This window comes from Bradyrhizobium sp. 172, from assembly GCF_023101065.1.
Taxonomy (GTDB): domain Bacteria; phylum Pseudomonadota; class Alphaproteobacteria; order Rhizobiales; family Xanthobacteraceae; genus Bradyrhizobium; species Bradyrhizobium canariense_D.
Genome location: NZ_CP064701.1, coordinates 7,368,441 through 7,424,019 on the forward strand (window position 1 = coordinate 7,368,441; position 55,579 = coordinate 7,424,019).

54 protein-coding genes, 1 tRNA gene and 8 pseudogenes (2 of these 63 only partly in view) are annotated in these 55,579 nt (G+C 61.6%); 21 read left to right on the plus strand and 42 right to left on the minus strand.

What is annotated here, in order from left to right; genetic code table 11:
* From IVB07_RS34975 to IVB07_RS35040, 14 genes are all read right to left on the minus strand, one after another.
* Nucleotides 1-341, minus strand: the 5' portion of a protein-coding gene (locus IVB07_RS34975; protein WP_018457225.1) for a CopG family transcriptional regulator. 100 nt of this gene lie to the left of the window's left edge; the window shows 341 of its 441 coding nt (coding positions 1-341); the start codon lies at nucleotides 339-341; its stop codon lies beyond the left edge, outside the window.
* Nucleotides 342-348: 7 nt separating this feature from the next.
* On the minus strand, nucleotides 349-2,331 hold the full coding sequence (locus IVB07_RS34980) for a conjugal transfer protein TraG (RefSeq protein ID WP_018457226.1): 1,983 nt from the start codon (nucleotides 2,329-2,331) through the stop codon (nucleotides 349-351).
* A 41-nt stretch (nucleotides 2,332-2,372) separates the two neighbouring features.
* Nucleotides 2,373-4,112, minus strand: a complete 1,740-nt coding sequence (locus tag IVB07_RS34985) for a VirD2 family relaxase/mobilization nuclease (protein ID WP_247767406.1) — start codon at nucleotides 4,110-4,112, stop codon at nucleotides 2,373-2,375.
* A gap of 626 nt (nucleotides 4,113-4,738) precedes the next feature.
* Nucleotides 4,739-5,650: a transglycosylase SLT domain-containing protein gene (locus IVB07_RS34990; protein ID WP_018457228.1), complete on the minus strand. Its 912-nt coding sequence runs from the start codon at nucleotides 5,648-5,650 to the stop codon at nucleotides 4,739-4,741.
* A 4-nt stretch (nucleotides 5,651-5,654) separates the two neighbouring features.
* Nucleotides 5,655-5,990 carry a DUF736 domain-containing protein gene (locus tag IVB07_RS34995; protein WP_018457229.1) on the minus strand — a complete coding sequence of 112 codons (336 nt, stop codon included), beginning with the start codon at nucleotides 5,988-5,990 and terminating at the stop codon, nucleotides 5,655-5,657.
* A 35-nt stretch (nucleotides 5,991-6,025) separates the two neighbouring features.
* Nucleotides 6,026-6,571, minus strand: a complete 546-nt coding sequence (locus IVB07_RS35000) for a S26 family signal peptidase (RefSeq protein ID WP_018457230.1) — start codon at nucleotides 6,569-6,571, stop codon at nucleotides 6,026-6,028.
* Entirely contained in the window at nucleotides 6,568-7,086 is a 519-nt protein-coding gene (locus IVB07_RS35005) for a DUF2840 domain-containing protein (RefSeq protein ID WP_018457231.1), read from the minus strand. Before IVB07_RS35005 ends, IVB07_RS35000 begins: the two co-directional genes overlap by 4 nt.
* Nucleotides 7,073-7,336, minus strand: a complete 264-nt coding sequence (locus IVB07_RS35010; protein ID WP_018457232.1) for a hypothetical protein — start codon at nucleotides 7,334-7,336, stop codon at nucleotides 7,073-7,075. The genes IVB07_RS35005 and IVB07_RS35010 overlap by 14 nt, the downstream gene beginning before the upstream one ends.
* Entirely contained in the window at nucleotides 7,333-7,971 is a 639-nt protein-coding gene (gene parA / locus IVB07_RS35015) for a ParA family partition ATPase (RefSeq protein WP_018457233.1), read from the minus strand. The genes IVB07_RS35010 and parA overlap by 4 nt, the downstream gene beginning before the upstream one ends.
* Complete coding sequence (locus IVB07_RS35020) at nucleotides 7,968-9,083, minus strand: replication initiator protein A (protein WP_018457234.1); 1,116 nt, start codon at nucleotides 9,081-9,083, stop codon at nucleotides 7,968-7,970. Before IVB07_RS35020 ends, parA begins: the two co-directional genes overlap by 4 nt.
* Nucleotides 9,084-9,098: 15 nt before the next feature.
* On the minus strand, nucleotides 9,099-9,350 hold the full coding sequence (locus IVB07_RS35025; RefSeq protein ID WP_018457235.1) for a helix-turn-helix domain-containing protein: 252 nt from the start codon (nucleotides 9,348-9,350) through the stop codon (nucleotides 9,099-9,101).
* Nucleotides 9,351-9,561: 211 nt separating this feature from the next.
* Nucleotides 9,562-10,173, minus strand: a complete 612-nt coding sequence (locus IVB07_RS35030; protein WP_247767407.1) for a DUF2285 domain-containing protein — start codon at nucleotides 10,171-10,173, stop codon at nucleotides 9,562-9,564.
* Nucleotides 10,139-10,348, minus strand: coding sequence for a DUF6499 domain-containing protein (locus IVB07_RS35035; protein ID WP_083926468.1), 210 nt, complete (start codon nucleotides 10,346-10,348; stop codon nucleotides 10,139-10,141). Before IVB07_RS35035 ends, IVB07_RS35030 begins: the two co-directional genes overlap by 35 nt.
* 130 nt (nucleotides 10,349-10,478) lie before the next feature.
* Nucleotides 10,479-10,742: a DUF2285 domain-containing protein gene (locus IVB07_RS35040; RefSeq protein ID WP_026233330.1), complete on the minus strand. Its 264-nt coding sequence runs from the start codon at nucleotides 10,740-10,742 to the stop codon at nucleotides 10,479-10,481.
* 408 nt (nucleotides 10,743-11,150) lie between these two features.
* Here IVB07_RS35040 and IVB07_RS35045 point away from each other — a divergent pair, with 408 nt between their 5' ends.
* Nucleotides 11,151-11,393: a helix-turn-helix transcriptional regulator gene (locus IVB07_RS35045; RefSeq protein WP_247293522.1), complete on the plus strand. Its 243-nt coding sequence runs from the start codon at nucleotides 11,151-11,153 to the stop codon at nucleotides 11,391-11,393.
* Nucleotides 11,394-11,597: 204 nt separating this feature from the next.
* Here IVB07_RS35045 and IVB07_RS35050 read toward each other — a convergent pair whose 3' ends face one another.
* On the minus strand, nucleotides 11,598-11,924 hold the full coding sequence (locus IVB07_RS35050) for a DUF736 domain-containing protein (protein ID WP_018457239.1): 327 nt from the start codon (nucleotides 11,922-11,924) through the stop codon (nucleotides 11,598-11,600).
* Nucleotides 11,925-12,519: 595 nt separating this feature from the next.
* Entirely contained in the window at nucleotides 12,520-12,939 is a 420-nt protein-coding gene (locus tag IVB07_RS35055) for a hypothetical protein (protein ID WP_018457240.1), read from the minus strand.
* Between the two features lie 414 nt (nucleotides 12,940-13,353).
* On the opposite strand from IVB07_RS35055, the gene IVB07_RS35060 reads away from it, so the two are divergent.
* Nucleotides 13,354-13,773, plus strand: coding sequence for a hypothetical protein (locus IVB07_RS35060; protein ID WP_018457241.1), 420 nt, complete (start codon nucleotides 13,354-13,356; stop codon nucleotides 13,771-13,773).
* Nucleotides 13,774-13,937: 164 nt separating this feature from the next.
* Here IVB07_RS35060 and IVB07_RS35065 read toward each other — a convergent pair whose 3' ends face one another.
* The 3 genes and pseudogenes from IVB07_RS35065 to IVB07_RS35075 all read right to left on the minus strand — a co-directional run.
* The gene (locus IVB07_RS35065) at nucleotides 13,938-14,129 is read right to left on the minus strand and encodes a hypothetical protein (RefSeq protein WP_026233331.1); all 192 of its coding nucleotides are present in this window, start codon (nucleotides 14,127-14,129) and stop codon (nucleotides 13,938-13,940) included.
* 190 nt (nucleotides 14,130-14,319) lie between these two features.
* Nucleotides 14,320-14,682 (minus strand): annotated as a pseudogene (locus tag IVB07_RS35070) (HU family DNA-binding protein).
* 87 nt (nucleotides 14,683-14,769) lie between these two features.
* Nucleotides 14,770-14,975, minus strand: a pseudogene (locus tag IVB07_RS35075) (IS110 family transposase); the annotation flags it as partial.
* Between IVB07_RS35075 and IVB07_RS35080 the strand changes: the two are divergent.
* Complete coding sequence (locus tag IVB07_RS35080) at nucleotides 14,950-15,141, plus strand: hypothetical protein (protein ID WP_157643002.1); 192 nt, start codon at nucleotides 14,950-14,952, stop codon at nucleotides 15,139-15,141. The pseudogene IVB07_RS35075 and the gene IVB07_RS35080 overlap by 26 nt on opposite strands.
* A gap of 561 nt (nucleotides 15,142-15,702) precedes the next feature.
* Here IVB07_RS35080 and IVB07_RS35085 read toward each other — a convergent pair.
* From IVB07_RS35085 to IVB07_RS40850, 3 genes are all read right to left on the minus strand, one after another.
* Nucleotides 15,703-15,987 carry a hypothetical protein gene (locus IVB07_RS35085; RefSeq protein ID WP_157643003.1) on the minus strand — a complete coding sequence of 95 codons (285 nt, stop codon included), beginning with the start codon at nucleotides 15,985-15,987 and terminating at the stop codon, nucleotides 15,703-15,705.
* Nucleotides 15,988-16,317: 330 nt separating this feature from the next.
* Entirely contained in the window at nucleotides 16,318-16,530 is a 213-nt protein-coding gene (locus IVB07_RS35090) for a hypothetical protein (protein WP_245288459.1), read from the minus strand.
* Nucleotides 16,502-17,029 carry a transposase gene (locus IVB07_RS40850; protein ID WP_345947110.1) on the minus strand — a complete coding sequence of 176 codons (528 nt, stop codon included), beginning with the start codon at nucleotides 17,027-17,029 and terminating at the stop codon, nucleotides 16,502-16,504. The genes IVB07_RS35090 and IVB07_RS40850 overlap by 29 nt, the downstream gene beginning before the upstream one ends.
* A 464-nt stretch (nucleotides 17,030-17,493) precedes the next feature.
* Between IVB07_RS40850 and IVB07_RS35100 the strand changes: the two genes are divergently transcribed.
* Together IVB07_RS35100 and IVB07_RS35105 are read left to right on the plus strand one after the other, a co-directional pair.
* Nucleotides 17,494-17,934 carry a hypothetical protein gene (locus tag IVB07_RS35100; protein WP_157643004.1) on the plus strand — a complete coding sequence of 147 codons (441 nt, stop codon included), beginning with the start codon at nucleotides 17,494-17,496 and terminating at the stop codon, nucleotides 17,932-17,934.
* Nucleotides 17,935-18,233: 299 nt separating this feature from the next.
* A complete protein-coding gene (locus IVB07_RS35105) occupies nucleotides 18,234-19,943 on the plus strand; it encodes an outer membrane beta-barrel protein (RefSeq protein WP_018457246.1) in 1,710 nt (569 codons plus the stop codon).
* A gap of 111 nt (nucleotides 19,944-20,054) precedes the next feature.
* Here the strand turns inward: IVB07_RS35105 and IVB07_RS35110 are convergent.
* The 4 genes and pseudogenes from IVB07_RS35110 to IVB07_RS35125 form a co-directional block, all read right to left on the minus strand.
* A pseudogene (locus IVB07_RS35110) lies at nucleotides 20,055-20,393 on the minus strand (integrase core domain-containing protein); the annotation flags it as partial.
* Between the two features lie 826 nt (nucleotides 20,394-21,219).
* Nucleotides 21,220-22,164, minus strand: coding sequence for a DUF2493 domain-containing protein (locus IVB07_RS35115; RefSeq protein WP_018457247.1), 945 nt, complete (start codon nucleotides 22,162-22,164; stop codon nucleotides 21,220-21,222).
* A gap of 328 nt (nucleotides 22,165-22,492) precedes the next feature.
* Nucleotides 22,493-23,554 (minus strand): toprim domain-containing protein, encoded by a 1,062-nt coding sequence (locus IVB07_RS35120; RefSeq protein WP_018457249.1) that lies wholly within the window; start codon nucleotides 23,552-23,554, stop codon nucleotides 22,493-22,495.
* Nucleotides 23,554-26,908: pseudogene (locus tag IVB07_RS35125) on the minus strand (strawberry notch-like NTP hydrolase domain-containing protein); the annotation flags it as partial. The gene IVB07_RS35120 and the pseudogene IVB07_RS35125, both read right to left, overlap by 1 nt.
* A gap of 647 nt (nucleotides 26,909-27,555) precedes the next feature.
* Between IVB07_RS35125 and IVB07_RS35130 the strand changes: the two are divergent.
* Both IVB07_RS35130 and IVB07_RS35135 read left to right on the plus strand, forming a co-directional pair.
* Nucleotides 27,556-28,146 (plus strand): hypothetical protein, encoded by a 591-nt coding sequence (locus tag IVB07_RS35130; RefSeq protein WP_018457251.1) that lies wholly within the window; start codon nucleotides 27,556-27,558, stop codon nucleotides 28,144-28,146.
* Nucleotides 28,147-28,595: 449 nt separating this feature from the next.
* Nucleotides 28,596-28,810 (plus strand): annotated as a pseudogene (locus IVB07_RS35135) (DNA-binding protein).
* Between the two features lie 225 nt (nucleotides 28,811-29,035).
* Here IVB07_RS35135 and IVB07_RS35140 read toward each other — a convergent pair.
* From IVB07_RS35140 to IVB07_RS35155, 4 genes and pseudogenes are all read right to left on the minus strand, one after another.
* Nucleotides 29,036-30,114 (minus strand): annotated as a pseudogene (locus IVB07_RS35140) (IS630 family transposase).
* Nucleotides 30,115-30,573: 459 nt separating this feature from the next.
* Nucleotides 30,574-30,751, minus strand: a pseudogene (locus IVB07_RS35145) (integrase); the annotation flags it as partial.
* Between the two features lie 17 nt (nucleotides 30,752-30,768).
* Nucleotides 30,769-31,359 (minus strand): GNAT family N-acetyltransferase, encoded by a 591-nt coding sequence (locus tag IVB07_RS40550; RefSeq protein WP_083926471.1) that lies wholly within the window; start codon nucleotides 31,357-31,359, stop codon nucleotides 30,769-30,771.
* Nucleotides 31,274-31,558 (minus strand): DUF1778 domain-containing protein, encoded by a 285-nt coding sequence (locus tag IVB07_RS35155; RefSeq protein ID WP_026233334.1) that lies wholly within the window; start codon nucleotides 31,556-31,558, stop codon nucleotides 31,274-31,276. Before IVB07_RS35155 ends, IVB07_RS40550 begins: the two co-directional genes overlap by 86 nt.
* Nucleotides 31,559-31,769: 211 nt before the next feature.
* On the opposite strand from IVB07_RS35155, the gene IVB07_RS35160 reads away from it, so the two are divergent.
* The 4 genes from IVB07_RS35160 to IVB07_RS35175 are packed head-to-tail and all read left to right on the plus strand — an operon-like array spanning nucleotide 31,770 to nucleotide 37,408.
* Complete coding sequence (locus tag IVB07_RS35160) at nucleotides 31,770-33,476, plus strand: restriction endonuclease subunit S (protein ID WP_018457255.1); 1,707 nt, start codon at nucleotides 31,770-31,772, stop codon at nucleotides 33,474-33,476.
* Complete coding sequence (locus IVB07_RS35165; RefSeq protein ID WP_018457256.1) at nucleotides 33,466-35,076, plus strand: AAA family ATPase; 1,611 nt, start codon at nucleotides 33,466-33,468, stop codon at nucleotides 35,074-35,076. The genes IVB07_RS35160 and IVB07_RS35165 overlap by 11 nt, the downstream gene beginning before the upstream one ends.
* Nucleotides 35,077-35,081: 5 nt before the next feature.
* Nucleotides 35,082-35,930, plus strand: coding sequence for a hypothetical protein (locus IVB07_RS35170; RefSeq protein ID WP_245288461.1), 849 nt, complete (start codon nucleotides 35,082-35,084; stop codon nucleotides 35,928-35,930).
* Nucleotides 35,927-37,408, plus strand: coding sequence for a class I SAM-dependent DNA methyltransferase (locus IVB07_RS35175; RefSeq protein WP_018457258.1), 1,482 nt, complete (start codon nucleotides 35,927-35,929; stop codon nucleotides 37,406-37,408). The genes IVB07_RS35170 and IVB07_RS35175 overlap by 4 nt, the downstream gene beginning before the upstream one ends.
* A 554-nt stretch (nucleotides 37,409-37,962) precedes the next feature.
* On the opposite strand, the gene IVB07_RS35180 is transcribed toward IVB07_RS35175, so the two are convergent.
* The 8 genes from IVB07_RS35180 to IVB07_RS35215 all read right to left on the minus strand — a co-directional run bounded on the left by IVB07_RS35180 (nucleotide 37,963) and on the right by IVB07_RS35215 (nucleotide 42,553).
* Nucleotides 37,963-38,565, minus strand: coding sequence for a plasmid pRiA4b ORF-3 family protein (locus IVB07_RS35180; protein WP_247384563.1), 603 nt, complete (start codon nucleotides 38,563-38,565; stop codon nucleotides 37,963-37,965).
* Nucleotides 38,562-40,127, minus strand: coding sequence for an IS66 family transposase (locus IVB07_RS35185; protein WP_247384564.1), 1,566 nt, complete (start codon nucleotides 40,125-40,127; stop codon nucleotides 38,562-38,564). Before IVB07_RS35185 ends, IVB07_RS35180 begins: the two co-directional genes overlap by 4 nt.
* A gap of 51 nt (nucleotides 40,128-40,178) precedes the next feature.
* Nucleotides 40,179-40,508, minus strand: coding sequence for an IS66 family insertion sequence element accessory protein TnpB (gene tnpB / locus IVB07_RS35190; RefSeq protein WP_247442997.1), 330 nt, complete (start codon nucleotides 40,506-40,508; stop codon nucleotides 40,179-40,181).
* Between the two features lie 58 nt (nucleotides 40,509-40,566).
* Complete coding sequence (locus IVB07_RS35195) at nucleotides 40,567-40,947, minus strand: transposase (protein ID WP_247296276.1); 381 nt, start codon at nucleotides 40,945-40,947, stop codon at nucleotides 40,567-40,569.
* A gap of 84 nt (nucleotides 40,948-41,031) precedes the next feature.
* Complete coding sequence (locus IVB07_RS35200) at nucleotides 41,032-41,274, minus strand: hypothetical protein (RefSeq protein WP_018457555.1); 243 nt, start codon at nucleotides 41,272-41,274, stop codon at nucleotides 41,032-41,034.
* A gap of 129 nt (nucleotides 41,275-41,403) precedes the next feature.
* On the minus strand, nucleotides 41,404-41,808 hold the full coding sequence (locus tag IVB07_RS35205) for a restriction endonuclease (protein ID WP_018457556.1): 405 nt from the start codon (nucleotides 41,806-41,808) through the stop codon (nucleotides 41,404-41,406).
* Complete coding sequence (locus IVB07_RS35210; RefSeq protein ID WP_018457557.1) at nucleotides 41,805-42,254, minus strand: type II toxin-antitoxin system VapC family toxin; 450 nt, start codon at nucleotides 42,252-42,254, stop codon at nucleotides 41,805-41,807. The genes IVB07_RS35205 and IVB07_RS35210 overlap by 4 nt, the downstream gene beginning before the upstream one ends.
* Nucleotides 42,251-42,553 carry a hypothetical protein gene (locus tag IVB07_RS35215; RefSeq protein WP_026233395.1) on the minus strand — a complete coding sequence of 101 codons (303 nt, stop codon included), beginning with the start codon at nucleotides 42,551-42,553 and terminating at the stop codon, nucleotides 42,251-42,253. Before IVB07_RS35215 ends, IVB07_RS35210 begins: the two co-directional genes overlap by 4 nt.
* Before the next feature lie 556 nt (nucleotides 42,554-43,109).
* On the opposite strand from IVB07_RS35215, the pseudogene IVB07_RS40855 reads away from it, so the two are divergent.
* Nucleotides 43,110-44,183 (plus strand): annotated as a pseudogene (locus IVB07_RS40855) (recombinase family protein); the annotation flags it as partial.
* Between the two features lie 36 nt (nucleotides 44,184-44,219).
* Here IVB07_RS40855 and IVB07_RS40860 read toward each other — a convergent pair.
* Together IVB07_RS40860 and IVB07_RS35225 are read right to left on the minus strand one after the other, a co-directional pair.
* On the minus strand, nucleotides 44,220-44,717 hold the full coding sequence (locus IVB07_RS40860) for a hypothetical protein (RefSeq protein WP_026233397.1): 498 nt from the start codon (nucleotides 44,715-44,717) through the stop codon (nucleotides 44,220-44,222).
* Nucleotides 44,718-44,724: 7 nt separating this feature from the next.
* A tRNA-Met gene (locus tag IVB07_RS35225) sits at nucleotides 44,725-44,801 on the minus strand.
* A 312-nt stretch (nucleotides 44,802-45,113) separates the two neighbouring features.
* Here IVB07_RS35225 and IVB07_RS35230 point away from each other — a divergent pair.
* Together IVB07_RS35230 and IVB07_RS35235 are read left to right on the plus strand one after the other, a co-directional pair.
* On the plus strand, nucleotides 45,114-46,571 hold the full coding sequence (locus tag IVB07_RS35230) for a coniferyl aldehyde dehydrogenase (RefSeq protein ID WP_026233398.1): 1,458 nt from the start codon (nucleotides 45,114-45,116) through the stop codon (nucleotides 46,569-46,571).
* A gap of 120 nt (nucleotides 46,572-46,691) precedes the next feature.
* Nucleotides 46,692-48,284 carry a choline dehydrogenase gene (locus IVB07_RS35235; protein ID WP_018457561.1) on the plus strand — a complete coding sequence of 531 codons (1,593 nt, stop codon included), beginning with the start codon at nucleotides 46,692-46,694 and terminating at the stop codon, nucleotides 48,282-48,284.
* Nucleotides 48,285-48,348: 64 nt separating this feature from the next.
* Here IVB07_RS35235 and IVB07_RS35240 read toward each other — a convergent pair whose 3' ends face one another.
* Nucleotides 48,349-49,110, minus strand: coding sequence for an SDR family oxidoreductase (locus tag IVB07_RS35240; RefSeq protein ID WP_026233399.1), 762 nt, complete (start codon nucleotides 49,108-49,110; stop codon nucleotides 48,349-48,351).
* A gap of 118 nt (nucleotides 49,111-49,228) precedes the next feature.
* On the opposite strand from IVB07_RS35240, the gene IVB07_RS35245 reads away from it, so the two are divergent.
* From IVB07_RS35245 to IVB07_RS35255, 3 genes are all read left to right on the plus strand, one after another.
* A complete protein-coding gene (locus IVB07_RS35245; protein ID WP_018457563.1) occupies nucleotides 49,229-49,741 on the plus strand; it encodes a CvpA family protein in 513 nt (170 codons plus the stop codon).
* 127 nt (nucleotides 49,742-49,868) lie between these two features.
* Entirely contained in the window at nucleotides 49,869-50,651 is a 783-nt protein-coding gene (locus tag IVB07_RS35250) for an SDR family oxidoreductase (protein ID WP_007605221.1), read from the plus strand.
* A complete protein-coding gene (locus tag IVB07_RS35255) occupies nucleotides 50,648-51,637 on the plus strand; it encodes an NADPH:quinone reductase (RefSeq protein ID WP_018457564.1) in 990 nt (329 codons plus the stop codon). Before IVB07_RS35250 ends, IVB07_RS35255 begins: the two co-directional genes overlap by 4 nt.
* Nucleotides 51,638-51,649: 12 nt before the next feature.
* Here the strand turns inward: IVB07_RS35255 and IVB07_RS35260 are convergent, their stop codons facing one another.
* Complete coding sequence (locus IVB07_RS35260; protein WP_018457565.1) at nucleotides 51,650-52,126, minus strand: DUF3775 domain-containing protein; 477 nt, start codon at nucleotides 52,124-52,126, stop codon at nucleotides 51,650-51,652.
* A 136-nt stretch (nucleotides 52,127-52,262) separates the two neighbouring features.
* Here IVB07_RS35260 and IVB07_RS35265 point away from each other — a divergent pair, with 136 nt between their 5' ends.
* The 4 genes from IVB07_RS35265 to IVB07_RS35280 form a co-directional block, all read left to right on the plus strand.
* Entirely contained in the window at nucleotides 52,263-53,111 is an 849-nt protein-coding gene (locus tag IVB07_RS35265; protein WP_026233400.1) for an MBL fold metallo-hydrolase, read from the plus strand.
* Nucleotides 53,112-53,238: 127 nt separating this feature from the next.
* Entirely contained in the window at nucleotides 53,239-54,081 is an 843-nt protein-coding gene (locus IVB07_RS35270; RefSeq protein WP_018457567.1) for a fumarylacetoacetate hydrolase family protein, read from the plus strand.
* Between the two features lie 156 nt (nucleotides 54,082-54,237).
* Nucleotides 54,238-54,849 (plus strand): glutathione S-transferase family protein, encoded by a 612-nt coding sequence (locus IVB07_RS35275; protein ID WP_247767408.1) that lies wholly within the window; start codon nucleotides 54,238-54,240, stop codon nucleotides 54,847-54,849.
* Nucleotides 54,850-54,864: 15 nt separating this feature from the next.
* On the plus strand, nucleotides 54,865-55,579 hold the 5' portion of the coding sequence (locus tag IVB07_RS35280; protein WP_018457569.1) for an MBL fold metallo-hydrolase. It continues 155 nt past the right edge of the window; only the first 715 of its 870 coding nucleotides appear in the window; it begins with the start codon at nucleotides 54,865-54,867; the stop codon falls past the right edge of the window.

Below are 55,579 nucleotides of genomic sequence, written 5' to 3' on the forward strand. Positions count from 1 at the left end.
TTATCATAGCGCGCTCCGGCCTGTGCCCTCGCTGCCTTGGCGGCCGGTTCGGGAAGTGGCGGTGTCGTCGTGAGCCAGAAGCGGATGAAGAGAGCGATGGTCTCGACTGAAATTCCAACATCCCGCTCAAGGCGAGCGATCCGGCGGTCGATCTGGTCGAGTCTCTTGGCAGTAGCGGCCTCACGCCGCTCATCGGCATCCGGCGACAGAAAGGACGCAATGGCGGCTTCGGCGATCAGCGACAGCGACTGCTCGCGCCGGGCGGCATAGGCCGACAGCGCCTTCATGACATCAGGTTCGAGATAGACCGACATCTGGGCCTTCTTCTTCGCTGCGGTCATGCCAGCCTCACAATCCAAGCTCATCGCCAGGATCGAGCGAGGCTTGGCGCGCCACGCCCTGCATCATGTCGTTCATACGCCTGATCCGCGGGACATCTTCATCGAGTTCATCGGCGAGGTCAGATGCAAACTCATTGTCGAGCGGTTCCTTCTTTTCCACGATGTCTCGATCCAGTTCCGGATGCCGCCGCCGATCCGCGGACTTTGGATCTTCGTCATCCGTCTGGCCGTCGGTCAACGACGCCAATGGAGTTGGGTGCGGCGGCAGCGGCCGTGAACTCCAGTCGTCCGGCCGGCCGTCGTTGGATTTAGTCAGGGTCGGCGGCGCCATGATGCGCTCCTGGAAGCGTCCGTCCTCGTAGTAGCGCGCCTTCTTTGCTCGAATCGGATGGAGACCCGACATCATGACGATCTCATCTGATGGCGGGAGCTGCATCATCTCGCCGGGCGTCAACAGCGGGCGAGCGGTCTCGGACCGGGACACCATCAGGTGACCGAGCCAAGGTGCCAGCCGGCTGCCGGCATAGTTCTTCATCGCCTTCATCTCGGTTGCGGTTCCGAGTGCATCGCTCACCCGTTTCGCGGTCCGCTCGTCGTTGGTCGCGAAGCTGACCCGGACGTGACAATTGTCGAGGATGGAGTTGTTGGGCCCATAGGCTTTCTCGATCTGGTTCAGCGACTGGGCGATCAGAAAGCTCTTGATGCCGTAACCCGCCATGAAGGCCAGCGCGGACTCGAAAAAGTCGAGCCGGCCGAGCGCCGGGAATTCGTCGAGCATTAGCAGGAGCCGGCGCCGGCCGGCCTTGGCTTGGAGATCCTCGGTCAAGCGCCGGCCGATCTGATTGAGGATCAGACGGATCAGCGGCTTGGTGCGATTGATGTCCGATGGCGGCACCACGAGATAGAGCGTGGTGGGCCGGTCCCCGCTAACGATATCAGTAATCCGCCAGTCGCAGCGCCGAGTTACCTCTGCCACCACGGGATCCCGGTAGAGGCCCAGGAACGACATCGCGGTGCTCAGGACGCCGGAGCGTTCGTTGCCGGACTTGTTCAAGAGCTCGCGCGCGGCGGAGGCGACGACGGGATGGACGCCGGCTTCGCCCAGATGCGGCGTCCGCATCATCGCGGCAAGCGTCGATTCTATCGGCCGCTTGGGATCGGACAGGAAGGCGGCGACGCCGGCGAGCGTCTTGTCCTTCTCGGCGTAGAGGACGTGGAGAATCGCGCCGACCAGCAGCGCATGACTGGTCTTCTCCCAGTGGTTTCGCTTCTCGAGGCTGCCCTCGGGGTCGACCAGGATGTCGGCGATGTTCTGGACGTCGCGCACCTCCCACTCCCCGCGCCGGACTTCCAGCAAGGGGTTATAGGCCGACGAGTTCGCGTTCGTCGGATCGAACAGAAGCACGCGGCCATGCCGCGCGCGGAACCCGGCGGTGAGCTGCCAGTTCTCGCCCTTGATGTCATGGACGATTGCGGAGCCCGGCCAAGTCAGGAGCGAAGGGATGACAAGGCCCACGCCCTTGCCGGATCTCGTGGGAGCGAAACACAGCACATGCTCCGGTCCATCATGGCGAAGATAGGCGCGCTCGAACCGGCCGAGCACCACGCCGTCGGCCCCAAGCAGGCCAGCCTGCTCGATCTCCTTTGCCTCGGCCCAGCGCGCGGAGCCATAGGTCTCAGCATTGTTTGCTTCACGGGCGCGCCAAACCGACATCCCGATCGCAACGGCTGCGGCGATGATGCCGCCGGATGCGGCGATGTAGCCACCCTCGATGAAGATTGAGGGTGCATAGGCATCGTAGGCATACCACCAGCAGAAAAAGGCGGGCGGGAGATAGAACGGAAAATGGAGCAGCTCGAACCAGGGCTGCCCGAGCTGCGGCTGGAAGCCGAGCCGCCAAGCCGTCCATTCCGTCGCGGTCCAGATAGTCAGCAGAACGATCGCGAGGACTGTGATGACCTGGCCCCAGAGAATTTTGGTCGCGGACATGGCGGCCGTCCTCTCTTGATGTCGGTGATTGGAGGGATCGCTCACAGGCCGAGCCCCCGACTGCGTCCAAAACTCCAATCGATGCCGCCGTCGGTGCGGGCCACGCCGGAGACATGTCGGCCGAGCTGATTTTCGAGTGAGGGCGTCCAGGGCACGAGCTGAAAGCCGAGACCGTCGTCGAGCATGGCGAAGCGGCCGGAGGCGAGCGCGAAGCGCTGCCGATAGGTGCCGGCGACATATTCGCCGGCAGCCGACGGGTTGAACGGCCGGCCGGTCTCGGCAGCGAGCTGCTTGCCGAGATTCGCTAACTCCCGCTGGCGCAGTGTGCCGATGAGGTTCTTCGCAAACACCAGTCCATGCGCCTGGCGTTCGGCGAGACCCTGTTCGATGAGCTGCCCGGCCCGCCGTTGCATGGCGTCGCGGACTTCGTCGCCGAAGCCCGCCTGGCCCAATGCCACCGGATCGCGCGCAACCGCCTGCCGGTCGAGCCACGTCGCGCCTCTCGCCGTTATCTGCGCTTCGATCGAGAGATCGGAGCGGACGGCGAGCGCCGCGCGACGGTGCCCTCTCGCGTCGTTGAATTTGCGTAGCTCCACAATGGAGCCCGGTGCGCTGTCGCCGGAAGCGTCGAGATCGGGCAGCCTGATGTGGTGGGTGCGTCCGTCGACGCCGTCGATCACGGCATAGGCGGTCCCTTTGAGTTCGTCGTCGAGACCGCGATCGACGAGGCGTCCGATGATGGGCACGTCGAGGCTTTCGCCCGATAGCACGTAGCTCGCGGTCCCGCGCTCGATGCCACGTTCGGTCAGGCTGCGGTGGATGCGCTTGATGATGTCGCCGCGCTCGTCGAGCTCGCGCAAGGTCGTCTCGGCGGCCTCGTCCATGACCCATTGGCCTGGCCCGAGTTGATGCGCAAGTCCGAGACTCTCCAAGCGCCGCAGCCGGCCGACCTTCAGGGCATGGAACTGATCAGGCTGCTGCGCCAGATCGGGTGCAAGGTCGATGACCCCATGCCGGTCTGCATCGCGAACAAGCTGGCGGTCGAGCTGTGTCCAGCGTTCGGCTTCGACCTGGCGCTCGAGCGAGCGACGGATGTCCGGATCGGAGCGCAGTCCGAGTTCCTGTGTGGCCAGGTCCTGGGCACGGGCGCGCATCCCCTCCTTGATGTAGACGCGGGAGATGACGAGGTCCTGGCCATCTTCGGCGACACCGCGCACGATGACGTGGACGTGGGGGTGCTGGGTGTTCCAGTGATCGACACCCACCCAATCGAGCTTGGTGCCGAGATCCACTTCCATCTGGCCGACCAGCTCGCGGGCGAAACCTTTGAGGTCGGCCATATCGGCTGCGTCTTCCGGCGAGACAATGAAGCGGAAATGGTGGCGGTCATCCTGACAACGCTCGGCAAAGGCCTTGGGATCGGCATGCTCCGTGTCCGGGCCGAACAGCCGGGCCTTCTCCCCGTCCCGGGTCACGCCCTCCCGCCGGAGATAGCCGAGATGCGCGGCGAGCGGCGCCGATCTCGCTTTATGCCTGACAACACGTGTCTTGATCGTCACCAGACGCGAGCGGCCGGTGAGCAGACGGTTTGCCCGCGCGCTGGCGACCCGTCCGCGGCCGAAGCGCGAATGACGATGGTTGGCGAGCTGGCCGGCTCGCGAAAGACCGCCGCCGGCACGCTGAGCAGCCGCAAGCGCCTGGGCGATGAAGGGCTTGGCCCGCTGGCTCCGCGAAGAGCGGATGCGGCCTGGCCGAGGCTGAAATTCCTTCTCCTCAGTCATGGCCAGCCTCGGCAATGTGCGAAACGTCAAATGCCTGCAATGCGTTGACCGTGAGGCGCACATTGCGCACGAGAGCCGCACATTGCCAGATCAGCAAAAAAGGAAAGCAACAACAACCGACCGACCGAGCCGCACATTGCGGCCTTTTATCTCGCCATCGTTCGGTCGTCGCCGTGTTCTCCCGGTCGCTGGCTCCCAAGGCCCAACCTCCAAGCCAACAGACTCTCGGCAGTCGCGGCGATTTGCGACAAAATGCAGTTCGGGTCATTGCACTAATTTCTCCAATAGCGCCTGCCCGAACATGTCTTCTGGCGGCCGATTCATTGCGAAAGGGGTGCCGCGACCTGGCAGTTGACTCGCAAGCCCCCATTGTTTGCGTGCGCTTGCGATAGCGATCGTTACCCGAAGGGCCGAGACACCCGTAGGGTGGCTCGGTGAGGAGCGAAGCGACGAGTAGAGCGCGGGCCGAAGGCATCGCCCATATGCCGTCAGCACGTTATTATCGCACTCCTCCACTTCGCGGCCGATGGCGGTGGCAAGGTGCCATCGCCCGACCAATAGCCGGACCTCCGCAGCAAGGACGTCGACGGGCGAGCGTCGTTCCTTATGCTGATGACAACGTGCAGTCATCGCGATCCTCCTGTTGTCGAGAGTGCGACGAATAGGCCATTCGACTGCGGTGCGATGGCCGAGAGATCGTGCACGGGAACCGCAGCCGGCTTGTCGGTCGTCGGTCGATCAGATGCCGCCCGTGTCGCGGAAGACAGTCCGTCAGCGCGGGTGAAAAACAGCGGAGCCCGCGTCCAGGATGAACGAGAAGAGGCCGCGACGAGGAGAGCTCCTGGCGTGCTCTCCACATCGACAAAAGGGACGACGGCAGCAACGTAGGCGACGCTCTCGGTGGGCAGCGGACGATGTCGGTCGCGGTAGTCTTCATAGCGGCCGGGACCAGCATTATAGGCCGCGAGGAATCCCGGCGAGCCGTAGCGGTCGTGCAGCTCGCGAAGGAAAGCTGTGCCCGCAAAGATGTTGTCATGCGGATCGAAGGGATCATGTCCGAGGCCGTAGCGCACGCGCATCTCCGTCCAGGTCTTCGGCATGAGTTGCATCAAGCCAAGCGCGCCTTTGGGTGACACTGCGCGCCGATCGCCACCGCTTTCGATCCGCATAACGGCGCGGATCCAGTCCACCGGAATGCCGAAGCGCTGCGCGGCTTCCGCGACATGAGTGGCATAGCGCTCGCTCACCTGTTGACGTTGGATTGGTGCTTCCTGCGCCGCCGCCGTTGGCCCACCCATCACCAGCAGGCCGGCAAGCAGGATGACGGCAAAGCCTGCTCGGTCTCCGCCGTGACGTGAGCAAGCCGCAGAGCTCGTGCCCGTCGAAAGCGTGCTCCGTGCGCCAACCTGCGGTCGCCATTGACGGCCGCGCGCGACCGCCGACTGGTGCTTGAGGGGGATCAGGCGAGGAGACGACACGAACAAAGAGATGGAGCCTTGATGCGCCTTGCAGCCAGCACGCGTGACGGATTCCTGCATGCGATCAGTCCCGCTCGGCGCGCTGGGGCTGACGATTCCAGCTCAGCGTCCAGACCGATTTGTCCTCACTCGACTGGAAGAGATTGGCCCGGATCGGCCGCGGCAGCGTGGGATCGTCGATGATGAGCGAAACATAGTCGCCCGCCCTTTCGCCGGTACGCTTCCAGCCCGCGCCGATCTCCGGGCCTTCGCCATCGCCGAGCCGAATGCGGTAGTCGGGCGCGTTCTCGGCATCCGAGGATTCGGCCGGGACGAGGGTGAGAATCCGTTCGAAGAACAGCGTTTCAATGCGTCCGGTGAAACCGGACTTCTCGCGAGTGAACTGACCGATTTGCGCCATGGGAAATCTCCTTGCTTGCTGGGTTGGGATGCGGGTCAATGGGTGACGGCACGCCAGACGAAACGACCGTCGCCGGCTTCATCAGTCCAAAGCGGGACCGCGCGCGCGACGATCGAGCTTGCAGGCAGTGAGCCGAAATAGCGGCCGTCCAGGCTGTCCGGGACAGTCGGGTTCATGAGGAAGACCTCACCCGGCTGAAGGGTTGTGCATCCGCTCCAACGCGGCAGCGGACGGCCGAGATGGTCGCGATCGTGAGCTGCGCCGACATCGACAGCATCCACGGTGATGGCGTCGCCGGACCGGCACACGGTCTGCCCGGCCAGCGCCATCACATGCTTCAGAAGCGGCACACTCTTTGGCAGGAAGTCGCCATCGGCGAGGAAGTTCGCGATCGGTTCTGGGAGCCGCACCACGACCAGTTCCAAATCGCGCAGCTCTCCAACGGGATGCAGCGTGTAAAATCCTGTCGGCGTGCTTGCGGTGGCGTTCCAGATCAGCCGCGGCGCGGGATCAACGAACGCCAAACCACAGCCGGCGAGCACCGCAATGTAGGTCATCACGACGTAACCGAAGCGAGTCATGGCGTGACGCTCCGGCGCTTGAGCCAGGCAACGTGCTGCTCGCGCGTGTAGGCGCGTGGCACGTTGCCGGCGGCGAGGCGGTTGTGGAGATGGCGCCAGTATTCGGGCGCGGCGTCGGCCGGATCGATGGCGAGTGCCTCAATGGCATCGACCGCCTGCAACACGCGCTCGACCTTCGGCCAGCTATCGACGCGCAGCAGGATCTCGCCGCCGGGACGCACGAAAGGCAGCGTCTGATAGCGCTGGCCACTCTCCACGGCACGAACGATGTCCATGCGCGAGACCACCGTGCCATAGTCGTTCGACGCCCAGCGGACGAAGCCGAAGATGCTGCCGGGTGCAAAACTTGAAACGCTGCGGCGGCGGTCGAGGATCCTTTCTTCGGCGCGGTGGCCGAACCGCAGCCAGTGCTCGATCCTCTTCTCGATCCAGGTCAGTTCGACATGTGTGAGCGCGACGCCGCGCCGATGGGAGGATGGCACGGCACGCGGCGGCAAGGCCTCATTGTCGTTCATGACGGCTCTCCGGTGTCGGTGGGAACTCGCGCGCTAGCAACTCGCGGAGCATGTCGGCGACGGTGATGCCGCGCTGGAACGCGGCGACCTTGATGCGGCCGCGCAGCGCTAGCGTGACGTCGATGGTCAGACGCGCGGTGAATGCCGGCGCGTCTTCCATGCGGCGCGGCAACGCGTCGTTGGCTTTGATCCAGCTTTCGGCATCGCCGGGACGTGAGGCGAAGCCGCGCTTGATGGAGCGCTCGCTCATGGTGAGAACCTCGCAACTTCAGAGGCGAGCGCGGCGATCTCGCGGGCAGCTGCGCTCTCGTCGGCAAATTCGAAGACGAGCCGGCCGGACTGCGCGGCATCCGCGAAGACGACGCGCTGACCGATGGTGCTGGTAAGCACCGGCGGATCGTGATCGGCGAGTGTTTCAGCTGTCTCACGGGCAATGATCGTGCGTGCGCCGCAGCGGTTGAGCACAAAGCGGGCGGCGAGTTGCGGACGATAGATGCGGGCCTCCCGCAGCAGGTCCAGCATCTCGGCGGATGCCCAACCGTCGAACGGCGATGGCTGCACGGGGATCAGCACGAGGTCGGCCGCCAATAGCGCCGAGCGCATCAGTCCGGCGACGCGCGGAGGTCCGTCAATGACGACGTGATCGGCGGCGCGCGCGATCTCCGGCGCCTCGCGATGGAGCGTGTCACGAGCAAGGCCAACGACCCCGAACAGCCGCACGACGTTCTCCCGCGCCCGTTGCTGCGACCAGTCCAATGCCGAGCCCTGCGGGTCGGCATCGATTAGCGTCACGCGCTTTCCGTGCAGCGCCCATTCGCCGGCGAGGTGCAGGGCGAGCGTGGTCTTGCCGACACCGCCCTTCTGGTTGAGCAACGCGACAATCATCGCTGGCCTCCCGTCTTACGGCCGGAAAGCGGTGGAGATTGTTCTCTTGAATGCTTGGTTCGCGGCTCAGCGCTCGCGGCGGCGTTATCCGCAACACGCACCGGCCCACTACAACAGTTAGATTCTAAGTTAGACTCTAAGTTACGTTCCGGGATCGTCGCGTCTTGCCAAAGCGTTAGCTGTGGTTTGCACTCCCGGAATCCCGATACGGGCACGCCCGAAGTCCCGATCGTGCGAACGCCCGAAGTCCCGAGCTGATTCACAGCGCCATCCACAGGAGCTGTGGATGGCTTGCTCGGCAGGATACGCAATAGCTCGCGCCGATCCTTGCGCTCGATGCTCAGGCAGTAGCCTGGCAACGGTTGACGCGCAGCGATCCGGCGGAGATCAAAGGCGAAGTCAGCGAGCTTGGCGAGACTGCCGGATTTCTCGTGAAGATGCGCGACCTCGAACAGCCAGCCTCTCGGCTGGCGGCCGGCATGCTTGCGCGCGACGCGGTACAGCCAACGCTCGATCCCGCCGGTCAGGCTGAAGTATGCCGGATCGATGGTGAGAACGAGGGAGCGATCGATGACGCCGCGATAGAACCAGTCGGGGAGGACGAACTCCATGCCTTCAACGCGACCGTCGGCCCTCGCGCACTCCTCCCATTCGTTGATCCACGAGAATTGGTGGCGCCGCCAATGTTCGCCCTGCCGGATGGTGGTACGGATAACGGTCGCCTGGAGGCGGGCCAGTGCCCCCTTCAGGAGCTTGTAGTCGCGCGCCCCGGTCTGCCGGCCGACTGCGATCAGAAGCTGATAGGGCGTGAAGCGCAGGAAACGCGAGGTCTTCAGACCGAGGTTCTCAGCCTCGACAATTTGGCTGGCGGCCCAAATCAGAACGTCGGCGTCCCAGATCGTTGCCATGCCGTGCTCGGGAACCGCATAGACTTCGACGCTGACGTCGCCGGCCTGGTAGAGGATCGGCCTCGTGCGCTTGGCCTTCGCGAGCGAGAAGAATGGCCGCTCCATCAAGTCACGCTGATCGCGCGGGCTGGCATCGCCCGTGGCGATAACGAACGGATCGAGCTTGCTTCGCTCGCTCGGCACAAGGAGGCGGCGCGACGACATGGGTGAACGCTGCCTTCAGCGATGCGCATTGCTCGCGGCGCGGGCCTCGACGTAGCGAGGGTCCGACGTTGAGGTGCAGGCGGCCTGATCGGCCCATGCTTCGAGATCGCCGATGGCGTAGACGACGCGGCCGCCCAGCTTGCGGAAGGTCGGGCCGTTGCCATGGCAGCGGTACTTCTCAAGCGTGCGCGGCGACAGGCCAAGGAGGCGCGCGGCCTCGGGGGTGCGCACGTAGCGCGTGGTAAGCTGCGCGGTCAGATCGAGCATGGGAGATCTCCGTCTTGCCTCAAAGCGCCGCGGCCAAGTCGCGGCATGTCGGGGCCAAAGTGGCGGAGAGTTCAGGCGTTGGGGGTGGACGAAAATACTTGCAGGTGCGTGTCCCCCTTTCGGCCGCGACAACGCGAGCTGCAACATGGCCGGCGGGGCGCGGCGCAAACGGGGGTGATTGTAGCGATTGCGTGGAGGATTGACGCGCGCGTCAGAAGCCGCGCAGGAGTTTCAGGTAACCTCGCTCGACCAGGGCGATCGAATCGTGAATGAGGCGGTTTGCTTTGCGGCGGGCGTGCGAATCCTTCCACTCGACCGAACGACGCCGCGCGTGATCGGAAGCTAGCACCTTTGCGGCCACCTCGCGCGGGCCGCCGCCCAGGTCGTGGACGTCGAAGGCGTGAAGGAGCTGGATCAATCGCCGTTTCTGAAAGGACGTCAGCCGTAGAGCCGCCGGCAGAAGAGCGATGCGCTGGCCCCCAAGGCGACGAACGAAGTTTAGCGCCACCTCGAGCCGCAGTTCGCCCATGCTGTCGAGCGGCACGAGCACAGCAGGACGTCGCGCAGCCTGCTCGTCTCGCATGAGCAAGTGGAGCTCGCCTGATCCGTCTGTGATCACCAGCTCACGTCCGTCGGCATCGATCCGCTCGATAAGCGGCTCCCCGAGGACGTTACGACCGACCGACGTGGCGATATCGAATCCGGAAGGCGCCGGCTCCAGGATCAGCGTTCCCGGCGATACCTGCGGCAGCCAAATGGTGGGTTCAAGTCCAACGGGAGAGGCGGGGTCATGGGCGACACCGTAACCTCCAACGACGTGCAAGCTCGGAACGGACAGTCTTGGGATCAGCCCCCTCACGCGTGATCTGGCGCTGTGCACGAGCGAAGTCGCGGCGATAGTCAGCGTTGCGGCGAAGGAACTCGAGGGCAAAGCCCGGGCGTTCGAGACGATTCAGGCGTTCAATCGTCTCCGGCGAGCGCCAATACTGCGTGGGCATAGTGTGTCCTCTTGCTTCTTCACGTTCCGCGCTCCCCAGCGAAGGCCACGGCAGGATCAGAAAAGAGGGGCAGGCAAGCTAGACCTCGAAGTTGCATCACGCGTGATCGCAACTTGCGTGACAGGGCAGCTCACTGCATCCGCGGCTCCAATAAATGCTGATATCCGGCGTCCGTCATCCATCGCGCGCGGGCCAGATGGCTGTCATGGACGATCTTGGCGCGATCGGGTTCTCGGGATGGATCAAGGCCAAAGAGCACTTCGACGACCTCACGCCAGTCGGCGCCCTCTTCTTCGGCCATTAACAACCGGACGTAGATTGCAAGATGTTTCTCATCGTAGGCGTTCACGCGATCGGTTTGTGGCGGCCGGTCCTGAAATGGCAGTTCGTTCATTGCAATCATCTCCGTCAGCCTCAAAGCAATGCCGGACATTCATTTGACGGCGGGAACTTCGCAACGTCGCGAAATGTCGCGCGACCTCCACCGTGATGCATAGGCCGCATCACGGTGTGCCCGCAAGCGGCGAACGATGGCTCGCGAGGCACCGGCGCTCTCTAAATCGTGAACCGGCGCTCGCTGAGCGCGCCTGGCACGAAATCGCAACCCGATTCGGCATCCTGCTGACGCCCTCGGCGGTACGTAGTCCGTACCGTCTGCCCCCCCGCGCTGATCGCCAACGTTTCATCATGCATTCGGTTCGGGCTTGAGGCACATCAGCAGCTTCGTTCATTGGGGACTGCCGTGCCGATTGTAGAGAATACTCCGTGGTGAAATACTCTTCAATAGACCTCTCTCATCTCCATGGAGATACGGGAGATTCTGGCGCGCAATTTGAGAAAGCATCGGCAGGCCGCAGGCCTGTCTCAGGAGGAGCTTGCCCATCGCGCCGAAATTGATCGCGGTTACATCAGTTCACTCGAACGCTGCCGGTATGCAGCCAGCATTGACGTTCTCGATCGACTTGCCCGTGAATTAGGGGTCGAAGCAGCGGATCTCTTGCAGAAGAAAGCGCGCGGCACGCTACGCGGAAAGCGGGCCACTTGACGACTTGAGCTGGCAGGACATTGTCGAGCGCATTGGAGGCCAACGAAACGTGTCCAGTCAAACCGTGACCGCCTCGCGCTGCTGACCGGGATCTATTCCGCCGTACCCAACTGCTCCCTTGCCGTTCATTGCAAGCCCGCCCGGCACACCTGGCGGATGGTGATGCCCCGCCCGGACCAGCCGGGCGAGGCATTGTGGATCGGCTCAGTCGCCGTTGCGACGGCTGGGGCGAGACCAGATCAGACTGAAGCCCTCGCCCTCCTCGTCGTCAAAGAGGTTGGCGAAGATCGGAGCGGTGAAGCTCGGATCGTCGAGCTTGAGGCCGAGATAATCGCGGCCCTCGTTGGAGCGCTTGGCCCAGGCGGCGCCGATCTCAACCCGGCCTGCATAGACGCGCTGGCTGGGGCTGTTCTCGCCAGACCGATTGGTCTCGGGGACAATCCGGACGTTTTTGGTCTGGAGCGAGAGGGTCACGATTTCACCGGTGAACTCGTTGTTGCCGGTCTTCTTGAAGGTGCCGATGGTCGCCATGGAAGTTCTCCTTGATCTCTGTTTTCCGAGCCCGCACCTTGCGGCCTCGATGGTGATCGAAGGGCCGGAGGCGATCGACGGCGCACCCCGAAGGGGCTCGACAGCAAAGGAGGACCTTTCTTGTCTCGCGCGAGGAATGACGGCGCAGCCGGCAGGGGAAGAAAGTTGTGACGCCGCTGTTGCGCCTTAGGCGATCGAGGCTTCAGCCGGCCTTCGGCCAGATCAATCCATCAAAGAGGCCGTTCGGTGCGCTCGGCCGGACAGAGCTGATATCGAGGAGAACGTGGCGATTTCGGTCGCACCGAGAGCCCGGCGAATGAGTTCGATGGTGACAGGCGCCCTCTCCTGTCAGCAATGGACGGATTTGGCGTTCGAGATCGCGCCTCGGCGGGGACGGCCCGTTCACATCCGTTGTCGGCCGATATTTGAGAGGTGACGGCTTGGTCCATACCGCCATGAGGGCGTGACGAAGCTGGCCTTGTGGAGATTGCTCGAGCTTCGACGCGCGCATTTGACTCGGCGATGAAAACCGAGAGCGTTCCGTACATCTGATCCAATCCCGTCCGCCGACGTGAAGCTACAATGCCCCCTGCCATTACCCGGCAGGTCCGGCGGTCATTCCAGTGATCCGGATGAACGCCGTGATGCTGACGGCAATGGCGCCCACGACTGGAAAGATCGCCTGCCAGATCGGTGCAGGCACCGCCATCAGCGCAATTCCGTGGGTGGCGCTGTAACCGGCGACAGTGGCGGGCGCGACGTAGAGGACGACGATCAGCAGCCGGAGCCAGGTCCACGGCACATAGGCGAGCGCAAGCTGGCCGATGCCGAAAGTCGCGCCGCCTGCGACGAGGCCTAAGACAATGCAGCCGACCACCCCGGCGCCGGTATGAAAGGCCCAGACGACGGTCGTGAGGCCGACGAAAAACGGGAGCGCAAAGACAGCAAGGGTGAACAGCAGCCAGCAAAAGAAGCCAATGCCGGTGATGACGAGCAGCGGTCCGAAGATGATCATAGCGGTGGGCTCCGTGAGATAGAGGTCTGACGGTCGCGCCTTCCACCACCACCACGGCGCATGCCCGAGTATAGCGGAGACGACTGTGATCGCGAGCGGAAATCCTGTGGGATTTCCGCCGCCCGACCTCCACGATGCTCGGGTCCTTCATCATTGGAACGGGTCGAATTCTTACCTATGCGCAGGTGGGCACAACCATGACCACAGGAGATGACAGAAGTCGTCCACTTCGATCACGTTGCACGCCAGAATAGTTTATCCGCCAGAGCGATGAATGAGAGAACGAATTGTTTGTGGGTCGCCGACCGCCGCTCCCACAGTTTGCAGTTTTTGGATGAGCTGGCGTGTCGGCGCAGGCCCTGATACTGCCATGTACCAATGCAACTAGTGCTTGAACCTCTTGGAGAGATTGTTATGGCAGAATCCCCTCAAATCGTCCTTACGCCGTTCTTCCGCCCTCGCGATGAGGACGCTGAGGAGCAACAGATGTACGTGGCGGGATTCGTCGATGAGGAGGATGAGGCGTGGGGTACGTTGATCCCACTGGAGGCGGAGATGGTTGAGCAAGCCGTTATGAGGCATCAGACAATCGGGGTTTGGTGCAACTCCGACGGCCGCATCCAGCCGCAGCCCGACAGCGACGGACTATTTGAACACCTGCTCGAGAAAGGTCAATTGAAGGAGACGCCTCTCGACGAACTGGTTGCCGAGGCTATCGAAGAAGGCAGGAATGAATCCAATGATGAGATTCTCGACATGTTCGAGACTCTGCATGAGCGGCTGGTGCGCGCCACGAGCGCAGTCGCTGACGAGATTGCGCGGCGCAGGCGATGAAACGGAGGCGCGGGAGCGCTGAATGGGCGGAGAATCTGGGCTGCGTTTGATACCTAGCAGCGCCAAGGTATTCCCACCATCGAGGACCGGGCAGGACGGCTTCAATCCTCATCAGATTGATCACGTGTCGCGGCGGCTCGCGCCGGCTTCATTTGGATCGAGCGTCAGCCCCAACTGATGGGGGTATACGGAATTCGACGGCGCTTCAGTTCTTCCTCAAGGCGCAGCGCTTCTCGTTTCGCAGTCTCGCCCAACAGACGATGTTTGCTGCCTAGGCGCAGATCGGCCGCAACTTGCTGCCGAATATTTTCGTAGAGTTTATGGACGCTTGCGTCACTTAAATCCTGGATGGCCATCGATATCTTCTCAAAGACATTCATGGAGTAAAATGGAGTCGCAGATCTGATCCGCGGCTCCCCCGGGAAATAACTTAATAAGACCCAATGTAGTCCAGCCCCGGTACCGACGCCAGATTGCCTCCTCTATTGAGATTTGTGGAGCATCAACGACGCTTGCGGTTGCGAAAGCAATATTAACGTTGCTTATTCACCACACCAGCTCAGCCCGGCCACTTAGACTACCGGACGCCCTCAGACCGCCTTGGACGGCAAAGTTGCTGTCTTTCGGTCTGGCTTCACTGTTTAGTCGGTCGTGCATTTCCTTGCTGGCCTTGAAGAGCGGAAGCGCTTCTTGTCGACTTGCACGAGCGCGTCCGTTCGCGGATTTCTGCTGATGCGCGCCGGCCGTTGCTTGGCAGAAAACACTCCGAATCCTCGAAGCTCAACCCGATCACGGCGCGAGCGCAGCGACGATCTCGCCCAGGATTGCATTTACAATGTTCTCGACGTCACGCTGATAAAGGCGCGGATTTCGACCGGCGATACGCTCAACGAGTTCCGACCTTATCATTGGCAATGGCGTCCACGGAATTTGCGGGTGATCATTCCTCGACACCTTCGTCGAAACAGCGCAGGATGCGATCCATGGCCACTTGCCTTTGCGGGCCGTGGCGGTCACGGCCTTCTCCTTGCCGATGCGCCCAGAGAGCCGTCCATAAAACCCGCCGAGCGGTGTCTGTACGACCGACGGTCACGGCGGCACGCGTGGAGAAGCGCCGCCCCCCGGCCGCCTGATCGGCGCGTTCGGGACGAGAGCATTCGGCCGCCGGAGACCTTGTTGATCGGCGCCAGTCGCAGCGTTGTTAAAGGAAACTTGGTCGGCTTCGCCGATGAGGAGTTGGGTAAGATGACGCTGGCCCACGCTCGTTCTTGGCATTCTCATCAGCGAGGTCCATTTCTTGTTGCCGTTCTGACGATCAATGCCTTCGGATGGGACATGGAAGGACGATCTGCTCATGTTTGGCTCTAGCAGGATCGAAGCCCAGTGACTCGATAGCTCGAGCACGTCGGCGAGCCTCGTCATGTATCCTTCTCCTCAATCAACAATGTCGATGGGTGTGGTAAAAATGAGAGCCGCACAGAGGTCCGCAAGGCCCTCAGTCCGGCCAATTACGCGGGGATCGAACCCGCGCGAGTGATGCATCGTCGCGTCGAGAAAGAAATCTGCCTACAATTGAATACCGTCCGAGTTCAGCGTAGGAACGTCTTTCTACAAAAGAAATTGGCGGTTAGTTGAGAAATGTCACGCCCAACCGTCGCCCGTCACGCCAGATGACGGAACAATAAAAATTACGTCCAACGCTCGGAATGCGCAGACCGAAAGCGGCTGGCATAAAAGGCGCATCCAAGGTCTGAACGATTGCGGAGGAAGCCGTGAGATGGCGCACCTTACAGCGCATCGGAGAACCATCAATAACGATCTCGGCTATGCGAATACCCCTGTTTCGGCGCTCTTTCGTCACGTCTCTCATCTCTCCCGCTCGAGGGCGCGGGAGATGTGATTGGCGATTTCGGTCTCAATTTGGCTGGATCATGATTTCATTGTCAGGCCGCGAGCTTTTGCTCCATCGCCAACCAACGCCTCAAAGTGAAAATCCTGCGCTACCAAGGCCTTGCGCTCGCTGGACTTGCCGTCGTCCACCCGTTCGCCGCCGCAATCTGGCGCGTGGTCAGGCCGTCCAGGCTCCCCTCCAGTACCGCCAAGTGCTCCCCTGCGCAGCAGCAACGCGAGTCGCGTCCATGTCGGCGATGGTTGTGTCAATCGGCCTTTTAATTGCGGATTGATGCCAATTCTCTTTTTGAAGCCATTCGGCAAGACGATAGCGCTCGACCCCTTGGAGCGGGTTGAGGTTGCGGAGACGGGGCGAGCGCGACTGGTAGATCGATAGCCAGCTCGTAGTCCTGGACCGATTAGCCATTACCTACTCGCCTCAGCTGCGCGCCGCTGGGGTCATGGTCCTTTCCGAAGGTCGCAAGCGCCTCATGATGATGTCCGGATCGGGTGCCTCATCGTTTGCAATGGCGTGCGGGCGAGCCCCCACAGCCGATTGACCGAGGTCACCACGACCACCGCCCAGCGGGACATCGCCGGGCCCGGCGAACCGGGTCAGGAACTTGCAAAATAATGTCAGGCCGGCGCGTGGCCTCAGTGGAACGGCGTGCCATAGACCCAAATGCCGTGGAGGATCACAGCGATCTTGCGCGCAATGGCGACCTTTGCTTTTTTCATACCGACCCGCTTCGCGATTCCCCAGGCCTTGAGGGAACACCATTGCTTGGTCCGATAGAGAAGGACGGTCGCTGCCTTAAACAGGGTAGATTTGGAGAACTCAATCGCCCCATCGAGATATCTTGCCACTAGTGTCAGTTTCACCAGATTGGTTGCGCAGAGGTGTGAGGCCGAGATAGGCACTGACTGTCGAGGCCGATCGCAGGGGCGGGTCATCGATCGTATGGCGGAAGGTCACGGCAGTCACCAGGCCAACACCAGGAACCGTCATTAGGCGAGGCGTCGTCTCGTCAGACTTCCCAGATCGGCGGACCTCCTCGTCGAATTTGATCTGCTGCTGGCAGATATGCTCATGAATTGACAGGAGTGGCTCGATCATGTTGAGGAGTCGATGATCTTCGCCCGATAACTCCCCGAGCTGGTTAAGAACTGTTGGCCAATCGCGCAAGGGAATAGCAACCCACATTTCTTCATCAGACTGGGGTCCTGGTTCTCGATATCCGGCGCATGGACACAAGGCGAATTGCGCGACAAGTATCGCTCGAACATTGTGGCTCTCCTCGCTCTGGATTTTGAATTCTCGATACCACCCAACCCGCCCCCAGTTCGGCAAGGCCCCGAGCATCATTCCGATCGCTCTTGTTCATGCGACCGACAGTGCTGCGTGTGCATGCCTTGCTCGATGCAAACGATGGGGACTTCAACCCTACGAAGCTCGTGAGAAAGCCAGCTTGCCATCGCGCCCGTCTCGAAGCCAGTACCATCCGCCAATGGCGCAGGTTGGGAAGCAGCTTGGACAGATCGCCGGGATCAGACTTGGCCTTTCCTTCAAAGATCACTCGACCAGTCTCGTTGACACGCAAACAGAAGTCTCTCTTTGCGAGACATCCAGGCCGTATTGCCTCATGACAGCTCCTCCGAATCTTGGTTACGAGAGCTCGACAAGAACGGAGCTTTCGTGGCCGCGAGTGCTGACGCAATAACGTCATCGTTTGCAAATTTGACCCTGTAGTGCCTCACCTGAGGATCCTACTTTCGCTTGGCAGACGTAGCTCGGACTGGCAGGATCGAAGGGACTGGGACCCTCGCGAAGTGCCCGTCACACGCAGCGGCGGCTTCAGTCCCGGGATCACCGGCCAGTGGCGCACCAGCCGTGCGCTGGATGATCGTCTCGGCTGCTTTGCGTCTGAGCGATCGCAACAAACGCTGCACGATGGTGTGCTGCGGCGGATGGAACTGATCAGGACGTTGTTCAGGGAGGCGACCGAGAAGCGCCCGCGCGGTCAGGCGAGGTTCGCCCGTGAGCCGGCGCTCGATGTCGGCGAGGTGCGATCGAGCATCGATGGCATTCTCATCCGCTTTTTGTATGGCTTGCGCATGAGCCGATGGAGGACGCCCTGCTCCCCAAGATGCACTTCATTGCCGAGCTGCTTTGCGAACACTGCTGCGTTCGTTGACGGAGCGACGCCGTCTACGAACTCGTCGCCTGCGTGTGTCCTCATCGGCTTCGCGGGCGTCCTCCGAAACGACTGAGAAGTACGACAGCCCAGGGGGCGTGGAGCAGGAGAAAGGCTCTTCGAGAGCATCCATCTATTCAATCGGTCGAAGCCGTGCAGCATGCGTTTCGTGTCCGGTCCTGGACACGCCGCCTGTTACAAAACTAACCGATCTTGTTGCTGAGACAACATGGCGATCGAAAGCCGCAGCGAATGCGCATTGCATCAGTTGGCTTAGATCCTGCAAACCACAATCGCCGCGGAAGCGAGCCACCAACGCCAGCCATTGAGTTGCCGTTGCAAGTTTTGGCGCGCGTTTTGTGTATGTGAGGTGAAATGCGACCCCAACTTCTTTTTTGCTGCGTCACAACAGCTGCGCTCGTTGCAGGCGGTGCCGTCAATTCGGCCGATCTTAAGCCGGCAGTAAAGGCCCCACCCGCCGTCTGGAGGTGGACCGGAGGATATATCGGTGGGCACGTCGGCGGGGGCTACGGGCAAACATCATTCAGCGATTCCTATGGCAAGTCGCTCTATGGGGACGTTGTCCAAACCCCTGTGTTCCTGGCGGGAGGTCAGATCGGCTACAACTGGCAGAGCGAACGCTGGGTTTTCGGCGTTGAACTGGATGCTAGTCGCGCTGCCTCAGACGGTACAAACACCTGTCTTGCAGCCTCCAGCTCTATCATCAGCGCAAACTGCAGCGCCGGTCCAAGTGTGTTTGCTACCGGAACGGGTCGCCTTGGGTATGCGTTCGGCCCGCATGGCCAAACACTTGTTTATCTCAAGGGGGGCTTGGCCTGGCAGCGCAATATCGGCGTTGTCGCCAACAACAACGAATTCGCTAGCCGCACTAACCCATCTGGCCTGGCGCCACAGACCTCCACCCGTTTCGACGATGGTCGTGTCGGTGGCACCATCGGCGTAGGCGTCGAGCAAGCACTCACGAATGCATGGTCCTTGAGCCTTGAGTACGAATATCTGAAGTTCAACGGATCAAGTGTTGCGACTCCTCCGACCCTGCAATATCCGCCGCCGGCAACCGTCCCCGCCAACACCACCGGCCTGTCCAGCAGCTATCACATCGGAAAACTTGGACTGAACTACCATTTTGACGCACTCGCACAGACGCCAGGATGGCGAGATACGCCGCCATACGCAACGAAGCCGACCGTCAGCGCCTCGCCCAGTGGCCTTGCTGACGGGTGGTCGCTGGAAGGCGGCACACGGCTGTGGTTGAGCCGGGGGAGGTTTCAATGGGATGTCGGGAGTACTGATCTTATATCAAGGCTCACCTATCATGGGCTGGACGGGATTTCCGGTGAGTTGTTCGAGCGGCTGGACAGCCCTTGGGGAATCTTTCTGAAGGGCAATATCGGAGTTGGGCGCTTCAACAACGGAAAAGTGAACGATGAAGATTGGGGCGTGGACGTCGCTTATCAAAACACAATATCGGGTCAGGCCAACGGAAGGTTCACGTACTACACCGCCGATGCCGGCTACGATTTTCTGCGCGGCAGCACCTACAAGGTTGGTGGGTTTATGGGCTGGAGCTACTACGGCCAGAAGTCTGACACGATAGGCTGCGTTCAGATCGCCTCGCCCTACGTTCCATGTCTGGCGCGAGGCGATAAAAGGATTGTGGGCAGCCAAGACACTGATTGGAATGCGCTGCGCATCGGCCTTAGTGCTGAGACCATGTTGCTTGATCGTTGGCGCATGAGTGCCGATGTTGCTTACCTGCCGTGGACGGATTTCCAGGGGCGCGACAACCATCTGCTGCGCCCGTTCACGACCTTCTTCGATCAACGCGGGAGTGGTGGCGGTGGCGTGCAGGTCGAGGCAGTTTTATCCTACTTCATCACCAAGAACTTCAGCGTCGGCGTCGGTGGTCGTTATTGGGCCATGTGGACTCCTAACCAGCGAAAGCAACTCATAACCATAGCCGAGGAAGCCGGCCGCTATCCTGTTACTCACGGCTCCTTTCCCGGGGACTATCGCATGGAGCGGTGGGGCACGTTCTTCCAGGCCTCCTACAAATTTGACTGAACTGTTCGCTCCAGCTCCGTCCGCTCGACGTTGATCTAGAATCAAACGTCGAGCGTGCGAAGATCCGATAATTGCTATGGCTGCCTACAACGGCATCCTGGATCATCCCGTTCAGCATGGAATCTGCGCGCGCAATTTACGATTGCGCCATTTTGGTTGGACCGAGGTGTTTAGTCCCGGCATTTGCTGGAGCGGGTCGAGCTTGAATCGTTGTGGCTGGGAAGTCCATTTGCAGATGTATTCGTAGGGTGTGAGGCCCTTCAGGGTCTTCAGCCGTCGATCGTGGTTGTCGGCGGTGATGAAGTCGGCAAGATGAGTTTCGAGCTGAACGTGTCATCGTAATGGTAGCGTTGGACGGCCGCGTCCCTTGATCGTGCGGTTCATGCGCTCGACCTGGGCATTGGTCCAGGGATGCTTAACCTTGGTCAGGCGATCTTCGATCGCGTTTTCCTGGAATCGCATATCGAACTTATGCGTCACATAGCTTGCCGTCTGGCCGTCCGCACAGCGTGGCGGGAAGGCGAACCTGGATCCCATTGTCGGTGAGCACCGTGTGTGGATCTTGCAGGGCACGGCCGCGATCAGAGCTTCGAAAAAGGTTAAGGCCAAGGTCCTTCCCGTCTTCCTGACCAGCTGGCCGCCACGTCGAGCCATTGAGGGCCGCGGCCACAATCATCGAAATCGAAAAATGTGACACGCTCGTCCTCGATCCGCATGTACATCGGCCTGACATCGCCATGACAAGCCCGTTGGGCCAATCGACTCGTTTGCACCCAAGCATCCAGTGATTTGCTGATTTCGTCTGCAACACGTGGGCATCTCTCGGCGATCATCGCGAGTGTTTCCTTGTCTCTTGCCTCGCTCAGAAACTCCCTGTTCGGCGCAAGATTCGTAAGCCCGGTCTGTCGGTGCAAATGGGACAGGGCAACACCGGCGCGGTACAATCGGCCGGTGTTGTAGCCAGCTCACGCCCGACGGCAGGGGCGAAGGCGCCAAGAAGGCGCTTGGTGCCGTCAGGCAATTCAGCCCCTCACGGTCACTACGAGGCCGAGAGACGTCGAGCGCGGGCGGCAACGTAGGCGGAAATAGCTCGCTCGACAGCCGCTCGTAGTTCCCGTTCCATGTCCACCTGTCCCATCGCCGAGGCGCCGCTCGGATATCACGAACACAACGCCTCGTCCTGCGACGTCCGGCGTGTGACGAGCAGAGCAGATATGCGACGGCACGGAACTCTGGTCGCAGGAGCAGGTTTGAACGGCGCAATGCCCTGTGGCGCTCAACTTGAGCCCTGCCCGCTTCGCCCGAACTTCCAAACCGGGATTCCAAGTGTCTTCGCTTTGTCGGCAAGATTGTCCTGAATGCCCGTGCCCGGGAAGTGCATGACCCCGATCGGCAGTTCAAGCAGCATTGCATCGTTGCGCTTGAACGGCGCGGCCTTGGCGTGCTTCGTCCAGTCGGGCTTGAAGGCGATCTGCGGGACCTTGCGGTTGTCGGCCCACTTGGCGGCGATCAGTTCGGCGCCCTTGGGCGATCCGCCGTGCAGCAGGGCCATATCCGGATGTTTGGCGTGCGCTTGGTCGAGCTTGGCCCAGATCAGCCGGTGGTCGTTGAAGTCCAGTCCACCGGTGAGTGCCACCTTTGGCCCTGCGGGCATAAGCACCTGGCTGTCGGCGCGCTTCTTTGCAGCCAGGAAATCGCGGCTGTCAATCATTGCGGATGTCAGATTACGGTGGTTGACCTTCGACCCGTTGCGCGGCCGCCAGCTCGAGTGGGTGTGGCATTCGAACTCGTCGGCGGCCTGGTCGCGCATCAGCTCGAAGGCGCCTCGTCGCTCGATCAGCGTCTGCCCTTCTGCCGTCAGTCGCTCCAGCTCGACGGATTTGATCTCGCTGCCGTCCTGCTCGCGCTGCGACCGCTGCTGCGCCAGCTCGTTGTCGTCGAGTTCGCGCTCGATCCGGTCGATGGCACGGTGGAAGACGTTCACCGTCGACCAGAGCAGGTCCTCGAGGTCGGGTTCAAGGCGGGTGTCGGACAACGCCAGCAAGAGGGCGTCGAAGATATCGGAGATGCTGCCGACGAGGATTTGTGCTTCGGGAAGCGGCCGGGGATCGGGCTCGTCCTGGAAAGGCCGGTAGCCATGGAGTTGGAGTTCCTGGAGAACCTGGTCGGTTGGGGATGAGTTTTGCTGCGGCTCGAAATCGTCGTCGTGGTCGGTGGTCATTGCGGCTTTCCTTCGTCGGATTGGCCGCGCCCATCGCGGCCTTCATGGCGACGAAGGCGGCGGGCGGAACGGACTTGCACCCGCAGCGAAGCGAAGGGCCGAAGCGGAGCGGAGGACCGAAGGAGGCCGACTATTTTGCCTCGCGATGTAAAGGCGGCTCCGCCGCCGACGGAAAATAGTCGGATCCCGAGGTTGCCGGTCCGGGCCGTTTGCCGCCCGATCGCCCTCTTGAAGGGCCGTGGGTGTGGCCCTCTCCGATGCTGAGGGGACCAGAACAACCGGACTCGCGGTGAGGACGGGCTGCACCGCGCTCTCATCCCGTTTCCGGCTATGCCGCCAGCTTCATGAAGCGGGCGACATCCTGGGCCGCGATCTGCACGCGGCTTGCAGCCCGAAGCGCATCGATCCCGAGCAGTCGTAGATCCTCATTGAAATCGCCAAGCCGTGGCGAGATCACGATCGCCTCGATCCCGGCCTCCTGCGTACGGTCGATCAAGGTCGCCATGGCGCCGTCACCGGCAGGATCGTCGTCGCGGGCGATGTAGAGCCGGCGGAGCGTGTTCGGGAAGAGCATGGCGGCAAGATGCGCGGCCGAGAGCGCCGCGAGCATTGGCATGGTCGGCAAGACGCACCTGAGCGAGAGCATCGTCTCGATGCCCTCGCCGGCCGCCATAACCTCGCCTGCTACGCCAAATCGAACAGCGTGACCGAGGAGATTGCCCATCGCCCGTCTCGGCGTGTCGATCGGCGCCTTGCCAAGCGTTGTCTCGCTGAAGCCGTCCGGGTCGAGCCAGGTGCGATGCGCGCCGGTCAGATGGCCGGAGAGATCGGTGACGGCGGCGATCATCGCCGGCCAGGTCTCGGTCAGGCTATGGTCGTCGGGTCGATAGTAGCAGCGCGGGTGAAAGCGCAGGCTTGCCGTGTCGTGCAAAGCCGTAATGCCGCGATTGCGGAGGTACGTTTCCACGAGTGTGCGCCCGATCGGATTCGACATGGCGACGAGTCGTCGTGCGGCCTCGGGCGATCCCGTTGGTACGGTCGATTTCGGGGACCGGGCGCGGTTCACCTCGGGCTCCGGTTCGGGACGCGGCATGCTGAGGAAGGAGCGGGCTTCGTCGGCGACGTCCTTGAAGTCGACCAGGCCGCAGCTTTCTCGGATCACGTCGAGCAGATCACCATGCTCGCCGGTCGCGGCGTCAGTAAACTTGCCAGCTCGTCCCTTTGCAGACTCCTTGAGCCGCACGAACATCGAGCGGCCGGGGCTGTTGCGCACATCGCCGACAAGCCAGTAGCCGCCTTGTCGTCGTCCTGCGGAGAGATAGTGGCGGCACACCGCCTCGGCGTCACGCGCGAGACGGCGGGCCAGCTCGGCAGCGTCGTAACGGCCCATCAGGCGGCCTCCCGCTCGCCGATGTGCGCGATCGGATAGCGGTCGAGCACCTTCGCCAACACGGCGGCGCCGGTCGCATCTGATGGCACGAACATGCGCAGCTTCCACGAGATGATCTCGCTGAAGAAGCCGTAGGCGCGCAGCCGGTCACGCATCGTGTCCGTGAAACCGGATAGCTCGATGCGGTGGGCGCCCATCACGCGGACGCGACGGAGCTGCAGGCTCTCGGCCAAATCGAGGACGGTCCGCCGCTCCATCAGCGCCGCAAAGGCCGCGTCCGGAGTCAAGTTGGTGGCCCCGGTCACCGACGCATTCGCCGCCCACGCCGGCGAGACCCTGCGGCCGATGATCCGTTCGCCATCGTCGGTCTGAAGCCGATAAACCCGGGTCGACTCGTTTGGAAGCCGCTTCCAGATCGGCAACAGCAGGCCGGCGACGATGTTGAGGGTGCTCTCGGCGAACTCTGGCACGTCGGCGACTTCGCCGTTCCATGCTGCGGCGAAAACCTCGCGCTCCACCGGCTGCCAGTGGCTCTCGTCCATCATCTTCAGCGAAGCATGATGGTGTTCCATGGGCCGGACCAGCCGCACGCGGCGTTCGATCTCGCCGTGATCGAGCATAAGGCTCGGCGCCGGAATTTGCACCGCGGCGCGGCCCGAGCGCTCGTTGACCAGCAGCACCGCGCGCGGGTCGGCGAGATAATCGAGCGCTTGATCCAGCGTCACGGGGCGATTGTGCCGGCGTTCGGTGATCGTGAGCAGCCGGGTTTCCGCGCCGGTCGCAGGATGCGTGTAGATCGAACGGCGGTCGGTGACGACGAAGCTCTCGGCCTGCAGTGTCTCGAGGCCAACATCGTAGACGCCACTGGCGATGGCGCCCTCGACCCTGGCGTTGAGCAACTGCTCGAAGGTCGTGAACAGCACACCTTGCAGGTCGATGGTGAGCGCGAGCAGGCGGTTCAGGAACGTCGTGATTGGCGGCAGGTCGTCCCTGATGCCGTTCGCGTCCATGAGCTTCAAGCCCGTGGCGTCCTCGAACATCTGGAGCGAGCAGCCATCGACCTTGCCGCGCACGAGCAGCAGATAGAGCTGGCGCAGCGCGTCTCGGGCATAGTGGCTTTCCAGATTGTCCTCAGGTCGGAACAGACCCTGGCCGCCGGTCTGGCGCTGGCCGCGCGTGATCGCCCCCAGCGTGTCGAGGCGGCGAGCGATGGTCGAGAGGAAGCGCTTTTCGGCCTTCACGTCGGTCGCGATCGGGCGGAAGAGCGGTGGCTGCGCCTGGTTGGTGCGGTTCGTTCGACCGAGACCCTGGATGGCGGCGTCGGCCTTCCAGCCGGGTTCGAGCAGATAGTGTACGCGCAGCCGCCGATTCCGCGCCGACAACTCGGCGTGATAGCTGCGCCCGGTGCCGCCGGCGTCCGAGAAGACAAGCACGCGCTTTTTGTCATCCATAAAGGCGGCGGTCTCTGCGAGATTGGCGGAGGCGGCACGGTTCTCGACGGCAAGGCGGCCACCCTTGCGCACCACGCGCCGCGATCGGCCGGTCACTTCCGCCACGAGGTCCGTGCCGAAACGCTGCACGATCTGGTCGAGCGCGCCGGGAACAGGCGGAAGCGAAGCGAGCCGCTCGATCAGCTCATTGCGGCGGGCGACGGCATCGCGGCTCTCGACCGGCTGGCCGTCGCGGAAGACGGGCCGGGACGAGAGATTGCCGTCGGCGTCGGTAAAGGGCTCATAGAGCTGCACCGGGAAGGAATGGGCGAGGTAGTCCAGCACGTACTCGCGCGGCGTGATGTCCACGCGCACGTCGTTCCATTCCTCGGTCGGGATTTCGGCGAGCCGCCGCTCCATCAGCGCCTCGCCAGTCGACACGATCTGGATGACGGCGGCATGGCCCTCGGCCAGATCCCGCTCGATCGAGCGGACCAGGGTCGGCGTCTTCATGCTGGTGAGCAGATGGCCGAAGAAGCGCTGCTTGGCGGACTCGAAGGCTGAGCGCGCGGCCGACTTCGCCTGACGATTGAGCGTGCCAGTCTCGCCGGTGATGTTGGTGGCCTGCATCGCCGCGTCGAGGTGATTGTGGATGACGCTGAAGGCACCGGCGTAGGCGTCGTAGATGCGCCGCTGCTCGTCGGTGAGCTGGTGCTCGACGAGCTCGTATTCGACGCCGTCGTAGGAAAGCGAGCGGGCGGTGTAGAGGCCGAGTGAGCGAAGGTCGCGGGAGAGCACCTCCATCGCCGCGACGCCGCCCTCCTCGATCGCCTCGACGAACTCGGCGCGCGTGGCGAACGGAAAATCCTCGCCGCCCCAGAGCCCAAGGCGCTGGGCGTAGGCGAGATTATGGACCGTGGTGGCGCCGGTCGCCGAGACATAAACGACGCGGGCATTGGGCAACGCATGCTGAAGGCGCAAGCCCGCACGCCCCTGCTGCGAGGGCGCGGCATCGCCCCGCTCGCCCTTGCCGCCACCGGCATTCTGCATGGCATGGCTCTCGTCGAAAATGATGACGCCGTTGAAGTCGGAGCCCAACCATTGAACAATCTGCCGGACGCGCGAAAGCTTCTCGCCGCGGTCGTCGGACCGCAGCGTAGCGTAGGTTAAAAATAGGACGCCTTCGGCCAACCGGATCTCGCGCCCTTGAGGGAAGCGCGAGAGCGGCGTGACGAGCAGGCGCTCCATGCCGAGCGCCGACCAGTCGCGCTGCGCGTCCTCGAGCAGCTTGTCGGACTTCGATATCCAGACCGCCTTGCGCCGGCCCTGCAGCCAGTTGTCGAGAATGATGCCGGCGGACTGACGCCCCTTGCCGGCGCCGGTCCCATCGCCGAGCATGAAGCCTCGACGGAAATGGACGGCGTTCGGTGCGTCGTCGCGGGCGGCCGTGACGAGATCGAAGGTCTCGTCAACCGTCCAGGCGCCGGCGAGATAGTTACCATGCGCCTCGCCGGCATAGATGACCGTCTCAAGCTGGGCATCTGAGAGGACGCCGCCGCTGACGAGGTTGGCCGGCAGCCGGGGCCTGTAGCTCGGCTTCGGCGGCGCGACCGAGGCCATCGCGGCCGACTGCACCAGCTTGGTCGGGTGCGCCTGCGCGCCGGGGATCCAGATCGATTGGAGCCGGTATTCTTCGTAGATGGCATCGCTGAGGCGCGCGCCCTCGGGCGGCGTCCAATCGATCGTCTCGTAGACAAGATCAACCGCTTCGGGGTCGGCAACCGACGCCTTGGCCGGCTGGGCGGCCGGCCGGCCGGGCGAGATAGCCGCGCACGGTGCGAGGCGCCGGCGAGGCTGAAACGGGAAGCGCGCTGGTTGATGCGACTGGCAAGCGAGCTGGAGCGTGCTCGCCGATCCAACGGAGCCGGGCAGCAGCAGAGCCAGGCGCTCGGCATCGTCGCGGCCGGCCTCAACCCGTATCGCAGCGCTCTCGACCGTTCGGGTCCGGCTACGCTCGGTCCGTCTACGCACCGCGGCATAAAGGTCCGACAGGGAGAGATAGCGCTCGTCCGCTGGCCGCGAGAACCATTCCGACGATACTCGGCCGACGCGCTCGCCGCGGGTCACGTCCACCTTATAGCCGCCGATGCGGTCGCGGCCAGCGCTCAGAACTTCGACTTGGGTCATGGGTCATCTCCATGACAGGCGCCGGAGGCCTCTCCTCCGTTCTTCAACCCGTCACAGCGAAGCCCGGCCGCCCTCTCACTCTAATGGGGGCATTGCGGGGTCTCCCCGCAGAAGGGGTCGGCCGAGACCAAAGGCTCGGGCGCAGGGGAAGGCTTTCCCCTCAAGGGTCTTCCCCCCCCGGCATCCAGAATGTCTTCGGAGCACCAGGTCGCGTAACCCGATGGATCTGCTCGGAAAGTTTAGTGCACCGCAAACGAGGCGAACGGAAAATTGGGTCTCAGCTTGCGGGTACTACCACCATTTCCATACGGCAGCTTGACTTGATGTCCCGCACACCGTCAGAACGATCCTTCAGAAATCACCACGTCAGCGATTGAAACGAGAATGACGCTCGATATCAGGGGCAGCATCAAGAATACGAAGATTAGCTCGAACCCGTATGTTGTTTTCGAGGAACTGATCTCAAACGCGATCGACTCGTTCCTGATCCGCAAGCACGAGGATGAGGTCGCTGATCACGACATTTGGCTTCTGAGTGAGGAATACCATTACTACGATTACATCGCGTCAGACGTTCCGTTAGCGAGCATCCGTTGGAATGACAGCGAAAGTGTTTTCGAAAATGACATCGATCAGGAATTTCAAAAGCTGCTTGCCAAGCGCGCAGACGACAATGGCGGCAAGCGGCCAGACATTGCTCTATTCAGTAAAGAGGGCTCCGCCATTATCGTCGAGTTCAAGGCGCCGGGAGTATCGATGGACGAACATGTCGGCGACCTTTCAGAGTACGCGCATTTACTTGCGGCCAAGTCAGGGGCGGCTAAGGAAATTTTACGGATATCTCATCGGCGACACTGTCAATTCGTTGCGATTGAGCGGAACTCGGACTCCGTTTTCAGTCGGCCTGGGATGGTTTCAATCGAGCCCCCTTTTGGACCCTCGTACTCGGCAGCCATTGGGCGAGACCTATTTTGAGCTGCTTCACTTCGGCGATGTCATTAAGCGAGCAAAAAAGCGGATTGGCGCATACCAAGACAAGCTCAAGCTGAATCTAGATGAGACGGACCCGAAGTTAAGGTACGTAGTAGGAGTGTTTTTCTCCGGGCAAAATCGTGAACGCCGACCAGATTTGGAGCGGCTGGCTCGATAGCATTCGGATTTCTTTTTGTTTTCAGGTCCGGCATGGAGGCTGCCCGCAGCCATCGATACCTCGTGTACCTGCGGCCTAGAGGCGCAAGTATTTTTACTACGATCCGTCACGCCATCCTGCGACTATCAACGAAAGTCGGCGCGCTAACTCGTCCGCGTTTGACGCGAGCTACGCGGGGCCATCGAGGATCCCGTTCTCTTCCGTCATTCTGGCTGTCAACATCTCAGCCATCTCGACCGTGACGTCTCCGGCGCCGGAGTGATGGAGAATGCAAATGTCGGACGCCAAATCCCTTACCCCCGAGGAAGTGTTTGCACGGTACCGTGGCGAGGTCACAGTGGGCACGCTGCGGAATTGACGCGCAATGCGAATCGGACCGCATGCGTCAAGATCGGCAAAGCCGTCTTATACCCAGTGGGTGAACTAGACGCGTGGGATAGAACAAAATTTGTAGTTTGTAGTGCGTCGAAAGGACTGGACGTGAGCTAGCGTTTGGGGCACTTCCCCAGCATGCGATTCGGGATAAGCTTGCGCCGAATTGCGGGACGATCCGCACAATAGCATTAATCGGGTTTTTTGTTTTGAAAGCCGAGCGCGGGGTCCGGCTTGTGCCGATGTGCGACGTTCATGTTATTTCGTTTTCAGCTCTCAATACTTAAAATTCTCGCCGGCCAACCGGATGGTCGAGCCACTCTCGGTGTCCTGAAGGATTACCTAGTGGAGCGACTCTAACGCTTGTTTCCCGCGTTTGACAGCGGCGAGGACGCGCTTTGGATCGGCGGTCCATACGAAGGGTTTGGGATCGGCGTTTGTCTCGGCGACGAAGCGGTTGATGGCGACTTGCAGGTCAACGACGGATCGGAACACGCCTCGCTTGAGGCGACGGCGCGTGAGCTTGGCGAAGAAGCCTTCGACCGCATTGAGCCAGGATGCAGAGGTCGGGGTGAAGTGGAACGTCCAGCGGGGATGCCGAGCCAGCCATTGGCGTACCCTCGGATGCTTGTGGGTCGCATAGTTGTCGACGATGGCGTGGATTACTTTCCCTGCCGGGACCTGCTCCTCGATCGTGTTGAGGAAGCGAATGAACTCCTGGTGGCGATGACGCTGCATTTGCGGCCGATGACGGTGCCGTCGAGGATGTTGAGGGCAGCGAACAGCGTGGTGGTGCCGTGACGTTTGTAGTCGTGGGTCATCGTGCCGGCACGGCCCGGCTTCATCGGCAACCCTGGCTGGGTGCGGTCGAGCGTCTGAATCTGGCTCTTTTCGTCGACTGAGAGGACGACCGCATGGGCGGGAGGATCGACATAGAGGCCGACGACGTCCTTGAGTTTCTCGGCGAACTTCGGGTCGTTCGACAGCTTGAACGTACGGATGCGATGCGGCGCGAGTTGGTGGGCTTCGAGGATACGCTGCACCGAACGCAGGCTCACCCCTGCGGCTTTCGCCAGCATCCGGCCGGTCCAGTGGGTTGTTTCTCCCGGCGGCGGCCCGAGCGCCAGGTCGACCACTCTCTGCACGGTGCCCGTCGGCAGCGGTGGTTTGACGGGCTTTCGCGTCTTGTCGCGCGTTAGCCCTTCGACACCCTCCGCCATGAACCGGGCCTGCCATCTCCACACCACGGGCTTGGATTTGCCCGAGCGGCGCATGATCTCGGCGGTGCCACAGCCGTCGGCAGTGGCAAGAATGATGTTGGCCCGCCACACATGCTTCTGAGGTGCGCTGCGATCCGAGACGATCGCCTCAAGCCGATGGCGGTCCGCCCGGGTGACCTTTACGACAGTTCCTGCTCTCATGCCCAGAGCTTGAACTGCTTCGGTCGATTTGGGAATCGTCCGAATGAATCAGACCACTAGCGGTGCTCTACACCAGCGGTCCGGAGTGGACGGCTCGTATGAGGCGATTGGCAAAGCGGGGCGCGAGATCTCGATATTTCCGGACAGAAGCTGGTCGCGCGTGAGTCCGGCGAGTGGATCATAACGGAAGAGGGGCAGGCCTATCTTGCTTCGCTGGAAGAGGAAAGCGTACTGGGCCACTCAGGAGAGAACGTTCGAAGAGATTATTGAGGATCTGGCGGCCTACGTCGTGGCGCTGCTGCTCTTGTTGATCCGGCCATCGGGCCTGTTCCGACAGAAGCTGGTGGAGAGGGTTAGAGAATGGCCACTCTCACGCAGCGAAATCGAGCTGGCCCGTTGCCGAGTGCTGTGGACAAGTATCGCAATCGTCGTCGGCCATGGCGCCGTATCTCTCATCCAGGCGGCCTTACGTAAGATTCTACCCAGAATGCGATACTCGACTTCGGTCAAACGGCGGTTGCGGTTTGCTAATCTAGTGCGCTGGATTTGACACGATGATCCCGGCTTCGACGGCGTAGGTGAGAATGACGCCGAGCAACGCGACTGTTTGCGTACCGTTCCCGCCCCCCACGTACGATGGCGCTGCTGCACAGCCTAAGTGAACAGTTTAGCGATCTCCGCCAGGGGCAGGAAAAGCTGTCGTCCAGACGACACTAGTCGCCGAAAATTATGCACCTCGTAAAAGTTCCTTGAGGCATCTTTGTTGGCCTCAACTATCAAAGCATAAGTGCATTTTTGGCTGAGCAGCGCTCGGCTGAGCGCATCTATCAACATGAATCTTCCCAAGCCGCATCCACGCACGCTGTAGTCTACGGCAAGACGCGCCATCAAGATTGCAGGCACCAAGGGATGGCCCGGAATCTTTTTGGCCATCGGTAAGGGCAGATCCACCAGAGAAACAGAGGTCGCCTCGAGGGTATAAAACCCAATAACTTTCTGCCTCTCTCGGGATAGCACGAAGCAGGAAGCTAAGTGTGTCCGATCACCGTGACCAGAGTGAGCCTTAAGATATCGATCAAGCGATTCAACGCGACTATCAAACCGCGAGCGATCATGGATGGTGCTGAGTGGATCGACACGGAGGTTGCGGTCGGACAGCTTAGTGATCCAGATTTCGAATGTGGCGTTGCGCAGCCGCTTTGAAACGCGCCGATGGCTCTCGCGGCCGCAGGATAGCCTCGGCAAATGCGCGGCTTTCCTCCGCCGTAAGTCGAATCATCCGCATGTCTTCAATAGTACGGACAGCGGCATCGTGGACGCTGCCGATCACAAAGTCCGTCAGCGTGCGACCTTGCAACTCGGCCGCACGTAGGAACAGGTCCTTCTGCTCGGCAGAAATCCGGGCCTCCAGCCGCTCACTTCGTGTGGGGGACAGCCTTTTCACTCCTGCAGTCCGGCGAGCCATTGCCTTCATCCTTGTAGAGCGATTAATGTACGGCTAGGAGCCGGACGTAGCAAGGAGGCTCCCCCGGTGACACCTGTGGGTCTGGCTATAACCCGCGGCGAGGTCACCAGCGAGGCCGGAATAGAACCCCGTTGGGAAGAGTGGACGAGGATTAGTGCCGAAAGCCAGCGAAGTGCCAAATGGATGGCTGATGGTCCGCGTCGATCAAGCGGGGTCCGTCCGTCTTGGCCGTCAGCGCTCACCCGACAAGCACACTGGTCGGAACGCAACCAAATATTTGCGCGCCGCGAACATCACGCCCGAAGGCATCGATCTCAAAGATCTGCTAGAGATGGATTTCACCGCTGCGGAACGTGCGACCTTTGCGCTGCGCGTCGGCGACGTTCTTCTGACTGAGGCGTCGGGAAGCGCTGCACAGGTCGGACGAGCCGGCCTCTGGCGGGGCGAAATCGAAAACTGTTGTTATCAAAACACGGTCATTAGGTTCAGACCACACCTTGCTCTGCCCGAATATGCAATGGTGGCATTCCAGCATTTTAGTGTGTCAGGCGTATTCGCACGCGTCGCACGTGGCGTGGGAATACAACATTTGGGTGCCTCTCGCTTCGCCGAGCTTGCGTTCCCACTGCCTCCTCTCAATGAGCAGCGCCGAATTGCAGAGGTGACTAAACGGCGGCGCGCGGAGATCCGCGAGGCTAGAAATCGACTGCAATCTGCTCTTGCCCACCTCAACGAGCAGGTTCGTGAGACTATGGCGGCAGCTATTGCCGGCGAACTCGCACCGCAGAGATCGGTGGTTGGCAGCCACGAGCAAGCGAGCCCGGAGCGATCGCGCACTTCATCTCGGCAGCCCCGACGGAAGGCAGAGCCACCCAGCCTGTTCAACTATGCCGAACGCGATGGGAACGATATTGAAGTGGCCGCGGGACCGCTGCCGTCCAACTGGAGGTGGGCGAACGTTGGCGACGTGGGCAACGTCACGGTCGGCCGTCAACGCTCGCCTGGCAAGCACACCGGCCGGCACGCGACAAAATACGTACGTGCCGCGAATATCACGCCTCACGGCCTAGATCTCACCGACCTGCTCGAAATGGATTTCACCCCAGCGGAACGTGAAATTTTTGCGCTGCAGGTCAACGATGTGCTCCTGACCGAAGCCTCAGGAAGCGGAGCGCAGGTTGGCCGGGCAGCACTATGGAAGGGAGAAGTTGACAACTGCTGCTTCCAAAATACGGTCATCCGCTTCAGGCCGCACTCGGTGACGCCGGAGTATGCTTTATTGGTGTTTCAGCACTACGGCGCATCTGGCATTTTCGCTCAGGCGGCTCGCGGAGTCGGTATTCAACACCTCGGAGCCTCGCGCTTCGCAGCTCTTCCGTTCCCGTTACCGCCCCTCGAAGAGCAAGCGCGTATTGTAGATGAAGCCCGAAGCCGATTGGACGGTGCAGCGCTTCAGATTGAAGCGGTCAACACATCGCTCAGTCGCTTACCCGAGATGGAGAAGGAGCTGCTCGCCGCAGCAGTGGGTGGAGAACTTACACCCCAAGATCCCACCGACGAGCCAGCGACAGCTCTCTTGGAGCGGCTTGGGCCACCGCAGCGAGACATGGCCACATACCGACCAGCCGATGTTGAAAGCGGAGAGACTCCCATGTCCACCAAACGAGCATCGCCGAGCCAGAAACTTCCCTTAACTTCGGACCTGGCTGCGGTCTTACGCGAAGCCGGTCGGCCTCTATCGTTGCCTGAGCTTTTTAGCCAAGCAGGCTTCGATAGGGATCAGCCTGAGCACGTTGAAGTCTTCTATCTCGCACTGAGGACGCAGCTTGGCCAGACCATTCGCAAGATAGGTCATGATATAGAAAATGCCGAGTTGGAGGCGATTAATGCGCCTTGACGAGGTCACCATCGGAGAATTCAAGAATCTCCGAGACTTGCGGGTTGATTTTGACGAGAGCTCTTCTTACACCGTGCTGGTTGGCGAGAACGGCGCGGGTAAATCGAATTTGATCGAGGCCTTGTCGCTGATCTTCCGCAATCTCGATCTGGATCAGGAAGCCCCGTTCACATACCATATCAAATACCGATGCCGCGATCACGACGTCGAAGTGCGCGCTCAGGCAGATCAACATCCGCTGTTCTGGTCTAAGGACCATTCAGAACAAGAATACAGCGAGCTACCGCGCAAGCGTTTCATGGCGGAAGATGCCGATGGTCGCCCTATCTATCGGCCGGCTTTCGTGTTCGGCTACTATTCCGGACCGAGTGACAGGCTTGCCTCGATATTCGAGAAGCACCGGGAGCGGTATTATAGCTGGATTATCAAAGCCCCGGCTCAACGAGGCAGGAAATTAGCTGATCCAAACAGTCTACGACGCCTATTTTACGCGCAAACTCTTCACGGTCAGTTCGCACTCATCGCGTTCTTCATGGAAATGACGATCGCATCGGATGACGACCGTTCTTTTTTGCGCGACCAGCTTCAGATTGACGGTCTCGATAGCGTTCTGTTCGCCCTCAAGCGCCCCCCATGGAACCGCAAGGGCGGCGATCCACGTTTCTGGAACGCCGTCGGCGAGGTTCAGGAATTTCTTAGCCGTCTTTACGAAAGGGCTATGTTGCCGATCCGGATGGGTCGGCGCATCGCCGTTGACCTCACCAAAAACCCCACTGTCGAGAACCTGTACCTATTCCTAGCCCAACCCGAAGCACTGACCGAGGTCTATAAATCCTACGGCAATCAGTATGCATTTTTTACCGCGCTTGAAAGTACACACCTCTCTAAGGTATTAGGTGAGGTGCGAACGCGCGTTCGCATGACGCCCGCCGCCGGCGGTGGCGAGGTTACTTATCGCGATCTTAGCGAAGGTGAGCAGCAACTTCTCCTTGTCCTCGGTCTACTGAAATTCACCGCGCGCGACGAAGCTCTCTTTCTACTCGACGAGCCCGACACCCACCTCAACCCGGCTTGGAGCACCCAGTATCTAACTTTCTTGGACCGCTTCATTCGCGGCCGGGACAGCTGCCATATCGTCATGTCGACACATGACCCGCTAGTCTTCGCCGGCCTGGAGAGGGCACAGGTGCAAATATTTCGGCGAGACGATCACGGGCGTGCCATTGCCGAGCTTCCCGATCAGGATCCGCGCGGAATGGGAGTCGCGGCCATTCTGACCAGCGACCTCTTTCGTCTGCGATCGACGCTTGATCCAAAGACACAGGCAGACCTCGACCGTCAACGTATCCTTGCGATGAAGTCCGCACTCACGCCTGCGGAAGAGGAGGAAATGCGGCTCCTAAAGGAGGACTTGCGGGGACGCGGCTTTGACCAAACGATCAGAGATCCTCTCTACCACCAATTCCTGAAAGCATGGACTGAACACGAAGATCCAGCGTGGCGACAAGCCGTAGAATTAACTCCGGAGCAACGTGAGCAACGCGCGCAGCTCGCAGCGCGGATCGTCGCCGAACTTCGACGTGAGAGTGGGGCGCATTGAGCGAGATGCGTTTCATCAACCTCGAGGCGATTGTTCCCCATATCCGTGACCTGTTGGCGGACTTAAATGCCGCGCAGCAGGCAGTCGTGGCTGAGGCCGATCCGAAGCGCCGAGCCGCGCTAATCAACAACCATCAGGCGCGCTGGACAGCGCTCCGGGAGGCATTCGAAACGGTCTCGTTCGGCAAATGTTGGTACACCGAATGCAAGACCCCGGGTGCGGACAACGATATCGATCACTTTCGGCCGAAACTCGCGGTGAAGGAGGATCGGGGTCATCCCGGCTACTATTGGCTTGCTTTCGACTGGCGAAACATGCGCCTCAGCTGCCAACGTGCGAACCGACCTCGGCGTACGCCAGGCACGAGGATAGTTGGCGGCAAAGCTGATCACTTTCCACTTCTTCCGGCGGGAGTTCGAGCGTCTGCCCCTACAGACAATATCAACCTAGAATGCCCAGCGCTGCTCGATCCTACCCATCCCGGTGATCCGATCTTGCTATCGTTCAAACCGAATGGTGAAATCGATCTTTCTCCAGAATATCGAAACAATCCAATCGCCGAAGCCAAGATCGACGCGAGCCGTTTAGGTCTGCATCTAAATTGGCCGAAGTTCGTAGATGCCCGCGTGACGCTGTACAACCTCGTCGAGCGCACTGTTGAAAGGGGCCAGCGTGAGGCTCCACCCGATTTCAACGGTATGCCTGTGGCCAGTGAGGCTTTTAAGGATTCCATTCGGGACCTGCATAGTTTCATGGATCAGCGTGAAGAATACTCGTCTGCTGCGCGGGTATACGTCGAATCCTTCAGACATGTCTGGTGGGTACGTGACGTTGTACTGAGATTGCCCCAATGACAGACAGCCGCGCAAGTTCTGAGGGAGCAACTGCTCTCATCCGAAAACTCTGGCAGTACTGCAACGTTCTGCGAGACGATGGCCTCTCGTACCCTGATTACGTTGAGCAACTGACGTATCTGCTGTTTCTGAAAATGGCAGACGAGCAAGAAGGTGGCCTTGTTCCGAAGAAATATGGGTGGCGCTCGTTGGACGGCCTCGACGCGGAGGCGATGCATCACCAATACGCCCGCATTTTGGCCGCTCTAGGCAAGCATGGCGGCATGCTCGGCCTCATCTTTGGAAACGCGAAAAACAAAATTCGCGATCCAGCAAAGCTTCGCCTTCTAATCGTGGACCTCATCGGGCAGACGGAGTGGACCGGCTTATCAACCGATGTGAAGGGCGATGCTTATGAGGGACTTCTCGAGAAGAACGCGCGTGACACCAAAAGCGGTGCGGGCCAATATTTCACGCCACGCCCGCTGATCGAAGCGATTGTGGAATGCGTCAACCCACAACTCGGTGAAATTGTCTGCGACCCAGCATGTGGAACCGCGGGTTTCCTCCTAGCTGCGCACGATTATCTGCATCGCACAAATCCACGAATGACGCGCAACCAGCGAACCAAACTAGCTACCAAATCCATTCGTGGTGTCGAACTCGTCGAGGAGGTTGCGCGGCTCGCGACGATGAACCTTCTGCTTCACGGTGTAGGTGGCAACGACGACGACGAACTGCCGATCGCGTGCGAGGACAGTTTAAAAGAACCGCCGAAAGTCCAGGCCAATGTCGTCCTAACCAATCCGCCCTTCGGTACCAAGGGGAGTGTAACCTACGCCCAAGAGCACCGCGGACCGCGGAATGACGATACACTGACGATTGTCCGTCCCGATTTTTGGGTGCAGACGGCCAACAAGCAACTGAATTTCTTGCAGCACATCTTCGCACTACTGAAGCCGGGTGGTCGAGCGGCTGTTGTTGTTCCTGACAATGTCCTCTTTGAAACCGGAGCCGCATCTGCAGTTCGGCGACGTCTTCTAGAATCCTGCCGAGTTCACGCCTTGCTTCGCCTCCCGTCGGGGCTGTTTTATGCTCAGGGCGTCAAGTCAAACGTCATATTCTTTGACAAGCCGCGCAACTTGAAATCGGATCGTCCTGTCGAACGGATCTGGGTTTACAACCTTCGCTCGGATAAGCGCTTCTCCTTAAAGACGAAGCCCCTACAACGAGACGATTTACGAGAATTCGTAACACTGTTCAGGGCAGGATTCCAATCCGACACTCAAGTAGCTGACGCACAGGCTGCGGCGCGCCTCCGAAGCTTCGGCATGGACCAAATCCTATCGACCCCGGACTGCCGTTTGGACTTAGCATGGGACGATCCTTCCATACAGCAGCGTACGCCGGGCCTTGCGCGACTGGAGGAAATTTCGCGGCTCGTTGCTGATGATCTCCAGAGAGCCCTTGCTCTGATTTCTAAACCGCCGGCCAGTTGATACAGTCCTTCCACGGCGATATCGCGGGGACGGACAATTCTTCCTCAACGCTGCTTGCCGGGATAGTAGCGATGGGGCCAGCACCGAATTCCTGAGTGCGCTCACCGGAATCATTCGTGGCGGTGAGCGCGCAATACCGCCAAGGCTTCAACTACCGACCTTTCAACCGATGGGGTTCGGCCTTCCGTACAGTGAGGGCCTCACGGTGAGTCACGACGCGGCCGATTATCGGTATGCCCTGTTTCTGATGGCCTGGCGCTGCTCAGCAATCCGTTCCGCGGTCGCTTCCGCGAGGTTGGTATCTGGTCGCGACGGGCTATCTTTGCGCTGAGCGGCGTCATTCTAGGACGACCTTGAAGGCGGGATACGGTCGTCGGAAAGCTGCAAGCACTCTATCGCGTGCCTGGTCCATTCGCGAGTTGCTGCCTCGGTAAGCATGAAGGTTGGGCAAATGGGATTCCCGCAGCTGCAGGGCTTGATTTCTCCGGAGGGCAGCAGCGCTTTGAATCGGCGGTAAGCGTCGCTCTGAGGCCCATTTGATTGGTGCTTGACGTCTATTTTGAACGCGTGGTGCGCCGGCGCGGCTTCCATATTTCCGACAATGCGTTGACGGCGGCCTCGAGCGCCTTCCGGTCGACGACGTTGGGATCAAACTGCTCAGGGCCCCAGAGGCGCATTTGTTCGTGCTCCGGATGGGTGGGGTCGCGGATGGCGTCGAGGTATTCGGTATAGCCTGACGCACCGCCGACATCTTCCGGAGGACAACGGCCGGCGGCCTCGAGCAAGAGGGGAAGTCCCTCCGTTGTCGTGTTGTCGAACCACTTTTCGAGCTTGATCACGTGATCCCAGCTGTCGCCGAAGTCGTAGAGATAATGGATCGTCTTCGCGCCGGTCTCGTGAACGATATTGGAGAGCCGCGTCTTGCGAGCATCGATGGGCTGAGGGCCAAAATCTCCATCGGGATCAGGGATACCCCAACGTCCTTCGCCAGCCAAAAACTCGAAGAGATGGCTATTCGTCCAGCCAAACGCCGCCTGAAGCGTCAGATGCAGCCGATCAAGGCGCAGCGTGAGCGGCACGACAAGGCATCGCATCACCTCCGGTTTCACGTCCTCGAGGGTCACCTTGATCCGGACCGCGGTCGTGCTGAGGCTCATGCCGCAAGCCTCGGATCTTGTGCATGCATCGTATAGGTGGATGCCCAGGGAAGCAGTTCGTCCAGCCGTGCCGCCGGCCAGCCATTGACGAGCTTTGCCAGAACGTCGGCAAGCCAATACTCGGCGCTGACGCCGTTGAGCTTACAGGTCTCAATGAGCGACGCCAGCAATGCCCAATTCTCAGCACCCTCGTCACACCCGGCGAACAGGGCGTTCTTGGCATTGAGCTTGATCGGCCGCATCGCACGCTCGACTGCGTTGGTGTCCATTTCGATGCGCCCGTCATCAAGGTAGAGCGTCAAGCCGTCCCAATGACGCAGTGCATAGCGTAAAGCTTTCGCCGTCTCACTCTTCTGCGCGAGGTGACCAAGCTTCGCCTCAAACCACTGCTTCAAGGCTGCAGCCAACGGCCGGGCATGCGCCTGCCGGCCCGCGCGGCGCTCGGCGTCAGATCGGCCACGGAGGACTTTCTCGACCGCGTAGAGCTGGGCGATGCGCTCGAGGGCCTCGCGGGCAACCGGCGCCGGCGCCGGCGAAGCCTCGCGCTCGATCTTCACAAACTGGCGCCGGAGATGCGACCAGCAGAATGCGAGCGTCCCGGACAAGGCGTCCGCACGCGTCTCTCGCATCATGGTCTTGTAAGCCTGATAGCCGTCGCAGTGGATGATGCCGCGATAGCCTTCGAGCAGTCGCAAGCCATGAACGGCGCCGCGGCCTGGTGCATAGGCATAGACCACGCCGGGCGGATCAGGCCCGGCCCAAGGCCTGTCATCGCGCGACAGCGCCCAGAAGTAGCCGGTTTTGGTCCTGCCGCGCCCGGGATCCAGCACCGGCGCCGGGATCTCATCGACACAGAGCTTCGGAGAGGCGAGCAGAAGCTGGCGCAGACGATGCCACAAGGGCTTCAATTCCTGGGCCGCATAGCCGACCCAGAAGGCGAGCGTGGAACGGTCGATGGCAATACCGTGCGTCGCCAGCATCTGCGTCTGGCGGTAAAGCGGCAAATGCCAATGATACTTGGCATCGATCACATGCGCGACGAGCCGCTCGGTCGGCAGTCCTCCCCTGATCAATCGCTCGGGAGCAGCATGCTGGAGGACGACGCCGTGACAGGCGCGGCAGGCCAGTTTGGGGCGGCGGGTGACGATAACGCGATACTGCGCCGGTACGACGTCCAGCCTCTGGCTCTCATCGTGACCGATCTCAAAAAGGTCGCCTGCGCAGCATGGGCAGCAGGTTGCAGCGGGCATCAGGTCCTCGATGATGCGCGGCAAATGCTCCGGCAGCTTGCCACGATTGGCCCTGCGCTCGGCAGCTCTCTTCTCGCGTGTTTTGGGATTGGCGCGGTCCTCGGCTGCTTCGAGAGCCGCGACAGCCTGATCAATATCGTCCAGAATAAGCTGGAGCTGATCAGCGTCAAGCTTTTCCGACGATCGACCGAACTGCGCGTCTTTTGCAAGCTTGAGCAACCGCTCGAGCCTGGCGCAGCGATCCAGCAGAGCCGCGGCAAAGGCACGCAACTCGGCTGGATCGCTCGGCAGTTCATCAGGCAAATCACTCATTGGCCCGAGTCTGCCATGCTTCGCGCCCCGATGCAGCGAAGATTTTATGTCCTACGCAAGCGCTTTCGGCTGCGGGATTCGAGGCGCATGCATGCGTGTCCAATCCATGCCGGCCAGAAGCGCCGACAACTGCGCCGCGTTCATTTGCATGACGCCGTCAACAACCGGCGGCCATTTGAAGCCGCTGCCATCGAGCCGCTTCCAGTACAGCACAAGGCCGCTGCCATCCCAGACCACCATCTTCACCCGGTCAGCGCGCTTCGCACGGAAGACCACCGCCACGCCCTTCATCGGATCGTGGCCCAGCGTCTCCTTCGCCAACAGCGCCAGGCCATCCGCGCCCTTCCTGAAGTCTACAGGTCGGGTCGCAACGTAAATCATGAGGCTGGCGGGCGGCGTCAACATGAACGTGTCCGTCGAATCGCCAAGAACACATCACTCAACACAGCAAGGCCAGCGTCCCTCGCACCTCAACTCGTGCCCCCTGGAGCTCAACCGTCACAACGGCTGCTTCCGGCGATGAGGAGGGCGCGGCAGCCGCCGATGGCGACGATTCCGACACCAACGGCACAAACGACAGTGCACCCGCCGCAGCTGGCAGCACCAGTTGACCTAAACGCGCCCGGCGCCGCCAGTCATGCACCTGCTGTGGCCGGCAGCCATGCCGGCGTGCGATATCTGTTACAACCGCGCCCGGCTCAAGGCTTTCCGCGACAATCCGGGCCTTCAAATCATCCGGCCACTGCTTACGGCCTGCGCCGGCGTACACTTCGATACGCTGTGTCAATGGTCGTCTTATGTCGTCCGAATGATCGTCCATTATGAGCACCCTTGCAGAAGATGACTCTTCTAACGGTGCTCCCAAGATCGCGCACAGACAATCTAAAGGGCCGCGGCGCTACGCTTACAATCGGCGGCGAAGCTGATCCAGTTCACGGACCGTCAGCTCCAGAGCGCTGCGGATGCCCACATCGCGGATGTGATGCAGCGAGGGGAGCCGATGGATTTCGACGCCTTCTCGCGTTTGCCAGATGCCTGTGCTGAGCACTCGGATGGTGTCGTCGATGGCCTGCTGGAAAGCGTGTAGATTGCTCTCTTGTTGAAACGGCGTCCGAAACGCCGGCCGGTCGAAGGCGCGCACAAACATTGCGAGGGCTTGCTCGTCATCGACGTCCTGAAACTTATCAACGAAATTGTGCAGCTCGCCTTCGCTGTCCGGAAACGGAATGCCGTCGACCAGGCGCCGCAGGAGAAATTCAGCTCGCAGCCGAAGATGCTACTCGAATTCTGCGCCAGACCAGATCGCTACTTTAGGGACACCAAGTTTGGCGGCCGCCGAACGAACATCGTCGCGACGCTGGGGCGAGACACTGCCACGGCATACGAACTTGAAGGCGTCAGGTTTGCCGGTCACCGCATTCACCGCGGCGGCCATATCCTTCTCCGCCTTCGCTTGGGTGAGACTGCCACGATTGACGCATTGAATAACGGTGCGCTCGTCCGGTTGGTCGTCGAACGGACGTGTGCCGACGATGTCACGCCCTTGGTCGCTTCCTGTCTGGCCGAACCAAGCGAGATCAGTCCAGCCATCGCAAAGGTGGTAGGCGAACACGAGGCGTTCGAACTCGGTGCCGCTGAAATCCTCGAAGTGAATTGGCCGGACCGCTCGAGCTATCGTCACCTGCCTACCTCTTGGCTCCGAGAGCTACGGAGCGGGTTGACAATCTGAACGTCCTCGAAATGCTTTTCATTGTCGGTCACGACCACGCACTCATTGGCTTCGGCTACAGCAGCAATGATTGTGTCTAACGCGCTTCGCGAACGGCCTTTGGCTTTGCCGTTGGCCATCAGCCGCGCCCACACGAGGGCAGCTTTCTCGTCGAACGATAGGACGCGGCCAGCAAACAGCGCTTGCGGACCTTCGGAGCCGGCGAACCACGTTTCAAGGCTGCTGCGCTTCTTGCCCTTCGGTTTCTCTAAGATGCCACGGCGGATTTCGGCGACAGTAAGGGAAGTAATGAAGAGGTCGTCGTCTTTCTGAGCCCCCATCCAAGCCAGCAGCAAGGCCGACGGCTTCGGCCTTATGACGTTGCTGATGATATTGGTATCAAGGAGGTAGCGCGTCACAGTTCGATCTTACGCCCCTCTTCTCGCGAACGGCTAAGGTCGAGATCTGCACCGACCATAGGTGAGCGACGTAGCGCGGCGAGAATGCCGCCCGCTTTCGGAGGCTCACCAGCCACTGCCTGCTGTATGGTTCGACGAAGCTGCCCGGCTTCCGGACTTTCCTCCGTCAGTTTTCGGGCGAGAGATCTGAGTAGATCGCGGTCAGCGTCGAGCGCCTGGATCTCGAACCGAGCGATGCCACGCTTAGTCAGGCGGGACCGATAATTCTCGAGGGCTCTCTTCTGCGCACTGTTGCTCATGGCGTGCCTCCGTGCTATATCCAGATATATAGCCGCGTTTTCTTTGGAGCACAAGGCTGATCGAGTTGTTAACGATCCCGGCAGATAGAGACGGCCTCTCCCGGGCATTTAGGCTGCTGGGGGTTGCCACCGTGATGAGACTCCCCTGTTCAAAGGGGGGCGATCACAAAAATATTATTGCTACGAGAACGGTCGACCCGTGCCCCGGCACTACTCTGCCCCTCGCCTGCACTTGCTCATATGCGCCACAAGGCATTGATTTACAACACATCTTTGCCTTGCCAATACGCCGTCACTTGGCATCATTGTCGCGCAGCGGGATCTTCCGCGCGAGGACAAGGACGCGATCGTGGCGCGACCGAGACGCACGACAGCCGAAAAGCTTTGCGTGGTCGCCGACGCTACCCGCGAACCGGCGGCGCTCGCCTCATCGAACCCCGATCCTCGCCTCGTCAATCTGGTCCGACTGCTGGCGCGACAGGCCGCAAGGGATTTCGTTCGAGCCCAAACTGATAGCCGGACGCGAGCCCCCCCTCCGGAGTAAGGACGTCGCCTCGTGAAGGTCGCGCTCTACGCCCGCTACTCATCAGAGAATCAGCGAGACGCCTCCATCGAGGACCAGTTGCGGTTGTGCCGCCTGCACGCCGAGAAGCAAGGCTGGACAGTCGTCGACAGCTACACCGATCGCGCAATCTCCGGCGCGTCACTGTTGCGTCCTGGCATTCAGGAACTGATCAGCGATGCGATGCGCGGCAAATTTGTCGTCGTGCTCGCAGAGGCGATGGATCGCCTAAGCCGCGATCAGGAGGATATCGCCGGACTGTTCAAGCGTATGGCGTTCAGCGGAGTGCGTATCGTCACGCTGTCGGAAGGTGACGTGACGCATCTGCATGTAGGTCTCAAGGGCACGATGAACGCGCTCTTCTTGAAGGACCTCGCCGACAAGACGCGCCGCGGGCTGCGCGGCCGCGTCGAGGACGGCAAGTCCGGAGGCGGGCTGTGCTTCGGCTATGACGTGGTGAAGCAGTTCACGGCAAATGGCGAGCCGATCCGCGGCGATCGAACGATCAACGAGGCGGAAGCCGCCGTCGTGTGCCGTATCTTTGCAGACTACGTTGCCGGCAAGTCGTCCCGCACGATTGCCTTTGAGTTGAACAAGGAAGGCGTGCCTGGGCCGCAGGGCGCCGAATGGGGGCCGTCAACAATCCATGGCAACCCGAAGCGCGGCGTCGGCATCCTCAACAATGAACTGTATGTCGGCCGCCTCGTTTGGAATCGGCTACGCTATCTGAAAGACCCGGATACTGGAAAACGGGTGTCACGCCTCAATCCTGAATCCGAGTGGGTGATTCAGGAGGTACCGGAGATGCGCATCATCGACCAGGAAGTCTGGAATGCGGCGAAGGCCCGCCAACAATCCCTCGCCTATGAGACATCTGAGCCTGGCGAGAATGCGTTGAACGAGCGTCGGCGGCCAAAACATCTGTTTGCCGGCCTTTTGAAGTGCGGCTGCTGTGGCGGCGGCTACACCATGATCTCGAAAGATCTGCTGGGCTGCGCGACGACACGGAACAAAGGCACCTGCGATAACCGGCTGAATATTCGGCGGGACGCGCTGGAGGCCTCGGTGCTCAGCGGCTTGCAGACCCATCTAATGGAGCCCGAGCTATTCAAGGAATTCTGCGACGAGTTCACCCGCGAGGTGAACCGGTTGCGGATTGAGCGTGGAGCTGGCTTCGCAGCAATGCGAGACGAGCTTCCGCGCATCGAGCGCGAACTCGGAAAGTTGCTGGCTGCTATCAAGGCTGGCGGTCCGATCGAAGCCATCGTTGAGGATATGAAGCGGCTCGAGGCCCGAAAGGCCGAGCTGAAGGATCAGCTTGCGAATGCGGAAGAGCCGCCGCCCCTCCTGCATCCGAACACGACGGAGATCTACCGCCAGCGGATCGCGGCGCTCTATGAGAGCCTGCAGAATGGGGACGGGAAGGCCGAGGCGGCGGAAGTCTTTCGCACCTTGGTCGATCAGGTGACGCTTGTGCCTCAAGAGGCGGAGCTGGCGATTGTGCTGCGCGGCGATCTGGCCGCGATCCTTCAGTTTGCCGCGAACAAGAAAAACCCCGACGTCCTTTCGGAGGCCGGGGTTTTGGGTGCCTTGCTTTCGCAAGAATCGTTGGTTGCGGGGATAGGATTTGAACCTATGACCTTCAGGTTATGAGCCTGACGAGCTACCGGGCTGCTCCACCCCGCGTTAACCGTTGCTTTGCCTTCGTGAAAGCGCCGGGGACGGTGAATGAAGGGCCGGCGCTGTTCGCGTGGCTTGCTTCGTCCGTCCCGAAGGCTTCCTTGGAAGGCAACCCCGGGCAAAGCCCGTTGGGTGCGGGCGGTATGTACCAACCCGGGGTGCCTTTGGAAAGGGCTGCGAGAACGTTTTTTTCGACTTTATGACAGCGCGGTGGACGAATTTGCGGCCTATTTGGCCGGCCCTTGCCAGAAGTTCCACAAGGGGCCAGCTTGCGGCAACAAAACCAGGCGGAAACGCCACTTAATGGGGGAGAACGCCATGGACCACGCCTTGGATCGCCCCTCAGATCGCCCCCCGCCGAGCGCCCCGCTTCGGGGCCTCGAAGACGCCTTCCATGCCATGGTCGAGCGGTCGCGGGCCGAGCCGGCGCCTGGCCTCGCCGAGCGGCTCGACCGCCTGGCGCGGTTGCGCACTGTCGTCGCCGACAACGAGGAGCGCTTCCGGCAGGCGATCTCGGCCGATTTCGGTCACCGCTGCGCGGTCGAGACCAATATCGCCGAGACCATGATGGTGTTCTCCGAGATCCGTCATGCCACCAAGCACCTCAAGAGCTGGATGGCGCCGCAGCGCGTTTCGACGGCGCTGCAATTCCTGCCCGCGCGCAACCGGCTGATGCCGCAGCCGCTCGGCGTCGTCGGCATCATCGCGCCCTGGAATTATCCGCTGCAGCTGACGCTCGCGCCCGCGATCGGCGCGCTCGCCGCCGGCAACCGCGTCATTATCAAGCCGAGCGAGCTTGTGCCGCACTTCTCATCGCTGCTGAAGGAGACGGTCGCCGAGCGGTTCGACGCTGCGGAATTGCTCGTCACCGGCATCGAAGACGAGGTCGCAAAGGCCTTCGCGCATCTGCCGTTCGATCATCTCGTGTTCACCGGCTCGACCCGGGTGGGGCGGCTGGTGGCGGAGGCCGCGGGGCGTAACCTCACGCCCGTCACGCTCGAGCTCGGCGGCAAGTCGCCTGTTATCATCGACGCCTCGGCTGATCTCGAAGAGGCCGCCGAGCGCATCGCCTACGGCAAGCTGCTCAATGCCGGGCAGACCTGCATCGCGCCCGACTATGTGCTGGTGCCCGAGCGCGCGTTGCAGGCCTTTGCCGAAAAAGTTCGCGCGCAGATGCGACGCATGTTCGGCACCGACCCCTCGAACAAGGACTACACCTCCGTGATCTCCGACCGGCATTATGCGCGGCTGGAAAATCTCGTCTCCGATGCGGCACGTCGCGGCGCAAAGATCCTGCAGCCGGCGAAGCCGGACGATCCCAACTGGAAGGCGCACCGCAAATTCCCGCCGACGCTGATCGTGGGCGCGAGCGAAGACATGGCGGCCATGCAGGAGGAGATTTTCGGCCCCGTGCTCCCCGTGCTCGGCTATCGCGACCCGGCCGACGCCATCGCCTTCGTCAACGCCCGCGACCGGCCGCTGGCGTTGTACTGGTTCGGCAAGGACCGCGTTGCGCGCGACGAGGTGCTGGCGCGCACCGTCTCCGGCGGCGTCACGGTCAACGACTGTCTGTTCCACTTCGCGCAAATCAACCAGCCGATGGGCGGCGTCGGCGCATCCGGCACCGGCGCCTATCACGGCGAATGGGGCTTTCGCACGTTCGGCAAGCTGAAGCCGGTGTTCTACCGCTCGAAATTCAACCGCCTCGCCGACCTCTATCCGCCTTATGGCGGCAAGATCGCGCGGCTGGAGAAGATGATGCGATTCGTGTCGTAGGTTTCAGCACCTGTCATTGCGAGCGCAGCGAAGCAATCCAGAATCCCTCCGCGGCAAAGGTCTGGATTGCTTCGCTTGCGCTCGCAATGACGGAAAGAATGAATGCAGGGGGAAACATCAGTGACGGACACATTCGATTTCGTCGTCGTGGGCGCGGGCTCCGGCGGCTGCGCGGTGGCGGGGCGGCTGTCGGAGGATGCGGGGACATCCGTGGCGCTGCTCGATGCCGGCGGTCGGAACGACAATTGGCGGATCACCACGCCGTTCGGACTGGCTTTGCCATACAAGGCGGCGAACTGGGGTTTCGATACCGTGCCGCAGAAGGGATTGAACGGCCGGATCGGCTATCAACCGCGCGGCAAGGGACTCGGCGGATCCTCGGCGATCAACGCCATGGTCTATATCCGCGGCAACAAATGGGACTACGACCACTGGGCCTCGCTCGGCAATGCCGGCTGGTCATATGCCGACGTGCTGCCCTATTTCAACCGCTCGGAGAACAACGCCGATTTCGACGGCGCCTATCATGGCAAGGGCGGCCCGCTGCATGTCAACAGACTGCGCGCGGACAATCCGATCCACGACATCTTCCATCAGGCCGCCCGCGAGGCGCAGTTCCGCATCCGCGAGGACTTCAATGAAGAGGATCACGAAGGGCTCGGCAGCTACCAGGTGACCCAGCACAATGGTGAGCGCTGGAGCGCGGCGCGCGCCTATCTGCATCCCCACATGGACAAGCGCGCCAATCTGCGTGTCGAGACGCAGGCGCATGCCACGCGCATCCTGTTCGAAAGTGGGCGCGCGGTCGGCATCGAATATGTCCAGGGCAAGCAGACAAAGAAGCTACGCGCCCGTCGCGAGGTGATCCTCGCCTCCGGCGCCTTCCAGTCACCGCAATTGCTGATGCTGTCGGGCATAGGCGACGGCAAGGCGCTTGCCGCCCACGGGATCGACGTCGTGCATCATTTGCCGGGCGTAGGACGCAATCTGCAGGATCATCCGGATTTCGTGTTCGTCTACGCCTCCGACTATCCACACTTCGTCCATTCGTCGCTCGGCCGGCTACCATCCCTGCTCCGCGCCATCCAACGATACCGCCGGGAGCGGCGCGGCCTGATGACCACCAATTTCGCCGAGTGTGGCGGCTTCCTGAAGACCCGGGCCGACCTCGATGTGCCCGACATCCAGCTGCACTTCATCATCGCGACGCTCGACGACCACGGCCGCAAGAAGCACAAGGAGGCGGGCTTCTCGTGCCATGTCTGCCTGTTGCGGCCGAAGAGCCGTGGCAGCGTCTGGCTGAAAAGCGCCGATCCGCTGGCAGCGCCGCTGATCGATCCGAATTTCTTGGGCGAGGCGGAGGATCTCGAGACGATGGTCGCGGGCTTCAAGACGACGCGAAGGCTGATGGAGACGCCCGCGATGCGCGCGTTGCAGAAGAAGGACATGTTCACGTCCGATGTGAGAACGGACGACGATATCCGCGCCATCCTGCGCGCGCGTGTCGACACCGTCTATCACCCCGTCGGCACCTGCAAGATGGGCACCGACGCGATGGCCGTGGTCGATCCGGCGCTGAAGGTGCACGGCGTGGAAGGTCTGCGCGTCGTCGACGCCTCGATCATGCCGACACTGATCGGCGGCAACACCAATGCGCCGGCGATCATGATCGGCGAGAAGGCGGCGGATATGATCAGGGGCGAGATGCGGTGACTCTACCTCGTCGTCCCGGCCTAGTGCGCAATTGCGCATGGGGGGCCGGGACGATAGCAGCTTCTCAATTCAGCAAGAACCCGCCGTCCACCGTCACCACACTGCCCGTCATGTACCGCGAGGCCTTCGAGGCCAGCAGCAGGATCGCGCCGTCGAGATCGGACTCGGCGCCGATGCGGCGCTGGGGAATGCGCTTGGTCAGGCGCTCGCCCGGCGGCGTCGCCCAGAACGCGTGGTTCATCTCGGTGTCGATGTAGCCGGGTGCCAGCGCGTTGACGCGGATGTTCTGCCCCGCAAGCTCCAGCGCCATCGCTTTGGTCGCCTGGATGATGCCGGCCTTGGAGATCGCGTAAGGCGACACCGCCTTCAGCACGCCGGTGCCGAGCACGGAGGCGATGTTGACGATGTTGCCTGCCTGCTTGCTCGCGATCATGCGGCGCGCGATCTCGGTCGCGAGGAAATAGGCGCCCTTGAGATTGGCGCCCATCACCGCGTCCCAATCGGCCTCGGTCTGCTCGGTCGCGAGCTTTTCGATCGCGATGCCAGCATTGTTGATCAGCACCGTGACCGGGCCGAGCGCGGCTTCCGTGGCATCGAGGGCCCTGGCGATCGATGCGATGTCGGTGACGTCGAGCGCGACGGCGGCGGCGCGGCCGCCCTTGCCGCGGATCTCGTCTTCCAGGCTCTTCAGCTTGTCGGTCTGCCGCGCCGCGAGCGCGACGGCCGCGCCATGTGCCGCCAACACCCGGGCAAATTGCCGCCCCAAGCCCTGGCTCGCACCTGTGACGAGGATGGTTTCTCGACTGACGTCGAATAGGTCTGACATTGGGCGCGTCCCTGAGCTTTGGGGTCATCGGTTTTGGCCATCAATACAGACGATTTTAACGATCTGAAACCGGAATGATCGGTTCTGCGTTCACTCGTTCCATGGCAGGCTCCCGCGCATGAACAGTTTCGATCTCGCCGTCTATGCGGCGCTCGCCATCGCGATCGGCTTCGGTTTCAGGACCGGCCTGCTCGGCAGCGCCATGACGATCCTGGCCTATCTCCTCGCCGCCCCCATCGCGGTTGCGCTGATGCCGCTGATCGTCCCGCAGGTCGCGGGCAATCCGAATGCGCCGCTGCTGCAGAACTGGATCTGGTTCTTCGGCATCTTCGTGGTGGTCGGCATGCTGTTTGGACATCTCGGCCGGCTGGCGCTGAGCGACACGATACGCGACGCCGGCATCGGCGACCGCCTCGGCGGCGCCGCGCTCGGCGCCATCAGGGTCGGCCTCGTCGCCACCACCTTGGTGCTGGTGTTCGACCAGATCGTGCCGGCCAACCGGCAGCCGCCGTTCCTCGCCGGTTCGCATCTGCGGCCGCTGTTCTCGACGGTCGGCCAGATGGGCTTCAAGTCGCTGCCGCCGGAGGCGGCCTCCGCGATCGACCGTCTCAAGCAGGAGCGGCGCATCTGATGAGGCGCATTTGCATCGCCGCGCAAGCGTGCATGCATTTTGATGCGAGCCAATCCCTTATCAGCGGCGCCAAGGTTGGCTAGAATAGCGGCTCTAAAAACCTGCCTGACATTACGGGAGTGAAACAGTGGATCTTGGGATCAAAGGCCGCCGCGCCATCGTCTGCGCATCCAGCAAAGGCCTCGGACGCGCCTGCGCCATCTCGCTGGCCGAGGCCGGCGTTCACGTCACGCTGACCGCGCGCGGCGCCGAGGCCCTGAAGAAGACGGCCGACGACATCCGCAAAGCCTATCCTGATGTGACCGTCACCGAGATCGTCGGCGACATCACGACGCCGGCGGGCCGCGAGGCCGTGCTCAAGGCCTGCCCCGAGCCGGACATCCTGATCAACAATGCCGGCGGACCTCCGCCCGGCGATTTCCGCAACTGGACCCGCGACGACTGGATTAAGGCGATCGATGCCAACATGCTGACCCCGATCGAGCTGATCAAGTCGACGGTGGACGGCATGATGGCCCGCAAGTTCGGCCGCATCGTCAACATCACCTCAGCGGCGGTGAAGGCGCCGATCGACATCCTCGGTCTCTCCAACGGCGCGCGCGCCGGCCTCACCGGATTCATTGCCGGCCTGTCGCGCAAGACCGTGATCAACAACGTCACCATCAACGGCCTGCTGCCGGGCCCGTTTGAGACCGATCGCCTGCGCAGCACCGCGAAGGGGGAATCCGAGAAGCGCGGCATCACGCCGGACCAGGTTCTGGCCGAGCGCGCCAAGCTCAATCCCGCGGGCCGCTTCGGCGATCCCGAGGAGTTCGGCTATGCCTGCGCATTCCTGTGCGGCGCCAAGGCCGGCTTCATCACCGGGCAGAACCTTCTGCTCGATGGCGGTGCCTTCCCGGGAACGCTGTGAGGGCGGTCTGGTACGAGGAGACAGGACCGGCGGCGGACGTCCTCACCTATGGTGAGATGGCCACGCCGGTCGCAGGTCCAGGCGAAGTTCGTATTCGCCTGGAAGCCTCCGGCGTCAATCCGGCCGATGTCGGCCGGCGCGGGGGCGGCTATCGCGCCAAGGAATTTTCGCGCGTCATTCCGAACAGCGATGGCGCGGGCTTTATCGACCAGATCGGCGATGGCGCGACGCGGTTCAAGATCGGCGACAGGGTCTGGCTGTTCAACGGCCAGCGTAACGGCCGCGCCTTTGGCACCGCGGCCGAATATATCGCGCTTGCCGAGCATCTGGTGACGCCGTTGCCGGACAATCTCTCTTTTGCGGAAGGCGCGACGCTGGGCATTCCCGCAATGACGGCGTGGTGCTCCCTGTTTGCGGACGGGCCGATCGTCGGCAAGTCGGTGCTGGTCACCGGCGGCGCGGGTGCAGTCGGACATTACGCCGTGCAACTCGCGAAATGGGGCGGCGCGCAGGTGATCGCGACCGTCAGCTCGGCGATAAAAGGCGAGCATGCGCGACAAGCCGGTGCCGATCTCGTGGTCAATTACAGGGACGAAGATGTCGTTGCCAAGGCCATGGCCTTCACCGGCGGACGCGGGGTCGACCAATTGGTCGATGTCGATTTCGGCGGCAACATCGCGACGACCCTGAAGTTGATGGCCATGAATTCGACAATCGCGGTCTACGCCACGAACGGCAACCGCACGCCGACCGTGCCGATGCGCGAGCTGATGGAGAAGTGCATCACGCTCCGCTCGCTCGTCTTGTTCGCGCTGCCGCCGGCGCTGCTTGCGGCGGCGCAGGCCGACATCTCGAAATGGCTGGCAGCGGGGCCGCGAATCCACAATGTCGCGGCGCAGTTTGCGCTGTCGGAGACGGCGCAGGCCCATGTCGCCGTCGAGAAAGGCGACAAGCTCGGCACCGTGGTGGTCGACTGCGCGCGCTGATATCGGCCGGAATCACCGCTGCTTGGTGATCTCGTCTTCGTCCCGCTGGCTTGGAGCGGATGAATCGGCCACCAGGTCTCCGTCGGTCCAGTCGACGCCGAATTCATCGAGCCCGTCGGCGAGCAGATCGCCCAGCATCGGCTCACCGAGCAGATAATGCGCCGTCTCGCGCCGGGGACTGCGATACTCCGCGCGTGCTTCCACGGCGCGTGCGCGCAAATCGTCCCAATCGTCGATCGTGCCGTCGCCGCGGCCGAGCCAGGTCAGCGCGACGAGATCGATCTGCTCGTCCTCGTTCATGGCCACGATGAAACTTCCGAGTTCGTTGACGACCGGATCGGAGCCGTCATCCTCGAGGACGTCGACCGCATCGTCATCAGTCGCATTCGAGCCGGAATCCGGATCGGAATCCGCCTGCTTGACGTCGAATTCACGCGCCTTTTCGATGATGAAGGCGACCTTCTCCGCGGAAATCGCAAGCTCTGGCATGGCTGGCCCTTTGTCTTTCCCTGGGTTCCCGCGATAACGCCGCACGGCGTCAGATGATCCATTGCGCCTGAGGGCGAAACTGCGCATGTTCCCCCGCAAAGCAAGAACATCAAACAAGAACATGGGGATGCGCCGGATGCAGTGGAAAGTCGGCAGGGTCAAGATCACCAAACTCGTCGAGATGGAGACGGTGGGTTCAACCCGCTTCATCCTCCCGGCAGCAACCAACGATGAAATCCGGAAGCTGCCCTGGCTGATCCCGCATTTCGCCACGGAAGAAGGCCGGCTGAAAATGTCGATCCATTCGCTGGTGCTCGAAACTCCTTCGCGCCGCATCGTGGTCGATACCGGACTTGGCAACGACAAGCAGGGCCGCAACGTCCCGACCTGGAACAATCGCACCACACCATTCCTGGAGACGATGATTGCGGCGGGCTTTCCGCCCGACAGCATCGATACCGTGCTGTGCACGCATCTTCATGTCGATCATGTCGGCTGGAACACGAAATGGGTCGACGGCAAATGGGTGCCGAGCTTCCCCAACGCGCGCTACGTCTTCGGCAAGACCGAATACCAGCACTGGCGCGACCACTCCACCGAGCCGGACAAGCAGGCCGTGTTTGTCGATTCCGTGAAGCCGATCGTCGATGCCGGCCGGGCGGAGTTGGTCGCGAGCGACCACCGGCTCAGCGAGGAGATCAGCATGATCCCAACCCCCGGCCACAGCCCCGGGCATATGAGCGTTCTGATCCGGTCGGACGGCGAGCAGGGACTGCTGACGGGCGACGTCGCCCATCATCCCTGCCAGATGGCGCATCTCGGCTGGTCCTCGAACGCGGATTCCGATCAGAGCCAATCTGCCGCGACGCGGCGCGAATTGTTCGGCCGGTTTGCCGACACCCCGACGCTGGTGATCGGCGGGCACTTTTCGGCCGGGCACATCAAGCGGGATGGGGACGCATTCAGGTTCGAGGCGCTGGCCTAGTCTCGTGCCCGGACGAACCTCCCGAATCGAGAGGGCTGCAATGCGCCCTCTTTGAGCGGTTGAATTTCCCGCCGCCCTGTTCCATGAAGCTGTTTAACCGATCGGTCCATTCCAGGGAGAAACGAGAATGAAGCTTGTTCGTTATGGCGAGAAGGGTGCGGAAAAGCCCGGCCTGATCGACAAATCCGGCCAGTTGCGGGACCTATCGGCGCATGTGAAGGACCTGACCGGCGAGGCCTATTCGCCCGAGAGCCTGAAGAAGCTGGCGGCGCTCGATCCCGCCTCGCTGCCCGCCGTCTCCGGCAAGCCGCGGTTCGGCGCCCCCGTTACCGGCATGTCGAAATTCGTGGCGATCGGCCTCAACTACAGCGACCACGCCAAGGAGACCGGCGCGGAGATCCCGAGCGAGCCGATCATTTTCATGAAGGCCAACACCTCGCTGTCCGGCCCGAACGACGCCATCGAGAAGCCGCGCGGCTCGACCAAGCTCGACTGGGAGGTCGAGATCGCCGCGATCATCGGCACCCGCGCAAAATACGTTTCGGAAGCCGACGCGCTCAACCACGTCGCCGGCTACTGCGTCTGCAACGACGTCTCCGAGCGCGCCTTCCAGATCGAGCGCCTGGGTCAGTGGACCAAGGGCAAGTCGCACGACACGTTCGGCCCGCTCGGCCCCTGGCTCGCCACCAAGGACGAGATCAAGGACGTGCAGAACCTGCCGATGTGGCTCGACGTGAACGGCCAGCGCCGTCAGACCGGCTCGACCAAGACTATGATCTTCTCGATGGCCAAGTGCATCTCCTATGTCTCGCAGTTCATGACGCTGCTGCCGGGCGACATCATCACGACAGGCACCCCGCCCGGCGTCGGCCTCGGCATGAAGCCGCCGACCTTCCTCAATGTCGGCGACGTCATCACGCTCGGCATCGAGGGTCTTGGCGAGCAGCGCCAGGAGATCGTCGCGGCGTAAGCCTCGGCCAGCGCACACTCGTCGTCATGCCCGGGCTTGTCCCGGGCATCCACGTCTCACAGTCTAGCCACGCGGAAGCGCGTGGATGGCCGGGTCAAGCCCGGCCATGACGGACGAGACACCATTTGCTCAAGACCGATCGCAGGGAATTGTCCCATGAAGCTCACCTTCTCCCCCGCCTCGCCCTTTGCCCGCAAGGTGCGCATCGCCGCGATCGAGCTCGGGCTGATCGACAAGATCGAACTCACGCCGGCGAGCGTCGCGCCCGGCACGGCCAACGAGGACTATTCACGCATCACGCCGCTGAAAAAGCTGCCGGTGCTGATCACCAATGACGGCGACGTCATCCTGGACTCGTATGTCATCGTCGAATACCTCAACGAGATGGCCGGCGGCAGCCTGATCCCCGATTACGGTCCGCGGCGCTGGAAGGCCAAGACCAATCATTCCCTGATCAACGGCATGCTCGATTCCATGCTGCTGTGCCGCTACGAGAAGATGGTGCGACCGCAGGGCCTGCAATGGCAGGCGTGGTCGGACGACCATTGGAATCGGGCCTGGACCGGCATGGCGCGCTTCGAGAACATGCCCGATGTCCTCAACGATCCGTTCGACATCTCGCAGATCGGCCTCGTCTGCGTGCTCGGCTATGCCGACTTCCGCTTCGCCGATTGCGGCTGGCGCAAGGCCTATCCGAAGCTCGATGCCTTCCATCAAAAGATGCTCGAGCGGCCCTCCGTGAAGATCTCGGTGCCGCCGGCGGCGTAAAGCGCGGGAGTTCATATGAGCCTGAAATACGCGGTCGGCGATCTCACCATCCATCGCATCATCGAGCAGGAAACCTCGTTCGTCCCGGCGCTGGAGATGTTGCCGGGGCTGACACCGGAGCTGCTGGCCGAGAACCGCGCGTGGATGAGGGAGGCGAAAGCCTTGGATGACGGCGACACATTGATGCTGTGCTTCCAGTCCTATGTGATCAAGACGCCGCACCACACCATTCTGGTCGACAGCTGCATCGGCAACGACAAGCCGCGGCCGCAGCGCCCGAAATGGAACATGAAGACCGACGACACCTATCTGCGCGGACTCAACGCTGCCGGATTCTCGCCTGACGACATCGACTTCGTGATGTGCACGCATCTGCATGTCGATCACGTCGGCTGGAACACGCGTCTGGAGAACGGCCGCTGGGTGCCGACCTTCCCGAAAGCGCGCTACGTCTTCGCCAAGCAGGAGTTCGATCATTGGACCGAGCAGAACGCGAAGGCGGAGGTGCCGCCCTTCGCCGACAGCGTGCTGCCGGTGGTCGAGGCCAAACGCCACGAGCTTGTCGGCAACGATCACCAGATCGGCGATCACGTCCGCATCCTGCCGACGCCGGGCCACACGCCGGGCCATATCGCCATCACGATGGGCCACGGCAAGGACGACGCCGTGTTCTCCGGCGACCTCATGCACTCACCGATCCAGACGCTCTATCCGGAGCTGTCGGTCAAGT

Excerpts from the sequence above, each read along its gene's own strand:
- IVB07_RS35195 (WP_247296276.1), bottom strand. The coding sequence starts at position 40,947 with ATGGACGATCATTCGGACGACATAAGACGACCATTGACACAGCGTATC.
- IVB07_RS35175 (WP_018457258.1), top strand. The coding sequence starts at position 35,927 with ATGACAGACAGCCGCGCAAGTTCTGAGGGAGCAACTGCTCTCATCCGA.
- IVB07_RS35050 (WP_018457239.1), bottom strand. The coding sequence starts at position 11,924 with ATGGCGACCATCGGCACCTTCAAGAAGACCGGCAACAACGAGTTCACC.
- IVB07_RS35065 (WP_026233331.1), bottom strand. The coding sequence starts at position 14,129 with ATGGCCATCCAGGATTTAAGTGACGCAAGCGTCCATAAACTCTACGAA.
- IVB07_RS35170 (WP_245288461.1), top strand. The coding sequence starts at position 35,082 with ATGCGTTTCATCAACCTCGAGGCGATTGTTCCCCATATCCGTGACCTG.
- IVB07_RS35120 (WP_018457249.1), bottom strand. The coding sequence starts at position 23,554 with ATGGGCCGTTACGACGCTGCCGAGCTGGCCCGCCGTCTCGCGCGTGAC.
- IVB07_RS35000 (WP_018457230.1), bottom strand. The coding sequence starts at position 6,571 with ATGACTCGCTTCGGTTACGTCGTGATGACCTACATTGCGGTGCTCGCC.
- parA (WP_018457233.1), bottom strand. The coding sequence starts at position 7,971 with ATGATTGTCGCGTTGCTCAACCAGAAGGGCGGTGTCGGCAAGACCACG.
- IVB07_RS35115 (WP_018457247.1), bottom strand. The coding sequence starts at position 22,164 with ATGACCACCGACCACGACGACGATTTCGAGCCGCAGCAAAACTCATCC.
- IVB07_RS35130 (WP_018457251.1), top strand. The coding sequence starts at position 27,556 with ATGACGCTCGATATCAGGGGCAGCATCAAGAATACGAAGATTAGCTCG.
- IVB07_RS34985 (WP_247767406.1), bottom strand. The coding sequence starts at position 4,112 with ATGACTGAGGAGAAGGAATTTCAGCCTCGGCCAGGCCGCATCCGCTCT.
- IVB07_RS35260 (WP_018457565.1), bottom strand. The coding sequence starts at position 52,126 with ATGCCAGAGCTTGCGATTTCCGCGGAGAAGGTCGCCTTCATCATCGAA.
- IVB07_RS35045 (WP_247293522.1), top strand. The coding sequence starts at position 11,151 with ATGGAGATACGGGAGATTCTGGCGCGCAATTTGAGAAAGCATCGGCAG.
- IVB07_RS35240 (WP_026233399.1), bottom strand. The coding sequence starts at position 49,110 with ATGTCAGACCTATTCGACGTCAGTCGAGAAACCATCCTCGTCACAGGT.
- IVB07_RS35055 (WP_018457240.1), bottom strand. The coding sequence starts at position 12,939 with ATGATCATCTTCGGACCGCTGCTCGTCATCACCGGCATTGGCTTCTTT.
- IVB07_RS35160 (WP_018457255.1), top strand. The coding sequence starts at position 31,770 with ATGGTCCGCGTCGATCAAGCGGGGTCCGTCCGTCTTGGCCGTCAGCGC.
- IVB07_RS35265 (WP_026233400.1), top strand. The coding sequence starts at position 52,263 with ATGCAGTGGAAAGTCGGCAGGGTCAAGATCACCAAACTCGTCGAGATG.
- IVB07_RS35270 (WP_018457567.1), top strand. The coding sequence starts at position 53,239 with ATGAAGCTTGTTCGTTATGGCGAGAAGGGTGCGGAAAAGCCCGGCCTG.
- IVB07_RS40850 (WP_345947110.1), bottom strand. The coding sequence starts at position 17,029 with ATGATGCTCGGGGCCTTGCCGAACTGGGGGCGGGTTGGGTGGTATCGA.
- IVB07_RS35185 (WP_247384564.1), bottom strand. The coding sequence starts at position 40,127 with ATGAGTGATTTGCCTGATGAACTGCCGAGCGATCCAGCCGAGTTGCGT.
- IVB07_RS35165 (WP_018457256.1), top strand. The coding sequence starts at position 33,466 with ATGCGCCTTGACGAGGTCACCATCGGAGAATTCAAGAATCTCCGAGAC.
- IVB07_RS35025 (WP_018457235.1), bottom strand. The coding sequence starts at position 9,350 with ATGCTCGATCTGACCGCGCAGCTTACCACGCGCTACGTGCGCACCCCC.
- IVB07_RS35215 (WP_026233395.1), bottom strand. The coding sequence starts at position 42,553 with ATGAGCAACAGTGCGCAGAAGAGAGCCCTCGAGAATTATCGGTCCCGC.
- IVB07_RS35010 (WP_018457232.1), bottom strand. The coding sequence starts at position 7,336 with ATGAGCGAGCGCTCCATCAAGCGCGGCTTCGCCTCACGTCCCGGCGAT.
- IVB07_RS35040 (WP_026233330.1), bottom strand. The coding sequence starts at position 10,742 with ATGAACGAACTGCCATTTCAGGACCGGCCGCCACAAACCGATCGCGTG.
- IVB07_RS34995 (WP_018457229.1), bottom strand. The coding sequence starts at position 5,990 with ATGGCGCAAATCGGTCAGTTCACTCGCGAGAAGTCCGGTTTCACCGGA.
- IVB07_RS35035 (WP_083926468.1), bottom strand. The coding sequence starts at position 10,348 with ATGCCCACGCAGTATTGGCGCTCGCCGGAGACGATTGAACGCCTGAAT.
- IVB07_RS35060 (WP_018457241.1), top strand. The coding sequence starts at position 13,354 with ATGGCAGAATCCCCTCAAATCGTCCTTACGCCGTTCTTCCGCCCTCGC.
- tnpB (WP_247442997.1), bottom strand. The coding sequence starts at position 40,508 with ATGATTTACGTTGCGACCCGACCTGTAGACTTCAGGAAGGGCGCGGAT.
- IVB07_RS35020 (WP_018457234.1), bottom strand. The coding sequence starts at position 9,083 with ATGTCGTCGCGCCGCCTCCTTGTGCCGAGCGAGCGAAGCAAGCTCGAT.
- IVB07_RS35105 (WP_018457246.1), top strand. The coding sequence starts at position 18,234 with ATGCGACCCCAACTTCTTTTTTGCTGCGTCACAACAGCTGCGCTCGTT.
- IVB07_RS35275 (WP_247767408.1), top strand. The coding sequence starts at position 54,238 with ATGAAGCTCACCTTCTCCCCCGCCTCGCCCTTTGCCCGCAAGGTGCGC.
- IVB07_RS35005 (WP_018457231.1), bottom strand. The coding sequence starts at position 7,086 with ATGAACGACAATGAGGCCTTGCCGCCGCGTGCCGTGCCATCCTCCCAT.
- IVB07_RS35245 (WP_018457563.1), top strand. The coding sequence starts at position 49,229 with ATGAACAGTTTCGATCTCGCCGTCTATGCGGCGCTCGCCATCGCGATC.
- IVB07_RS35200 (WP_018457555.1), bottom strand. The coding sequence starts at position 41,274 with ATGTTTGTGCGCGCCTTCGACCGGCCGGCGTTTCGGACGCCGTTTCAA.
- IVB07_RS35230 (WP_026233398.1), top strand. The coding sequence starts at position 45,114 with ATGGACCACGCCTTGGATCGCCCCTCAGATCGCCCCCCGCCGAGCGCC.
- IVB07_RS34990 (WP_018457228.1), bottom strand. The coding sequence starts at position 5,650 with ATGCAGGAATCCGTCACGCGTGCTGGCTGCAAGGCGCATCAAGGCTCC.
- IVB07_RS34980 (WP_018457226.1), bottom strand. The coding sequence starts at position 2,331 with ATGTCCGCGACCAAAATTCTCTGGGGCCAGGTCATCACAGTCCTCGCG.
- IVB07_RS35180 (WP_247384563.1), bottom strand. The coding sequence starts at position 38,565 with ATGAGCCTCAGCACGACCGCGGTCCGGATCAAGGTGACCCTCGAGGAC.